Origin of the sequence: Methanosarcina sp. (assembly GCF_028693135.1) — an archaeon.
In the GTDB taxonomy this organism is placed as follows: domain Archaea; phylum Halobacteriota; class Methanosarcinia; order Methanosarcinales; family Methanosarcinaceae; genus Methanosarcina.
Genome location: NZ_JAQUVZ010000022.1, coordinates 1 through 57,027 on the forward strand (window position 1 = coordinate 1; position 57,027 = coordinate 57,027).

General features: G+C 42.6%; 49 protein-coding genes. 30 read left to right on the plus strand and 19 right to left on the minus strand.

Going from position 1 to position 57,027, the window contains the following annotated elements:
- From PHF18_RS10910 to rpsJ, 3 genes are all read left to right on the plus strand, one after another.
- Positions 1–2,094: elongation factor EF-2 (locus PHF18_RS10910; protein ID WP_300102497.1), on the plus strand; the 2,094-nt coding region annotated here is incomplete at its 5' end.
- A gap of 359 nt (positions 2,095–2,453) precedes the next feature.
- Positions 2,454–3,722, plus strand: a complete 1,269-nt coding sequence (gene tuf, locus PHF18_RS10915) for a translation elongation factor EF-1 subunit alpha (protein ID WP_300102500.1) — start codon at positions 2,454–2,456, stop codon at positions 3,720–3,722.
- A 38-nt stretch (positions 3,723–3,760) separates the two neighbouring features.
- Positions 3,761–4,069: a 30S ribosomal protein S10 gene (gene rpsJ, locus PHF18_RS10920; RefSeq protein WP_300102503.1), complete on the plus strand. Its 309-nt coding sequence runs from the start codon at positions 3,761–3,763 to the stop codon at positions 4,067–4,069.
- Between the two features lie 517 nt (positions 4,070–4,586).
- On the opposite strand, the gene PHF18_RS10925 is transcribed toward rpsJ, so the two are convergent.
- Positions 4,587–6,107: an MAST domain-containing protein gene (locus tag PHF18_RS10925; protein ID WP_300102506.1), complete on the minus strand. Its 1,521-nt coding sequence runs from the start codon at positions 6,105–6,107 to the stop codon at positions 4,587–4,589.
- A 382-nt stretch (positions 6,108–6,489) separates the two neighbouring features.
- On the minus strand, positions 6,490–8,010 hold the full coding sequence (locus tag PHF18_RS10930; protein ID WP_300102509.1) for a DUF4139 domain-containing protein: 1,521 nt from the start codon (positions 8,008–8,010) through the stop codon (positions 6,490–6,492).
- Between the two features lie 194 nt (positions 8,011–8,204).
- On the opposite strand from PHF18_RS10930, the gene PHF18_RS10935 reads away from it, so the two are divergent.
- The gene (locus PHF18_RS10935) at positions 8,205–9,707 is read left to right on the plus strand and encodes a PGF-pre-PGF domain-containing protein (protein ID WP_300102512.1); all 1,503 of its coding nucleotides are present in this window, start codon (positions 8,205–8,207) and stop codon (positions 9,705–9,707) included.
- 927 nt (positions 9,708–10,634) lie between these two features.
- Here PHF18_RS10935 and PHF18_RS10940 read toward each other — a convergent pair.
- On the minus strand, positions 10,635–11,576 hold the full coding sequence (locus tag PHF18_RS10940) for a nucleotidyltransferase domain-containing protein (RefSeq protein ID WP_300102515.1): 942 nt from the start codon (positions 11,574–11,576) through the stop codon (positions 10,635–10,637).
- 510 nt (positions 11,577–12,086) lie between these two features.
- On the opposite strand from PHF18_RS10940, the gene PHF18_RS10945 reads away from it, so the two are divergent.
- Both PHF18_RS10945 and PHF18_RS10950 read left to right on the plus strand, forming a co-directional pair.
- Complete coding sequence (locus PHF18_RS10945; protein WP_300102518.1) at positions 12,087–13,310, plus strand: M20 family metallopeptidase; 1,224 nt, start codon at positions 12,087–12,089, stop codon at positions 13,308–13,310.
- A 151-nt stretch (positions 13,311–13,461) separates the two neighbouring features.
- Positions 13,462–13,899 carry a GNAT family N-acetyltransferase gene (locus tag PHF18_RS10950; RefSeq protein ID WP_300102521.1) on the plus strand — a complete coding sequence of 146 codons (438 nt, stop codon included), beginning with the start codon at positions 13,462–13,464 and terminating at the stop codon, positions 13,897–13,899.
- Between the two features lie 168 nt (positions 13,900–14,067).
- Here PHF18_RS10950 and PHF18_RS10955 read toward each other — a convergent pair whose 3' ends face one another.
- On the minus strand, positions 14,068–16,086 hold the full coding sequence (locus PHF18_RS10955) for a glycoside hydrolase family 15 protein (RefSeq protein WP_300102524.1): 2,019 nt from the start codon (positions 16,084–16,086) through the stop codon (positions 14,068–14,070).
- Positions 16,087–16,875: 789 nt separating this feature from the next.
- Between PHF18_RS10955 and PHF18_RS10960 the strand changes: the two genes are divergently transcribed.
- Positions 16,876–17,031 carry a hypothetical protein gene (locus PHF18_RS10960; RefSeq protein WP_300102527.1) on the plus strand — a complete coding sequence of 52 codons (156 nt, stop codon included), beginning with the start codon at positions 16,876–16,878 and terminating at the stop codon, positions 17,029–17,031.
- 95 nt (positions 17,032–17,126) lie between these two features.
- Here the strand turns inward: PHF18_RS10960 and wrbA are convergent, their stop codons facing one another.
- Positions 17,127–17,756 (minus strand): NAD(P)H:quinone oxidoreductase type IV, encoded by a 630-nt coding sequence (wrbA, locus tag PHF18_RS10965; RefSeq protein ID WP_300102530.1) that lies wholly within the window; start codon positions 17,754–17,756, stop codon positions 17,127–17,129.
- 409 nt (positions 17,757–18,165) lie between these two features.
- Here wrbA and PHF18_RS10970 point away from each other — a divergent pair, with 409 nt between their 5' ends.
- From PHF18_RS10970 to PHF18_RS11000, 7 genes are all read left to right on the plus strand, one after another.
- Positions 18,166–19,293 (plus strand): glycosyltransferase family 2 protein, encoded by a 1,128-nt coding sequence (locus PHF18_RS10970; protein ID WP_300102534.1) that lies wholly within the window; start codon positions 18,166–18,168, stop codon positions 19,291–19,293.
- 9 nt (positions 19,294–19,302) lie between these two features.
- Entirely contained in the window at positions 19,303–20,478 is a 1,176-nt protein-coding gene (locus PHF18_RS10975) for a glycosyltransferase family 4 protein (RefSeq protein WP_300102536.1), read from the plus strand.
- A gap of 550 nt (positions 20,479–21,028) precedes the next feature.
- The gene (locus PHF18_RS10980; RefSeq protein ID WP_300102539.1) at positions 21,029–21,970 is read left to right on the plus strand and encodes a glycosyltransferase family 2 protein; all 942 of its coding nucleotides are present in this window, start codon (positions 21,029–21,031) and stop codon (positions 21,968–21,970) included.
- Entirely contained in the window at positions 21,948–22,841 is an 894-nt protein-coding gene (locus PHF18_RS10985) for a lysylphosphatidylglycerol synthase transmembrane domain-containing protein (protein ID WP_300102542.1), read from the plus strand. The genes PHF18_RS10980 and PHF18_RS10985 overlap by 23 nt, the downstream gene beginning before the upstream one ends.
- 71 nt (positions 22,842–22,912) lie before the next feature.
- The gene (locus tag PHF18_RS10990) at positions 22,913–23,500 is read left to right on the plus strand and encodes a bifunctional 2-polyprenyl-6-hydroxyphenol methylase/3-demethylubiquinol 3-O-methyltransferase UbiG (protein WP_300102545.1); all 588 of its coding nucleotides are present in this window, start codon (positions 22,913–22,915) and stop codon (positions 23,498–23,500) included.
- A gap of 421 nt (positions 23,501–23,921) precedes the next feature.
- Complete coding sequence (locus PHF18_RS10995) at positions 23,922–25,013, plus strand: type I restriction endonuclease (protein WP_300102548.1); 1,092 nt, start codon at positions 23,922–23,924, stop codon at positions 25,011–25,013.
- Between the two features lie 201 nt (positions 25,014–25,214).
- Complete coding sequence (locus tag PHF18_RS11000) at positions 25,215–25,670, plus strand: hypothetical protein (protein ID WP_300102551.1); 456 nt, start codon at positions 25,215–25,217, stop codon at positions 25,668–25,670.
- 172 nt (positions 25,671–25,842) lie between these two features.
- Here the strand turns inward: PHF18_RS11000 and PHF18_RS11005 are convergent, their stop codons facing one another.
- The 3 genes from PHF18_RS11005 to PHF18_RS11015 all read right to left on the minus strand — a co-directional run bounded on the left by PHF18_RS11005 (position 25,843) and on the right by PHF18_RS11015 (position 28,434).
- Positions 25,843–26,748 carry a RimK family alpha-L-glutamate ligase gene (locus tag PHF18_RS11005; RefSeq protein WP_300102556.1) on the minus strand — a complete coding sequence of 302 codons (906 nt, stop codon included), beginning with the start codon at positions 26,746–26,748 and terminating at the stop codon, positions 25,843–25,845.
- Complete coding sequence (locus PHF18_RS11010) at positions 26,745–27,023, minus strand: hypothetical protein (protein ID WP_300102559.1); 279 nt, start codon at positions 27,021–27,023, stop codon at positions 26,745–26,747. The genes PHF18_RS11005 and PHF18_RS11010 overlap by 4 nt, the downstream gene beginning before the upstream one ends.
- A 214-nt stretch (positions 27,024–27,237) precedes the next feature.
- Positions 27,238–28,434 carry a tetratricopeptide repeat protein gene (locus tag PHF18_RS11015; protein WP_300102562.1) on the minus strand — a complete coding sequence of 399 codons (1,197 nt, stop codon included), beginning with the start codon at positions 28,432–28,434 and terminating at the stop codon, positions 27,238–27,240.
- A gap of 252 nt (positions 28,435–28,686) precedes the next feature.
- Between PHF18_RS11015 and PHF18_RS11020 the strand changes: the two genes are divergently transcribed.
- Positions 28,687–29,445, plus strand: a complete 759-nt coding sequence (locus PHF18_RS11020) for an HAD family hydrolase (protein WP_300102565.1) — start codon at positions 28,687–28,689, stop codon at positions 29,443–29,445.
- Positions 29,446–29,604: 159 nt separating this feature from the next.
- Here PHF18_RS11020 and PHF18_RS11025 read toward each other — a convergent pair whose 3' ends face one another.
- On the minus strand, positions 29,605–30,483 hold the full coding sequence (locus PHF18_RS11025; protein WP_300102567.1) for a tetratricopeptide repeat protein: 879 nt from the start codon (positions 30,481–30,483) through the stop codon (positions 29,605–29,607).
- Positions 30,484–31,489: 1,006 nt separating this feature from the next.
- Complete coding sequence (locus tag PHF18_RS11030; RefSeq protein WP_300102570.1) at positions 31,490–32,002, minus strand: response regulator; 513 nt, start codon at positions 32,000–32,002, stop codon at positions 31,490–31,492.
- A gap of 246 nt (positions 32,003–32,248) precedes the next feature.
- Between PHF18_RS11030 and PHF18_RS11035 the strand changes: the two genes are divergently transcribed.
- On the plus strand, positions 32,249–32,530 hold the full coding sequence (locus PHF18_RS11035; RefSeq protein ID WP_048066210.1) for a helix-turn-helix domain-containing protein: 282 nt from the start codon (positions 32,249–32,251) through the stop codon (positions 32,528–32,530).
- A 234-nt stretch (positions 32,531–32,764) separates the two neighbouring features.
- Here the strand turns inward: PHF18_RS11035 and trxB are convergent, their stop codons facing one another.
- Entirely contained in the window at positions 32,765–33,682 is a 918-nt protein-coding gene (gene trxB, locus PHF18_RS11040; protein WP_300102584.1) for a thioredoxin-disulfide reductase, read from the minus strand.
- Positions 33,683–33,736: 54 nt separating this feature from the next.
- Positions 33,737–33,979 (minus strand): thioredoxin family protein, encoded by a 243-nt coding sequence (locus tag PHF18_RS11045; RefSeq protein ID WP_300102587.1) that lies wholly within the window; start codon positions 33,977–33,979, stop codon positions 33,737–33,739.
- Positions 33,980–34,144: 165 nt separating this feature from the next.
- On the opposite strand from PHF18_RS11045, the gene dph5 reads away from it, so the two are divergent.
- From dph5 to PHF18_RS11070, 5 genes are all read left to right on the plus strand, one after another.
- The gene (gene dph5, locus PHF18_RS11050) at positions 34,145–34,945 is read left to right on the plus strand and encodes a diphthine synthase (RefSeq protein ID WP_300102590.1); all 801 of its coding nucleotides are present in this window, start codon (positions 34,145–34,147) and stop codon (positions 34,943–34,945) included.
- A gap of 126 nt (positions 34,946–35,071) precedes the next feature.
- Positions 35,072–35,353, plus strand: a complete 282-nt coding sequence (locus tag PHF18_RS11055; RefSeq protein WP_300102593.1) for a DUF357 domain-containing protein — start codon at positions 35,072–35,074, stop codon at positions 35,351–35,353.
- Between the two features lie 391 nt (positions 35,354–35,744).
- Complete coding sequence (locus tag PHF18_RS11060) at positions 35,745–36,134, plus strand: DUF555 domain-containing protein (protein ID WP_300102596.1); 390 nt, start codon at positions 35,745–35,747, stop codon at positions 36,132–36,134.
- Positions 36,135–36,419: 285 nt separating this feature from the next.
- A complete protein-coding gene (locus tag PHF18_RS11065; RefSeq protein ID WP_300102599.1) occupies positions 36,420–37,319 on the plus strand; it encodes a carbohydrate kinase family protein in 900 nt (299 codons plus the stop codon).
- 202 nt (positions 37,320–37,521) lie between these two features.
- Positions 37,522–38,193, plus strand: a complete 672-nt coding sequence (locus PHF18_RS11070) for a diphthine--ammonia ligase (RefSeq protein ID WP_300102602.1) — start codon at positions 37,522–37,524, stop codon at positions 38,191–38,193.
- A gap of 687 nt (positions 38,194–38,880) precedes the next feature.
- On the opposite strand, the gene PHF18_RS11075 is transcribed toward PHF18_RS11070, so the two are convergent.
- From PHF18_RS11075 to PHF18_RS11085, 3 genes are read right to left on the minus strand one after another with little or no spacing between them, the layout of a single operon-like run.
- The gene (locus PHF18_RS11075; protein WP_300102607.1) at positions 38,881–39,279 is read right to left on the minus strand and encodes an AIR carboxylase family protein; all 399 of its coding nucleotides are present in this window, start codon (positions 39,277–39,279) and stop codon (positions 38,881–38,883) included.
- Positions 39,280–39,299: 20 nt separating this feature from the next.
- Positions 39,300–39,587, minus strand: a complete 288-nt coding sequence (locus tag PHF18_RS11080) for a chorismate mutase (RefSeq protein ID WP_300102610.1) — start codon at positions 39,585–39,587, stop codon at positions 39,300–39,302.
- Complete coding sequence (locus PHF18_RS11085; RefSeq protein WP_300102648.1) at positions 39,584–40,465, minus strand: shikimate kinase; 882 nt, start codon at positions 40,463–40,465, stop codon at positions 39,584–39,586. Before PHF18_RS11085 ends, PHF18_RS11080 begins: the two co-directional genes overlap by 4 nt.
- Before the next feature lie 301 nt (positions 40,466–40,766).
- On the opposite strand from PHF18_RS11085, the gene PHF18_RS11090 reads away from it, so the two are divergent.
- The 7 genes from PHF18_RS11090 to PHF18_RS11120 all read left to right on the plus strand — a co-directional run bounded on the left by PHF18_RS11090 (position 40,767) and on the right by PHF18_RS11120 (position 48,372).
- A complete protein-coding gene (locus PHF18_RS11090; RefSeq protein ID WP_300102651.1) occupies positions 40,767–41,762 on the plus strand; it encodes a phosphate uptake regulator PhoU in 996 nt (331 codons plus the stop codon).
- Between the two features lie 1,120 nt (positions 41,763–42,882).
- A complete protein-coding gene (locus PHF18_RS11095; protein WP_300102613.1) occupies positions 42,883–43,524 on the plus strand; it encodes an Era-like GTP-binding protein in 642 nt (213 codons plus the stop codon).
- A gap of 5 nt (positions 43,525–43,529) precedes the next feature.
- Entirely contained in the window at positions 43,530–43,889 is a 360-nt protein-coding gene (locus PHF18_RS11100; RefSeq protein ID WP_300102616.1) for a DUF2073 domain-containing protein, read from the plus strand.
- 14 nt (positions 43,890–43,903) lie between these two features.
- Positions 43,904–44,416: a hypothetical protein gene (locus PHF18_RS11105; protein ID WP_300102619.1), complete on the plus strand. Its 513-nt coding sequence runs from the start codon at positions 43,904–43,906 to the stop codon at positions 44,414–44,416.
- A gap of 649 nt (positions 44,417–45,065) precedes the next feature.
- Positions 45,066–45,788: a 6-phospho-3-hexuloisomerase gene (gene hxlB, locus PHF18_RS11110; RefSeq protein WP_300102622.1), complete on the plus strand. Its 723-nt coding sequence runs from the start codon at positions 45,066–45,068 to the stop codon at positions 45,786–45,788.
- A gap of 127 nt (positions 45,789–45,915) precedes the next feature.
- Positions 45,916–47,028, plus strand: coding sequence for a pyridoxal phosphate-dependent aminotransferase (locus PHF18_RS11115; protein WP_300102625.1), 1,113 nt, complete (start codon positions 45,916–45,918; stop codon positions 47,026–47,028).
- A gap of 408 nt (positions 47,029–47,436) precedes the next feature.
- Positions 47,437–48,372: a cytochrome c biogenesis CcdA family protein gene (locus PHF18_RS11120; RefSeq protein ID WP_300102628.1), complete on the plus strand. Its 936-nt coding sequence runs from the start codon at positions 47,437–47,439 to the stop codon at positions 48,370–48,372.
- A gap of 139 nt (positions 48,373–48,511) precedes the next feature.
- On the opposite strand, the gene PHF18_RS11125 is transcribed toward PHF18_RS11120, so the two are convergent.
- The gene (locus tag PHF18_RS11125; RefSeq protein ID WP_300102631.1) at positions 48,512–49,525 is read right to left on the minus strand and encodes an NOG1 family protein; all 1,014 of its coding nucleotides are present in this window, start codon (positions 49,523–49,525) and stop codon (positions 48,512–48,514) included.
- Positions 49,526–50,159: 634 nt separating this feature from the next.
- On the opposite strand from PHF18_RS11125, the gene PHF18_RS11130 reads away from it, so the two are divergent.
- Positions 50,160–51,035, plus strand: coding sequence for a CBS domain-containing protein (locus tag PHF18_RS11130; RefSeq protein WP_300102634.1), 876 nt, complete (start codon positions 50,160–50,162; stop codon positions 51,033–51,035).
- 198 nt (positions 51,036–51,233) lie between these two features.
- Here the strand turns inward: PHF18_RS11130 and hisE are convergent, their stop codons facing one another.
- From hisE to PHF18_RS11145, 3 genes are all read right to left on the minus strand, one after another.
- Entirely contained in the window at positions 51,234–51,548 is a 315-nt protein-coding gene (hisE, locus tag PHF18_RS11135) for a phosphoribosyl-ATP diphosphatase (protein ID WP_300102637.1), read from the minus strand.
- Positions 51,549–51,618: 70 nt separating this feature from the next.
- Positions 51,619–52,905 carry a 3-isopropylmalate dehydratase large subunit gene (locus tag PHF18_RS11140; RefSeq protein ID WP_300102653.1) on the minus strand — a complete coding sequence of 429 codons (1,287 nt, stop codon included), beginning with the start codon at positions 52,903–52,905 and terminating at the stop codon, positions 51,619–51,621.
- 653 nt (positions 52,906–53,558) lie between these two features.
- Positions 53,559–54,383, minus strand: coding sequence for a YkgJ family cysteine cluster protein (locus PHF18_RS11145; RefSeq protein WP_300102641.1), 825 nt, complete (start codon positions 54,381–54,383; stop codon positions 53,559–53,561).
- 908 nt (positions 54,384–55,291) lie between these two features.
- On the opposite strand from PHF18_RS11145, the gene PHF18_RS11150 reads away from it, so the two are divergent.
- A partial coding sequence (locus tag PHF18_RS11150; RefSeq protein ID WP_300102644.1) for a DUF3344 domain-containing protein occupies positions 55,292–57,027 on the plus strand: 1,736 nt, incomplete at its 3' end.

Genomic DNA, 57,027 nt, shown 5'->3' on the forward strand with positions numbered 1-57,027 from the left:
AAAACCACATTATCGGACAACCTGTTAGCAGGCGCCGGCATGATTTCAAAGGAACTTGCCGGAAGACAGTTATTCATGGACTCCGATGAAGAGGAACAGGCAAGAGGTATTACAATCGATGCCTCTAACGTTTCCATGGTTCACACTTACGATAATGAAGACTACCTGATCAATCTGATTGACACTCCCGGGCACGTGGACTTTGGTGGGGACGTTACCCGTGCTATGAGGGCAGTGGATGGTGCAGTCGTGGTCGTGGACGCCGTCGAAGGCACAATGCCCCAGACCGAGACTGTGCTGAGACAGGCTCTCAGGGAACACGTCAGACCCGTACTTTTTGTCAACAAAGTAGACCGGCTAATCAATGAGCTGCAGGTCGATTCTCAGGAAATGCAGGTTCGCCTGGGCAAAGTAATTGACCACGTGAACAAGCTCATCAAGAATATGAATCCGGAGAAGTTCAAGGCAGGCTGGAAAGTAGATGCAGCAGCTGGAACTGTCGCATTCGGCTCTGCCCTTTATAACTGGGCAATCAGTGTGCCTATGATGCAGCAGACCGGGATCTCTTTCAAGGAAGTCTATGACTACTGTAAGGCCGAAGACATGAAGGCTCTGGCAGAAAAGTGTCCTCTGCACTCAACTGTCCTTGATATGGTTATCAGGTACCTGCCAAACCCTCTTGACGCCCAGAAGGGAAGAGTACCTGCTATCTGGCACGGTGATCCTAACTCTGCAATTGGCAAATCCATGGCCAATGCAGATGCAGCCGGTGACCTTGCTTTCATGGTAACGGACATTTCCATAGATCCACATGCAGGAGAAGTTGCAACCGGAAGGCTGTTCAGCGGATCTTTTTCCCGTGGAATGGAAGTTTTCACCTCCGGGACTGTAAAAAAGAGCAGAGTCCAGCAGGTAGGCATCTTCATGGGCCCCGAAAGGCTCGAAGTGGAGAGAATTCCCGCAGGAAACATTGCTGCAGTTACGGGCTTAAAAGATGCAATCGTAGGGTCCACAGTTACAACCCTTGAAGGCATGGTGCCTTTCGAAAGCATCAGGCACGTAAGTGAACCTGTGGTGACTGTGGCTGTAGAAGCCAAGCACACCAAAGATCTGCCCAAACTGGTCGAGGTTCTCAGACAGGTCGCAAAGGAAGACCCAACTCTTCAGATTACTCTGGACGAGGAAACCGGGGAACACCTGATGGCAGGTATGGGAGAACTTCACCTTGAAGTCATCGCCCACAGGATCCAGAGAGATAAGAATGTGGAAATCCTCACAAGCAAGCCTATCGTGGTCTACAGGGAAACCATCAGGAGAAAGATCGAGCCTGTAGAAGGAAAGTCCCCTAACAGGCACAACAGGTTCTATATTTATGTAGAACCCCTTGATGATGCAATTGTTGATTTGATCAAGGCCGGCGATATCAGCATGAACATGCCTGAGCTTGAGCGCAGACAGAAGCTCCTCGAACTCGGCATGAGTAAAGAAGAAGCAAAAGGCATTGCCGGCATCCTCAAATCCAACATCTTTATAGACGTTACCAAGGGTATCCAGTATCTGAACGAGACAATGGAACTGGTGCTTGACGGGTTTGAAGAAGTCATGAAGGCAGGCCCTCTCACAAGAGAACCAGTGGCAAACATGAAGTGCGTACTTGTAGATGCAAAACTCCACGAAGACGCTATTCACAGAGGTCCAGCCCAGGTCATCCCCGCAGCAAGGCAGGCCATTCAGGCAGGGATGCTTATGGCAGACGACGGCCTTCTCGAACCTTATCAGAAGGTCTTTATCCAGGTGCCCCAGCTTACAATGGGCGGTGCAACAAAGGAAATTCAGGGCCGCCGTGGAATTATCCTTAACATGACCACTGAAGGAGACCTGGCAATTATCGAGGCCAGGGTACCTGTGGCCGAGATGTTTGGATTTGCAGGAGAAATCAGGTCTGCAACCGAAGGACGTGCTATGTGGAGTACTGAATTCGGAGGCTTTGATATTGTACCAGCCAGCATCCAGACTGAAGTTGTAGGCCAGATCAGAGAAAGGAAAGGACTCAAGAAAGACCTTCCCAAAGCTTCTGACTACATGTCAATGTAAGCGGAATCTTTTCCGCTTTTCCTTAATATTTTAAAGGTAATACCTTTCTCCTTTGGAATTAATAAAAAAGATCTCGACTGACCTGGAAGGGAAAAGAATCCCTATCGGTTCGAGGATAAGGCCAATCGGAAAGCTTTAAGTCAAGGTATACCTATATTGGGGAAAAATAGTCCGGACCACTGGATATTCATACAGTACCAGTTCAAGGAAAAAGGCCGGAGAAGGGATAACTTACAATATTGATTTAACAAAAGAATATAGAAATGGATGAATCAATATTGAGATTTGCCCTAATCTTAATATAGTAAATATTTGATATACGAATTAAACTCATCCAGAATTACAGGAGAATTATAAATATGGCAGCAGATAAACCACATCTGAATTTAGCAGTGATTGGTCACATTGACCACGGAAAGTCAACATTCGTAGGACGCTTAATGTTCGATGCAGGAGCTATAGCTCCACACATCATTGATAAGTTTAGGGAAGAAGCAAAGCAGAAGGGTAAGGAATCCTTCGCCTTCGCCTGGGTTATGGACTCTCTTAAGGAAGAGCGTGAAAGAGGTATTACAATTGATATCGCTCACAAGAGATTCGACACAGACAAATTCTACTTCACAGTTGTGGACTGCCCTGGCCACCGTGACTTCGTTAAGAACATGATCACAGGTGCTTCTCAGGCTGATGCTGCTGTCCTTGTAGTTGCAGCCCCTGATGGTGTCATGGCCCAGACCAAGGAACACATTTTCCTTGCCAGAACTCTCGGTATCAACCAGCTTATTGTCGCAATCAACAAGATGGATGCAGTAGAATACAGCGAAGCCAGATACAAAGAAGTTATCGCAGAAGTATCCGGGATTCTGAAAATGATCGGGTTTAAGCCAAGCGATATCCCCTTCATCCCGACCTCCGCATTCTATGGCGACAACATGGTCAAACTCAGTGACAAAACTCCCTGGTACAAGGGTCCCTGCATCATGGATTCCCTCAACAACCTCAAAGAGCCTGAAAAACCCTCCACTCTCCCTCTCAGGATCCCTGTGGAAGATGCATACACCATCTCCGGTATCGGAACTGTGCCTGTAGGCAGAGTAGAAACCGGGGTCATGAAGAAGGGCGACAAGGTCGTTTTCATGCCCGGCGGTATATCCGGTGAAGTTAAGTCCATTGAGATGCACCACGAAGAAATCCCTCAGGCATTCCCCGGAGACAACATCGGATGGAACGTCCGTGGTATCGGCAAGAACGACATCCGCAGAGGAGACGTTTGTGGCCCTGTTGACAACCCACCATCGGTTGCTGACGAGTTTGTAGGACAGATTGTGGTCCTTCAGCACCCCTCTGCAATCACTGCAGGGTACACTCCTGTGTTCCACGCCCACACCTCCCAGACCGCATGCCAGCTGATTGCTCTTAACAGGAAGCTGGACCCGAAGACTGGTCAGGTTAAGGAAGAAAACCCAACTTTCCTTAAGGCAGGAGACGCAGCAATCGTTACCATCAAACCAACAAAACCGATGGTTATTGAACCAGTAAAGGAAATTCCACAGCTCGGCAGGTTCGCTATCCGCGATATGGGCATGACAATTGCCGCCGGTATGTGCATGAGTGTTAAGCAGAAATAACACTCTCCTTTTTTCATTTTGTAAGGAGAAAAAAGGTTATGCAAAAAGCCAGAATTAGATTGTCAGGCATCAATCCCAAGGATCTGGATGGAGTCTGTAACCAGGTAAAGTCAATTGCAGAAAGGACAGGAGTAAGCATTTCAGGGCCTGTTCCACTTCCAACAAAGAAGCTGGTTGTTCCCACAAGGAAGAGTCCAAGTGGGGATGGAACGGCAACCTGGGACCACTGGGAAATGCGCGTACACAAGCGTCTCATCGACATAGCAGCCGATGAAAGGGCACTTCGTCAGCTCATGAGAATCCAGGTTCCCAAAGACATAAACATCGAGATTGTACTCGAAGGATAAATGCAAAAAAAGACAGGTTACAGAAATCCTCTGTATCCGGTCTTGCAAATTCCTTTTCATTTCGTTATTTCAGAATATTTACGTATCCACTTTTTGAGAAATTGCCGGCAGCTATCTACTTGAAAGATTTTCAGTCCGCCGGAAGTTATTCTGCAAATCTGTTCTGTCTTTCCTTCGGCTCTTTTACTTCATAATTCAGCTTTCACTTTTTACTTTACTTCAGATTTTACTTCAGATTTCACTTTTTACTTTACTTCAGACTTTACTTCAGATTTTACTTCAGACTTTTAGGCTTCTATTTCTTCTGCTGGATCCCGGTTAAGGCCCCGGTTAAGATCCTGATTAAAAGCGATTCTCTGCTGTGTAGGTAATAGTTTTTGTGCTGTTTGAATGAGATAACCCGAAAAGAGAAAACCCGAAAAGGAGAAAAATATGATGCAGAGTTTTGAATCCCATTACCTCTGCATCCAATTTATCCAATGATACTGGATTTAGACAGACTGACCAGGATTGGTTATTATCTCCTGCGCTTCAGCCCGTATGCGGAAGCCAGCACTGCAACTCCGAGTCCAAACTCGAAAGCTGGCGTGGATTCGGCTTCAGATTCTTCTTCAGTAACTCCCTCTTCCTCGACTTCTTCTCCAGCCCCTTCTTCTCCGGCTTCTGGCTCCAGGTCAATTACTATTTCGTGCTCAGAAAATTCTGGGATATACACGGCCATGGTGGCGGTTTCATTTTCCTGCACGAGATAGCAGAGTGGGCGGTTCCCGCCGACAAAGAGTTCATCGATGCTTTCGGCTTTTTCAATTTCCACTCCGTCAAAGCGGAGCCTGAGGCGATCGGGATTGGAAAGGTTGATGGTCTCGTTGTCCACGTTTACGGTGATGACCCTGCCTTCGGGAAGGTCCGAATCTACCCCGAGCACTATGCGATCCCTGTCTCTTTCCATGACCTGCAAGCCCATGGGAGTGTAGTTCACAATGGATGCGTTATCCCCGCCTGCGCGGAGGGCAAGTTCAGCTCCGACACGGCCATTGGCAATTTCCCGGTTGAGCACCTGGTGCATGTACACAGCACGGGAACCGTAAGTATATCCAGTCTGCATGAAAGCAGGCTCCATAGGAATTGCACGGAACATAACCACACTGTTCTCTACAAGGGTTACCGTGACCCTGTCATCCGAAACCTCAACATCAAGTCCTTCGAGAGGCTCTGCATCCGTATCGGAAGCAAGGTAATTCTTGAAGACGGTAAGGTATCCCTCAAAATTGTTTTTAGTTATCTTTACAACGATCACATCTTTTAAATCATCTGAAAGTGTGGTATCCATGCTTGCTTCTACTTCGTCTGCAAGGTCAAAAACAATGGTTTTGTCGGCAAAAGCCATTACCTGCATGGTTCCCATCGGGTTGTCGTGAAGTAAAATCTGGCTCTCAGCGCCCTCATAGACAGCAGTTGCCCCTGCAACCTGCTCTTCTTTAAAGGCAAAATCGGAAACCGTAACCGAATCAAAAATCATATCTCCGCTAACCGCAAAGTTACTGACTTCGCCTGCATCGGAATCAAAATTGAAAGTCGTGTAATTCCCGTATGCAAAGCGGCCCTGCCGCATGAAATACATTCCTCTGCTCATGCCCCCACCTCTCGCAGCCTGTACGGCCTGCTGGCCCATCAGGAGCCTTTGCCTGGCATTGAGCGAGGTCTGGGCCTGCTTCGTGTTCATGACCATGTAGCTGACAATTTCCTGCCCTGAAACCTCGTACTGCTCTTCAACCTCCAGGATTGTAAGCTGCGTGCTCATATCCTCCGGAAGCCCGAGGTCGGAAAGCGCGGTTTTAACCGGGATTCCGAAATTGTTGCAGACTTCTTCGAAAGTCATGGATCCGAAACCCGCAAACCTGTTGTCATACTGGTCAAACCCGTACCCATTCATCATGTTCTGGCCCATTACCTGGCCATTTCCTTGCCCCATATTGTTAACGGGTCCGCCACCCTGCCCCATCTGGGCAAGGGCAGGAGATACCCCCAGGATCACCATCAAAAGGACACAAAATACAGATAGATCTAAGCTTTTCATTTTCAACTTCATTTTCATACTCCGTCACCCACAAACAATAACCTGTCAATGACCTCTCCAGCCTTAAAAAATAAGAAGCTGAAGCAAAACAGAATCAATAAATCGATAATTCAAACAATTGATTATATGAGCTAATCGTATAAATTCTCTTATACTGAAGTCCGGAACACTGCAGAAGCCCTACTCTAAAAAAAGATATTTTGGTCCCTTAAATCCTGATTTAGGGCAGTAAACCCCGGGAAAAACAATAAAAAAATTGATTACTCCCCATTATGAAAAAAGGGAGTAATTTTTGAAACAAGAGAAAGATTCTTTGAATATATTGGTTACTTTCAGTCCGGGCTCAATAGCTGCGTTCCACTGTGAAAGAGACTTTTTTAGAACCGTCTGCAGGCACGGTTACTTCCCATTCGGCAGTGAATGCATCCGTCTTTTTATAAGTCTCGGAACTCGTGGTAATTTCCCAGTCTCCGTAGAAATGTTCCACGATCCTTATTTTCTGGGCTTCAGTCTTATGGTTCTTTAATTCAATCTCATAGCTTTCCCGCCAGACGTCAGTGCTCACCTTTTTGTAATCGGTCTGGGTTCTGGTGCCTGTTACATCGAAAGCGTTTCCTACAACTACCTTGACTTCTTCATCTTTTGGGGTGTGGTCTATACTGTCTTCTCCAAGGAACTGGAGCTGCCCTTCGGAATCAGCTTTGTATACCCTGACAACCCCTGCAGGGAGAGGCATTCCAAGGCCCTTTTCTTTTGAATTTTCGAGGTTCAGGACTACCTGCACCTTATCACTTTTTGAAACATCAAAGATGAGTTCTTTTTCCACAGGTACAGCGTCTGCAGAGAGCAGGGAAAGCTGCTTGATCTGGTTGTTTTTCAGGGTAGCTGGCCTTTCCAGGGTGTAGAGGTGGTACTCAAAGAGGGATTCTTCGGAAAAGCTGTCCTTGGCTGTCCCTTCATACATTTCTTCTTCCACAGGCATCTCATACATAACTCTCGGCTGGGGCACAAAGACCCTGTGGACCTCACCTGCAACGAGCTTTAATTTGGTATCCTCATAGGTTGTCCCTGCCGCATTGTCGACACTGACCCAGCCCTGGATGTCAGCCTTTGAATCATCAGCATTCGTCTTTACGATGTAGTCTGCCCTCCAGCTCATGCCGCCCGTAAGATATGAAGTAAGGACATCCCGGGTGCCTGCTACAGGAGAATAGACCTGCCAGACCAGGGTGGGTTTTGTAAGCAGCCCTGCAGAGTCAGGAAACTCATATTTAGAGATTTCTGTGAGACTTACAACTTTTCCGTCACTCAGACTGAGCACAACCCCCCCGTCATGGCTGAGAAGAGTCCCTGTGTATGTCTCTCCTTCCTTTTCAGTTGCGGTGATTTCCTTGCCCAGGAATTTATCAAGAAGTTTGTAACTGCTTACCAGGTCATACTCATAGTTTTGTTCAAGCACGGCAGTATTTTTGTTCTTTGTGTCCTCAAACATGACTGAGGTAGGATCGATAAGTGCAGCAACATCAGTGTATTCGACCCTGTTAACTCCGGTCTTCAGGTCGAGTTCCCTGCGTTCTTTCACAAGGGCAAGGTTATCGTTGTAAACCGTAACCTCAGTAGCTGCATCAGTTCCCGCGGCTCTGGCAGTAAGAAACTCCAGAGGATTTGAAGGTTTTACCTTTGTGATTACACTGGAAGCAGAAGCAATACCATTAGCAGTGATTTCTCTTCCACTAACAGCTATTTCTTGCTCATCAGCCTGAACCGTGCCTTCAGTAGATCCAGGGTACGCAAACGCTGCAGCTGTGGCTACAACTCCGATAAAAACCAGAGAAATCCATAGATAACTTTTTCTCGTTCTCATAACAGATAATAGTGCACTGTTTTATTTATATGTGACTTTAACTGCGGATTCACTCGAAGTTATCCTTCTGCATCCCCGGATTTTCAAAGCCTTATGACACTGTAAATTACATATTCCTAAAAGATTTAAATAAAAGTCAGGCTGTTAACAGTTATAATAATATAGGCCGAAACAGAATATAGAATTTAAGATAGATGCCAGATAAACTCGAAAAAACTAAAGGACTAGTTTTCATGAAAACTATTGAGACCCTTAAAGTAAAAAACCGGATAAAAATCTCAAATTTTATCGCCGGTCTTATACTTATTCTATTTTTTGCAGTAACTATACTTCCAGTTTCGGCTTCCGGAATTGAGGCAAGCAGGGAGATTTCTGCAGGAACAGTTTATGCAGGTGGAACTTTCACAGTAACCATGCACATACAGACAGACCAGTATATTGAAGCTCTCACCCTTGATGAAAACCTTCCTGTTGGATGGGATATAACTATAGTTGATAATGATGGGGCTACGTTCCAGAATTCCGAGACTTTCAAAAAGTCTACCCTGGAATGGATCTGGGTCGAGAGCCTTCAGGCAGGCGGGGAAAAAACGGTTGTGTACAGGGTTACAGCGCCTTTAGTTGCTGAACCTGGAAATTTCACAATCTCAGGTAATGTTTCCGCGTATTCCATCTCCGCTGTTCCTGTTACAGGAGCTTCGGAAATAATTCTCACATACCCTCCTCCTGAAGCCGGATTTTCTGCAAGCCCTCTCTCCGGCATCGTGCCCCTTACAGTCCAGTTCACGGACTTATGTACAGGCAACACGGATTCCTGGGAATGGGATTTTGATGGAAACGGAAGTACCGACTCTACAGAGAAAAATCCGGCATGGACATATGAAATCCCGGGCACCTATACTGTCACTCTCATAGCAACCAACACTACCTATGGAAACGATGCCGAGACAAAAACAGGTTATATCACAGTCACTGAGAAAACCTCGTCTTCCGGAGGAAGTAGTGGAGGTGGAGGTGGAGGCTCTTCGGAATCAAGCCGGAACATAGAGCTCAAGGAGATTTCAAATGAGCAGGTCTTCAAAGGAATCCACACCTGCTACACCTTCAAAGGAGAGACAAACGAAATAGTTGCTGTGGAGTTTGACCCGAAAAAGAACTTTGGGAAAATAACCACAATTGTGGAGATTCTAAAGAACACGTCCTCAATAGTGAAAGAACCTGCCCCCGGAACCGTCTACAGAAACCTGAATATCTGGGTTGGAAGCAATGGATTTTCAAGCTCTGAAAACCTTGAAAATGCCCGGATAAGCTTCAGGGTAAACAAGACATGGCTCTCCGAAAACGGCATTAATGAAAACACAATGATCCTGTACAGGTACAGTGAAAATATGTGGGGTGCACTACCCACAACCCTGACCGGAGAAGACCAGGATTACTTCTACTTTAACGCAGAAACCCCGGGATTTTCGCCTTTTGCGATCGCAAGCCCGGAAAAAAATACACAATTGGTTGAAATAAACCCAATTAGAAATGAAGACAGTACTGTTATGAGCACAGCAGAAATATCCGGAGAAGAAAGTGGAGAAGATCTGGCTTCGGATAACGAAAAGGAAGATGCCCCCGGAGCTGGAGTTTCATTTACGGTAGCCGGCCTTCTGGCATCATACGCAGCCCTGAAGAGAAGGAAGATAAAATAAGTCTCTCAAGACCGGGGAAGGTTTGGAGAAATCTTCCTTTCCCGAATTGCGCCTCTCCCGAATTGCGCATCGGGAGTACGCGGTCCTTTTCGCTGCGCTCAAGAGGACTACTTTTTGGTATTTAGTAGTGAGATTCGCTCAAGAGGACTACTTGATGGATTATAGTAGTGAGCTTCATTCAAGAGGACAGAATTATAAATATTTCTGATCCGTACAACCTTATTCACTATACTGAGTCGTTCTTGTCACGCTCGACGCAGGAGAGCGGCCTTCAGACAAAAAGAAAGAAGAAAAGAGAGTAAGAAGAGATAAACCAGAAGTAACAGCGACCAAGTAAACCGGTAAGAGACTCACAGATAACCAACAGAGAACTAACAGATAACCAACAGAGAACTAACAGATAACCAACAGAGAACTCACAGATAACCAACAGAGAACTAACAGATAACCAACAGAGAACTAACAGATAACCAACAGAGAACTCACAGATAACCAACAGAGAACTAACAGATAACCAACAGAGAACTAACAGATAACCAACAGATAACCAACAGATAACCAACAGATAACCAACAGATAACCAACAGATAACCAACAGAGAACTAACAGATAACCAACAGAGAACTAACAGATAACCAACAGAGAACTAACAGATAACCAATAGGTAACCAACAGGTAACTGATAAGTAAAAGCAACCGAAAAAAATGTGTTGAATACAAACAAAGTAAATACTGCCTGCAAAACACTCTTTTTCAACTATCTTTTTTATTGCTATTATATTTTATCCAAATTATTTTTCTTCTTTCTTTTTTTGACCGGCCGCCAGACAAGCTGGTGGGGGGTGTTATATACAGATGGGAATTGAAAACCGCCTCCCTGGAAGGAAAAAAATATTTCTCAGGCAGGGAGGGGGATTTCTAGCAATATCATATATGTCCGCACTTCTCAAGCCAGGTAAGGGACCTTATCCATTCTCCTTTTGGCTCCCTTGAGGTGCCAATGACAAGCCGCTTCATATCTCCGAATTCTTCAACCACACCGCGGGCTTCTATGATCTCGCCGGGGAGAGCCTGGCCTGCATAGGTGTGGGTATAGGAGAGTACATGGTCGATCTCATCATGTTCTACTTTGTAATAGGAAGGGCTGTCAAAGGCAAAATCAGCGTTTTTGACCTCGGCTTCGATTTTCATTTTGACAGTGTCTTTTCCCCTCGGTAGAGGCTCTTTGATCTGATCCCACTCCCGCACGAAGAGAAGGTCAAAATAAGTGCCCTCTACCATGCCACGGTTGCCTTTCCTGGACTCGTGCAGCATGAATTCGTCAAAAGAAATCTCAGGGATTCTTTTCCTGTAGATTCTTTGCCACATATCCTCATCGAGCTCTTTGATAGGGCCCTCCTGTTGTTTTGCAACGGCTATGGCATCCCTTGCCCTGAACCACATAGGACCGTAAACAACAAAATCGACATCAGAGCTCTCATTTTGCAGACCTGCAAGCATTGAACCCGTAACTCCCATACTTGTCCTGGGAATTTCTGCCATATCAAGCACCTTTACGATCGCCCTTACCCGGCTGTCGGAATTCACAAGCTCCGGGATGCAGTCAGAGGGGCGCAGTACCTTCTTTACCTCAGGCTCCGGGACAACGTGCACGTCCTGGACCCATTCAGGCCTGTTTTCTTTCATGAATTCAAAAGCAGGGCCAAAATCGTATTTTTTGTACCGTTTCCCATTTAACTCCCTCTCCCCGTTTTCATCCGGAACGTAGCGGAGTGTGGCTCTTATTCCATCGGTACGGAAGTAGTCAGAAACCGCAAAAAGCCAGTCATCTTTTGTAAGAAGAAAATCCCTCAGGCGTGTTTTAAGCATTTGTATCATCCCTGGAAAATGTGACGAATATTAGGATCTGCTGAAAGTAACCACGGCAGATTGACCTTCAGTAAATTGACCTTCAGTAAATTGACCTTCAGTAAATTAACCTTCAGTAAATTGATCTTCAATTAAGAACACTTTTAATTTCAGTTGAGAACACTTTAAAATTACATTACAATGACTTTATAATGACAGTAATAACGAACAACGAACTTAAATATGACAGATTAATAACCCTTTAACTGCCAATACTTTAACTGTCATTATTTTAAAATGAATAACATAATAAAATGTATTGTACCATTCATGTATTTAACTATCAGTATTTTAATTCTTAATTTATGAATAAGAAAATGGAATAATATATACCTGGAGTAATATCTACTGAATGAGTAAAATAAATGAACTGAACATTATCGAAAAAACTGAACATTATCAAAAAAACTGAACATTATCGAAAAAATATACGGAATAAGCTGCATATGTAGAAAATCCGAGGTAATACGTTTGAGAGATGATCCGAGTGCAGAAGCGCTTGAAGCCTGGATTATCCGGCTGAGGCGAGAATTTCATCGATACCCCGAACTCAGTTTCGAAGAATATGAAACCCAGGAACGAATCCTGAAAATCCTTGGAGAACTGGGAATCGAAGCCAGGAAGATTGCGGATACTGGCGTGCTTGTAAGTATCCGGGGCACATTGCCTGGTCCCTGCATTGCCCTTCGTACGGACATGGACGGGTTGCAGGTACAGGAAGAGGCGGGAGAAAGGAACGGGGACTATATCTCCAGGAATGAGGGAATTATGCACGCCTGCGGGCACGACGGGCATATGGCAATGATTTTTGGAGCTGCCCGGCTCTTTTTAGAAAACAGAGACTTTCCAGGGGAAGTTCGCCTGATCTTCCAGCCGGCAGAAGAGATCCCTCCCGGTGGTTCGGAGAGGGTTATTGCCGAAGGAGGGCTTGAGGGCGTGGATGCAGTCATCGGCATGCACCTCTTTACCCACCATGAATCAGGCAGTGTGGGTTTCCGTCCCGGACCGTTTATGGCAAGCACCAACCGTTTTGAAGTCATCTTTAAAGGAAAAGGAGGCCATATCTCATTACCTGAAAGATGCATTGATACCGTCAGGATGGCAACTGACTTCATAATCAGCATCTACCCTGCCCTGCAAGCGAACCTCGAGCCTGAAAGGTACGTCCTGGGTGTGGGCAGGATCCAGGGAGGAGCCCAGTTTAACAGGACCCCGGACACTGTCGAAATCCTTGGGAGCTATAGGACCTTTGACAACGAGACCACGGAGATCATCGACAGGACAATAAAGGGCTGTCTGGACGAAGTCATGGGAAAATATGTAAAAGCAGGAGAAGAGTTTTCGGGTTTTCCTGCCTATGATCTCGACATCTACCACGGATATCCTGTCCTGGTCAATGATCCCGTATTCACCGAAGCTGCGCATTCAAAACTGAAGGAAAGTTTCCCGGAACTTGTACTCTACCCGGAAATGGAAAAGACCTTTGCCGCCGAAGACTTTGCAAGCTACCTGCAAAAAGTGCCCGGAATCTTCCTCTCCCTGGGCACCCGGAATCCCGAAAAAGGAATCCTGGAAATCAATCACTCTTGCCGGTTTGACATTGATGAAGAGATCCTCCTGACGGGTACAAAGATCTTTCATACCCTTGCCCTTGACTTCTTGAAAAATCCGGCTAGGTACCTGGGAACCGCCTGAAAATCCTGCAAACTGACCGGAATAGAAGGACAAATGGAACGGTAGAACCTGCCTGAAGGGCCAGCGCCGACAGACAAAAACCGGAAGAAAAGAATACCAGGAAAGCTGAACAGGAAACAGGAATGCTGCACGCCTGCAGGAGATAATGCACATGATAATCCAGAGGTACGACGAGTCCAGAAAAGAAGAGGTCAGGGACGTTGTCCTTGAAGTCCTGCTTGAACACGGCTTTGAGTACGACAGGCTTAAAGATTCGGACCTGAAAGACATCAAAGGTTACTATTTTGCAAAAGGAGGCACCTTTTTTGTAGGCCTGGCCGATGGCAGAGTAGTGGGCACTGCAGGAGTCCGTAAACTTGATGGGAACCTCTGTGAAATCAGGCGCATCTACCTTAAAAAGGGCTTCAGAGGCAAAGGTAATGGAAAAAAGCTTTTTCTGGCAGCTCTGGATTTTGCCGGAAAAAACTGTTCAGGTGCCGTGCTCAAAACCGATTCGACCCTTAAAAAAGCGATAGGCATGTATCTTAAGCACGGTTTTACTTTTGTAAAAGAAGAAGAAGGATACCTGTACTATGAGAAACGGTTTTAACATAAGCTGATTTTGTATACTTTTGTATTGAAACCGTGTTGCAGAAACCGTTTTACAGAAACGGATCTAAAATAAACGGTTTCATCAACAAGCACGGGTTTTTCATTTAACTTTTTTACGTTTTCATTTAATTCCTGAACATTCTCGTTTGATTTTCGAAATTGATTTTTATTTTGCCGGTAAACTGCATGACCCACCTTCTCTTTTCTCAAGAGCCTGCAGATACTCCAGCACAGCAAGCACAAAAGCTGAGTGAGACCAGGCAAGCGGTAGGACCGAAAGAGGCCTGCCTTTATCGTCCACCTGTTCGGACATAAGGCCTGTCGGGTGGGTATGAGCTGCACACCACTCAAGAAGCTCAAGAGCCCTTTTCAGGTTCCCTGTTGCAGAGTGCCACTGGGACAACCAGAGAGTACAGATTATCCAGCTGTTCATGTAACCGTAGTAATTGTCATTGAGATATCGGGCGATTCCGCCTGAGGGTCGGATGAGTTCGCTTTCAATTGCCTCCATTGTGCGGACGACTTTGGGATCATCAGGCGGGAGAAGCCCGAAGTACCAGACTGCAAACACCGAAGAGTCCAGGGTCGGGTCGTCGAGGGAACGCCGGAACCGCTTTAGTTCCTTATCGTAGAGCTTTTCCAGGACCGCCTGCTTAACACGGTTTGCGGCTTCCCCCCAGACGTCTGCGTTGTCATAATCTCCAAGAGAACGGGAGAGTTCACATGCTCCGTAGAGACCGGCATAGACAGTGCAGGCGCTGTAGGTATGCACACCTTTTCGCTCTTCCCAGAGGTCAAAGCTTGAAATGGGAAGGTTTGTTTCTCTGTCCAGGGCTTTTGTAAGGTAATTGGCTGCGGGAAGGACAAGCCCTCTGTAATACCTGCCTGTAGTCCACACACTCCTTTCAAGCTCCCAGTTGTTGTAGAGGGCATAGAGGGGAAGCCCTGTTTCATCAATCTGGATCATGGGAACAGGATGCCAGGTGCTCCCGAAATCTCCAGCAGGGGTATACTTGTGAAGAAAGTTGCCTCTATGTGTGATGGTTCTGGAGAAAAACTCAAATATCTCCGTACTCAGGTGGTGGTACCGCGCTCTATCAAGCGCAAGGCAGACCCAGGCTGCGTCTCTGGGCCAGCAGTAGGAGTAGAGGTCTGCCCCAAACTGCTTTATATCCGAGTCGCAGGAAGCAATCACCGAACCCGTGATATCCATGTGGGCGACAACTGTAAGGAGGCTGCGGTAAAAACACTTTGAGACGCTTTCCGGAAGCTGCGGCATCCAGGCATACTCAGAGAGGACGGACACCCTCTCGACAAAAGAATTCCAGAAATTGAAGCTATGGTGAAAAAGAGCACTTCTTCCGGCTGCCTTTACCCTTTTATGGATCTTGAGCACATTGCAGTACTTTTTTCCAAAAACGATCCAGAAATGTACCCTTGTTGACTCTCCGGCTTTCAGCTCAGGCAGGGTCCAGCCTAGAGTGGAATCTACCGAGCCGTGAGCTACGGGGTTTCCACTGAGACTTGCATCATCTTCCATGTCTTTCCAGGTGCCTTCAAGCCCTTTCCACTCTGCAGTCCCTACCGCATGCTGGTCAAAGGGAGGGTCACTCGCATGCAGGAAATAGCGGTCGCGCTTGTAGTGGATAAGGGTCTGTTTATCAATTACAGCGGTTTCTCCGATCTTGTTTTCAAGGATCCGGTAGTTCTGGTTGGAAAAAAGACGCAGGTGCCTGGGAGAATTCGAGATATTTTTTACTTCATAGGTCCTGTAGAAAATGTTTACCGACGGATGGACGGTTTCCCATACCGTAATTTTGAGCCCGAGCTCAGGGTTTTCGAATACAGTCTCCCCTATATTTGAAGTAACTTCCATACAGATTTCAGGCATTTTTCCATTAGCCGGATCTTCTTTTTTTGTTTCGTTTTCCTCCTGTGTCCCTGAGATCTCAAGTACCCGGCTGCAGAAATTTTCTTCGAAATCTGATTTATACCGCTGCCGGATCTTCCAGTTTTCAAGCCAGCTGCAGTAAAGGGAATCGAGGTCACATACACCGACCCTTATCGAGTTTCCGTGATTCTCGAGCCCTACATATGGGAAATAGATATCCCTTATAGTCCCGGTCTCATCTTCACAAATCAGGATTTTTCCATTTCCGAAAATCAGCGGCCTAATTCCGGACACCTCCTACTCTATTTTCTATTATTTCGTTTTCGATTCTGTAATTTTTAATTCGATTCTGTAATTTCTAATTCTATTCTGTATCCTTCCTTGATCAAGTTATATTTATGAGAAATCAACGCAAACCTGATATGGGTTATGGTTTACCCGGATAACTATACCTTACTTTTAGAGCTTAATATTCTTTTTTGATCCTGAAATATAAATAAACCTGTACCATCCTCTAATAAACCTTTATCATCCCGGATCAAGAATTCATAAATCCTCTGCAGGAAACCCGTTAAATTTTTAGATTTAGCGAATAGTTAACTAAAGCTGAACCATTTTACAGCTATTTCTGTAAAGGTTGAACTGTTTTTAATATTCTACCGGTGTGCTGAGCATGCTCAGGTTTTAAGTTTGAAAAGTAAAGTTTTTGTCTCAGATGGTCAGTGAAATCAGATCAATTTTTGAACTGAAATTCCTATAAGAATTGAATTTGTCGCTGAGATATTTAAGAGGAAGGACCGATCTGTGAACATAACAACTTTAGGTTTAAAAACTGTCTTCCCCAGGGGCAACAGTGCAAAATAATTTGGATTCCAAATATCAGGGATGAAAAAGCATGCATTTAACGTATATTATTTTTGGAAATATTGCATGTCCAGCATGTTGAATTTTATTTTATTTCTTACTAATAATATTTACTCTCGTCATACGAAAGTTTATATTTAGTTGTGTTCTTGTTAGTATGGCTTATAAAAACTAAGTCTTTAAAGAAAGTATCCACATACAAAAATGTGCGTGTTTACTATGGTTTACGTAAAAAAAATATGTCCCGTTTGCGGGAAAGAATTCTTTGTCCTCAAGAGTGCAGAGGAAAAGGCAGTATACTGTACTCTGGCTTGCCTGGCAACAGCCCAGGATAAGTTTGAACGCAGAGGCAGAGCTTTATCAGGCTTTAGCTAAACACTCTTATTACAGGCAAAAGAACTCCGAAAACTGAAAGGAAAACACCCCGAGAGAAGGGAACGTTTTCCGTCTCTTTTTATTTTTAAAAGCTTTTATTTTCCAGCGATTTTCTTTGCAATCTGAGTTACGTGCCTTCCCTGGTAACGGGCCATTGCAAGTTCATTTTCTGACGGCTGGCGGCTCCCATCTCCTCCGGCAATTGTTGAAGCTCCATATGGGCTGCCGCCTGTAATTTCATCCATTCTAGTCTGCCTCTTTTCAGCATACGGTAAGCCCACTATGATCATTCCGAGGTGAAGAAGGGTAACATGAAACGTGAGGATAGTTGATTCCTGCCCCCCATGCTGGGTTCCACTGGACGTGAAAACACTTCCTACCTTCCCTACAAAGGCATCCCTGTTCCACAGGCCTCCGAGACCGTCAAGGACTGCACGCATCTGGGCAGTCATCATCCCGTAGCGCGTAGGAGTTCCGAATATCAATGCATCGGCTCCAGCCAGTACATCTTCATACATGTCCCGGGTCAGGACAGGAATATGAGCAAAGAGCTTTTTAGTCTCTATTGCCCCCATTTTTTCAAGAATTTCATCCGTCAATGTTTCAGGAACCTGGTAAATCTCTACCTCAGCCCCTTCGACTTCCTTTGCTCCTGCAGCGACAGCTTCTGCCATCCTGTAGATGTGCCCGTACATACTGTAGAATATTATATTTACCTTAACCATTCGACCCCCTCTGTCAAAAAATAGTTAAATATGTTCCCAGGTTGTTTGAGTTCCAAACATTAAACTTTTTCAGCTTACAAAATGTGCTGAAATGAATTGTGAGTTCCGGAGCAATCCAAACTCCCCCCCTTAAAAAAGTTTTCTGATACATTATATAGCTTGTTATCATAAGTTATATCCTGTTAACATAAGTTATATCTTGTTAACATAAGTTATATCTTGTTAACAGAAGCTATTTATTGTTAATAGAAGTCCGGCTCCTTTTATTTGCTTTATTTTCCATCCCCCTTGTCCCTGTTTCAAACCGCACGGTATTAAAGAACACTGTAAAAAATATGCTGGGGAAGTAACTCCTGATAAATGTGAGGTATCAAAATAGTTATTAAGAGATATGCTGTATTAGCTGGGCATGCCCTCTCTTTCTATTGTAATGCCTTCCATGAATGAGGAAGAAACTATTCGTATTTGCATACAGAAAGCCCAGACCATATTCCAAAAATATGGCATTGAGGGGGAAATTATTATTGCTGACAATTCTTCGGATAAAACCGCAGAGATTGCAGCATCCATGGGTGCAAAGGTTATAGGCCCGATAAAAGGTTATGGGAATGCCTATCTCAAAGGGCTAGCCGAAGCGAAGGGTGATTATATTGCTATTGCAGATGCAGACAACACATATGATCTCCTTGAGCTGGATAAATTTCTGGACCCCCTTATGGCAGGGGAAGCAGATTTCATAATGGGTTCCCGACTCAAGGGTGAAATCAAAAAAGGGGCTATGCCCTGGCTGCACCAGTATATTGGCAACCCTATCCTGACCGGCATGCTCAATTTCCTGTTCAAAACAAAAATTTCGGATGCACACTGTGGGATGAGGGCTTTTACTAAAGAAGCCCTTGAAAAAATGAACCTTAAAACTCACGGCATGGAACTTGCGTCCGAGATGATAATTGAAGCTGCAAGATGCGGGCTGAGGATTACAGAAGTCCCCATAACCTATTACTCACGCAGAGCTCCCTCCAAGCTGCGCTCTTTTCAGGATGGCTGGCGGCATGTAAGGTTTATGATGCTATACCGTCCAGTCCCTTTCCTCTATCTTCCCGGAGCTTTTGTGTTTATTCTGGGTTTTCTCATAACCGTCTCTCTTCTTTTTACGGAAAGTGCTGCATATAACCGGTTGCACTCCTTTATTTTGGGCAGCATGCTCTTAATCATTGGAGGGCAAATCCTGGCTACTGGTGGATATATGAAGACCTATGGCATGATCCACGGCATGTACCGGGATGACAGAAAAGGTAAGAAGCTGCTTAGTTACCATTCCCTTGAAAAAGAACTGCTCGGAGGCTCCCTTATCCTGGGCTCAGGGCTTGTTCTTGGGCTGAAAGTCACCTATACCTGGATCAGTTCCGGATATGGCTCCCTTGAAGAAGTAGAATCCGCAGTTATTTCAATGGTTCTTGCAGCAGTTGGGCTCCAGCTGATTTTTTCTGCAATCTTCGTAAGCGTAATGCTCCTCGAAGTTGATACTGATTGGTAAAGTGATTAAATGAAAATTGCCTTCGTATACGATGCTGTCTACCCCTGGGTCAAAGGGGGCGCAGAAATGCGCATTCATGAGCTGGGGAAGCGGCTTTCTTCACAGGGGCACGATGTGCACCTTTTCGGGATTAAATGGTGGGAAGGTGGAGATGTTATTGAATATGAAGGCATGACCCTCCACGGCGTCTGCAAAGCAAGGGAACTCTATGCGGCTGGCAGAAGATCAATTTCCGAAGCACTTGTTTTCTCGGTGAAATTGTTTCCGTACCTCCGTCGGGAAAAATTTGACCTTATAGATGTAAGTGTATTTCCCTATTTTTCCTGTATTACCGTAAAGCTTGTCTCAGTTTTAAAAAGGAGTCCTGCAATCTTTACGTGGCATGAAGTCTGGGACGACTACTGGTACGAATATATGGGAAAGGCGGGCTTTTTCGGAAAAGTGATCGAAAAAGCGGTTTCTAAAATAGCGGACAATAATATCGCGGTTTCGGACTGGACTAAGAAGAGGCTTGAAGCCCTCGGGGTCCCTGAAGAGAAGATTGTGGTTATCCTTAACGGAATCGATCTTAAAAAGATTTCTGAGATTGAATCGGAGGGTGGACTGGCTTCTGTCGGGCTTGAGGGGAAAATTTATGACATCATTTTTGTCGGCCGGCTTATAAAGGAAAAAAATGTTGATGTGCTATTTAAAGCAGTGGCTCTCCTTAAGGCTGATTTTCAGGACCTCAGGTGCTGCATTGTTGGGGACGGCCCTGAAAAGGAAGCGCTTGTGGGGCTTGCAAAGAAGCTGGGAGTTTCTGAAAACGTCAAGTTTGAAGGGTTTCAGGAATACGGTGCTCTGATCGGGAAAATTAAGGCCTCAAAGACGCTTGTGCTGCCTTCTTCAAGGGAAGGTTTCGGGATGGTTGTAATCGAAGCTTTTGCCTGCCTGGTGCCTGTGGTGACGGTAAGGAAAAAGTACAATGCGGCGCAGGGGCTTGTTGAGGATGGAGTGGACGGGTTTGTTGTGGAGCTGGAGGAGAGGGAGATCGCAAAAGCCGTGGGAAAAATAATTGTAAAGAACTCAGGGAACAGAAATATTTCAGAAGCTGCATTTAACAAAGCTAAAAAATATGATTGGGACGAAATATTTGAGAATATTAGTTTAGTGTATGATGGATGTGTAAAGAAAAGTTTAAAGTGAGACGTCATGTCTTTGCAAACAAATAAAAAGACGTCAGAGGACTCTCCCTATTAAAGTATTTCGGAGTAAGGCAGGAAGGCAAACAATAGCTCTTTTTTATAAGATAAATAATTAAGTCATAACTTATATAGAATGGTTTTATAAGAAAAGTAGTTAAAGCCCTATTTCCATTATTTGGTGGGGGAGCAAATAAAAAGGGACTAAAATTGTAGCATTTAGCTTCAGTAGTTAAAGTCCTATTTCCATTATTTGGTGGGGGATCAAATAAAAAGGGACTAAAATTGTAGCATTTAGCTTCAGTCGTCTAGGCGTTTGATGATGAGATTGCTCTGACATTCTAGCCATGGCTACTTAATATAAGTCATAAACAGGATTTAGTTTGCAAGAAATAACTATATATTAGTATATTATTAGTCCTATATAATCCTGCTTTTCAGAATTAAAAGGAGATTTCAGATACATACGAAAAACCACCGGAAAAACGAGGAGTTTATACAACAGAAGCTTCACCATATTTTCCAGGAATGCATTCCGTCTCAGAGGATTATACATGTCTAATAAACCCTGTATTTCAATTATAATCCCAGTTCATAATGAAGAGGAAAATATACTTGAGTTATACGAGAAATTATACAGTACTCTTTCACTAATGGAAAAAACATATGAGATTATTTTTATTGATGATGGATCTACAGATAATACTTTTGAAAAAATAGGAAGCATAAAAGATTGTAAGGTCAAAGTTGTAAGATTTCAACGAAATTATGGGAAAGCTGCAGCTCTTTCCTGTGGATTTAAAAAATCAAAAGGAGATATTGTTATTACCCTGGACGGGGATCTGCAGGACGATCCGAAAGAGATCCCGAGATTTATAGATGAGTTAAAAAAATATGACATGGTATCCGGCTGGAAAAGTAAAAGGCAAGATCCTATTTCAAAAACTCTACCTTCAAGGTTCTTTAACCGGTTAACTCGATTCATAAGCGGGGTCAAAATCAACGACTTCAACTGTGGGTTTAAAGCATACAATAACTATGTTGTAAAAAACATAAATCTATATGGGGAGCTTCATCGTTACATCCCGGCTCTTGCTTCCTGGAAAGGTTATACTGTAGGAGAGATTGAAGTCGAGCATCACCCTAGAATACATGGAGAGTCAAAATATGGGGTCGAAAGGTTATTGAAAGGGACATTGGACCTTATAACAGTTACATTTCTGATGATGTACAAGAAGAGGCCTCTGCATATGTTTGGAGGTATAGGATTCCTTCTTGGTTTTTCCGGAGTATTTATATCAGTTTATTTGATGTTTTTATGGGTTACAGGAGTGGAAATAGGGGACAGGCCCCTTCTCATGTTCGGGATCTTACTTACGGTCATCGGAGCCCAGTTTGTTTCCCTTGGTCTGATCGGAGAACTGATCACAAGCTCGAGAAACAATGATGACTATATTATAAAGTACGATAGCTATGAACTGGAAAACGGCAGGTAAAATTGCAGTTACTTCGGGATTAATGCTTTACCTCATAAGCAAACTCGACTTAAAGGCAATTTATGAAACCTTTACTCAAATGGATCTGGCATTTCTTTCTCTCTCACTACCGTTTATTGCCCTGATGTACCTGATAAAAGCAAGAAAGTGGCAGACCCTGCTTAATTGTATAAATGTTCAAATCCCTATCAAGCGATCATTGGAAATAATTTTGATAGGGACTTTCTATGGGGCGCTCACCCCTGGCCGAGCCGGAGAGGTTTCAAGAGCATTTTATATTGATACCGAAAAATCGAGAAGTATCCCCACTGTAATAATGGACAGAGTAATAGATATTGTCTGTCTTCTGGCACTCAGTGTTTTGTCAACAGCTCTCTTTTTTAAAGACAGAAATCTGATTTATTTAATGGTTTTAGTCGTGCTGCTTTTTATTGCTGGAATAATTATAATCATTAATGAGAGGATAATAACCTTTGTTTTCAAAAGCTTTTCTCAAAGAAAGGAACACAAAGAAAATTACATCAAAACAATTAGAGAGATTACAGGGAACAGAAAAGCATTGTTTATTGTTTTTTCCTTAACCTTTGGGTACTATATATTAAATCTAATCGTTTACTGGATAGTGATTAAATCCTTAAGTCCGGCTTTAAACAATATTCTTACATTTTCCCTGCCGATAATCGTAGTTTTAGGCAATCTTCCAATATCGATATCAGGGTTCGGAGTTAGAGAGTTTGCAAGTGTTACTATCTTCAGAATGCTGAACGAAAACTCAGCTTATGGGTTCTCATGCCCTATAGTTCTGTATTTTTTAACATCCCTATCTCCTGCATTACTCGGATTTCTACTTACTTTAAGGAAAAAGTCTTAAAAAACAAAGCAGCTTTAAAAATAAATGGTTTTAAAACAATATAAGCGCTGAAACTTAAATGAGAGGTTTGGATGAATCAAAATTCAGAAAGTGGGAACTATAAAAAGTATACTTCCAAAAACCCGCTTATGGGAATAGTCATATCTAAATTCATGAAAGATTTGAGTGAAACTATAGCTCCATTAGAAGATCTAAACAGCATCATCGATATCGGCTGTGGAGAAGGGTTCATCATCAATTGTCTCAACAGACCGGATATTACAGGTGTAGATATCTCAAAGAAAGCATTGAATATCGCAAAGCGAAAAAATCCAGAATGTAACTTTTGTACAGGAAGTGTATATGACCTCTCTTTCAAAAAAAACAGTTTTGACCTTGTACTTGCTACAGAAGTTCTGGAACACCTTGAAAACCCGGAGAAAGCCCTTCAGGAAATCAAAAGGATCTCTAAAAACTACTGCTTATTCAGCGTACCCAATGAACCTTACTTCCGCACAATGAATCTCTTAAGAGGTAAAAATCTGACACGTTTCGGGAATGATATCGAACATGTTCAGAACTGGAGTTCACGAGAGTTTGTGAAACTGGCAAAAACATATTTTGATGTGGTGGAAGTAAAGAAACCGTTTCCATGGACCATGGTATTATGCAGAAAATAAGAATAAAAGCATGCAGAAAATAAGAATAGAAGCGAGATGAAGCCAAAAATGTAACCTGGAAGCTGAAGGAAAACAGTTTAAAAAACGTTTATTAACTTTTTAGGGTTTCATTTTATGTGAATTCTTTGTCAGTTGACTCTTACTTTTTTAATTCAATATATAGGTTTAACTTCATTATTAGGGAAATTGTTTTTTACAAAGCTTCTTTTTTCAGGTAATTATCCAGTCATTTATTGCTCAAATAACAGTTGTAGAGGCATCTATTCAATTCAACCTTATAAAAACAATATTTATGATTCATAATATATAATAAAAAATTACAAAGTATCAAAGTTTAAATAAAGAAATGAAGTAAAGCTTAACATTATATGGACAAAAAGGTTTAAATTTTTAATAATTCCGATCTTATGAAGGAGTAAATATGGATTTCATAGATCAAATTCAAGAACTTGCAGCAAGGATTCCAAAGCTACGGGAAAACATTAAAACCGAAGAGGCTACAAAAAATGCTCTCGTAATGCCTCTAATTAACATATTGGGCTACAATGTTTTTGATCCCGGAGAGGTAGTTCCCGAGTACACCGCAGACTTTGGAACCAAAAAAGGAGAAAAAGTTGATTATGCTATTTTCAAGGATGAAAAACCTGTCATACTAATCGAATGTAAAACTATTGATGCTGACCTGGACAGAGAGCATGCTTCTCAACTATTCAGATATTTCAGTGTAACTGATGCAAAAATAGGAATCTTGACAAACGGCATAATCTATCGGTTTTATACTGATCTTGATTCTCCAAACAAAATGGACGATAAGTCTTTCCTTGAGGTCAATTTCCTGGATATTAAAGAACCATTAATAAATGAGCTTAAAAGGTTCAGGAAAGAATCCTTTGATATTGATGATCTTGCTACTGTGGCCTGTGAATTGAAGTACACAAGAGAGATAAAACAGATTCTTGCGAGAGAGATTAATTCTCCCTCAGAAGATTTTGTGAAATACTTTGCAAAACAGGTACATAACGTACCATTCACTCAGAATGTCCGTGAGAAATTTACAGGAATCACAAAGAACGCACTTGGTCAATTTATAAATGAAAAAATCAACGAGAGACTGAAACTCGCTATGTCAGAAGGATCTGTCGAAGCCATATCAGACAAAAATAACGGACAGGAAACCCCCGATATAATGGAAGTATTAAATGATGGTGTCGTGACAACGGAAGAAGAAATTGAAGGATACCATATAATAAAATCAATCCTGCGCTCAACCATTGATCCAAAAAGAATCGTAATGAGAGACAAAAAGAATTATTGTGGGATATTGCTGGATAATAACAATAGAAAACCCATCTGCAGGTTGCACTTTAGTACCAGGCAAAAGTATCTTGAACTTTTTGTCGATGAAGACCGAAAATCTGAAAAAACTCCAATCAACGAGTTGAATGATATATACAGTTATTCGGATCAGTTAATAACCACATTAAATAGTTACGAGAACGACGTCCATAAGTAAGGAACAGGGATAACATTACTGGTATTATGGATTTTTGACTGGAAAATCTCTTATTCTAATACTTTGAAGAACCACCCCAAAAATTAAGGGCGTTTCGATTAGGCTTATCAAAATGGTCCGGCCAGTAAAAAATAAAAAACAAGACTTAAACATAGAGCAAATGGGTCAATAATCAATTAATCCGGAAGAAAGAGGGGAACGGTGAATAAAAGAATATTAATATGTATTTTATTTTTCTTCGTTTGCATTGCCATACTAGCTGCGGGGTGCCTGGAAAAAGAGTTTGTTAGGGAGAGGCAGGTAGCTACTTACCAGGATGTATACGAGGGGGAAAGTGAGAACTGGAAAGCAAAGTTTGTGCAAAACGTAACGGAATTTACCCTGCCTGCGGATGATGAAATACTTTATTATGTAGATGGTGAGATAATCCTTACATATAAAGGCAATCTTTCAGAGTTGTCTTCCGTACAAGTAATTGAATATTCTTATGTGCGTAATTCGGGCGAAGGAGGATGGACGGAGGCGAACCCCCACAAAAGGGTTTATGGGGGTAAATTCTCTTACGGTGGGAGTCTGATAGACAGAAGTGAGGCATTCAATGTTATAGTTGGTCTGGACGGAAAAAAAGAAACAATTGAAGTAAAAAAGATTGGATGAACTTTGAAGATCAAATTAATTTTTAAGACCAATTAATTTTTGTGTGCTGTATTTTCTGAGATCTTATTTTAAACGCCTTCCGGGAAAAGCCGCTCGTATTGGCGAGCGTGATAGGGTACTGGGACTGGAAATCAACTTACTTCCGATCGACAAAATCGAATCGATTTGACCTTCATTTTTCCCCCACTTTTTCCCTTATAAAATCATAAATCATGCCTGCAACATTGACGTCACAGCACTCTTCTATGCCCTCGAAGCCCGGAGAAGAATTCGCCTCGCAGACTTTGAAGTGGTCGCCGTCGAAGAGAAGGTCGATGCCGGCTATGTCAAGGCCGAAGGTGCGGGCGGTTTCGGTTGCCAGCTGTTCTATCTCAGGGGTCATGTCGAATTTGCGGACTGCTCCGCCTCTGGAATAGTTGGACTTGAAACTGCCTGCGGGGGCAATCCTTTCCATGCAGGCGACTGCTCGCCCTCCGATTACAAGGACGCGGAGATCCCTGCCGAGGCTGGATTTTATGAACTCCTGAAGGATTATATTTGCATTGGGGTTGGTTACATGGATCAGTTCCATGATGTCCCGTAAATTGTCGTGGTTTTCCGAGAGGAAAATGCCTTTGCCCATAGAGCCTGAGAGGGCTTTTACTATAAGGGGGAAACCCAGGTATTTTTCAACCAGGCTTATGTTTACCGGGTTTTTGGCAAACATTGTATTGGGAGAAGAGATCCCTCTCTCAGCCAGGATCTGCTGGGAATAGAGCTTGTCTTTGACGGTGTCAATGCTCTGTGAAGAGTTAAAAACGCGGACTCCGAGGCGTTCCAGGTGTCGGATAACCGCAAGTGCGAAGTAGGTAGTGCCTGCGCCCATTCTCGGCAGGAGAAAGTCCGGAAGGGGGACAACTTCTCCGTCCAGAAGAATGCTTTTTCGGTCATCCCTTGTTACAATCAGGTCAAACTGGTCAGGCTTTACAACCCTGAGCTCTATTCCCTTCTCACCCGCAACCTCGATGAAGCGGTGAATCTCGTACAGGTCGGGCCTTAATTCGGCAGCCGTACTCTTGTAAAGAATCCATCCTTTCATTCTTTCATCCACTCCGTTCTGGGGAGAAGTGTTACTAAATTTAAAAGAAGATAGATGTCTATTTGAAAAGCGTTTCCGGTATATAGAATTATGCTTATAATTATGTTTAGAATCATGCTTTGAATTATGTTTTTCGCTGTTGAATCCTGTATTTTTACTGGATTTCCTATTTTTACGATTTTTGAATTTTTCGGTTTTGTGGGACATTTCGGAAAACCGGAAATGAATATAAAAAACGAGGCACAGTCAAAGATAAATAATGGAGTTCCTGACAAAATGCCTGGTAACGATCCGGGAAATATTCGTTTTTACCCTTTTCCTTATCTTCTGACTTCTCAAGAGGTGGCAACCCTTTTTTATTCGGTGTTTGCCGTGCTTTCCGTGATTTACCTTTCATTTTGAGATTAGGGAAGGAAACTTCGGTACTTGACTATAGTTAAAAGAAAAAAGTGAAAAGTAAGATCCGGAAAGGGAAAGATCCCTCCGGATTTACTGAGTGCCCCCTCCGATCTCAGCATATCTGGGTTCAATTTCCACAGCCTTTCGATATGCGTCCTCAGCTTCTTCTTCACGCTCGAGGAAACTCAGGCAGACAGCTTTCCCAAACCAGGAGTCTGCAGCATTCGGATCGAGGTTAAGTGCCTTTTCGTAGGTTTCCAGGGCTTCTTCAAAGCGTTTGAGCTGAGCCAGCACAAAACCGAGGCTTGTGTAGGCTTCCAGATATTCAGGGTCAAGTTGTGTGGCTTTTCGGTATGCTTCGACAGCTTCTTCAAACCTCTTCATCTGGCTGAGGGTAAAGCCTTTGTTATACCAGACATCGGAGTTTTCCGAATTGATTTCTATTGCTTTTTCAAAAGCATTAACTGCTTCTTCATACCTTTCCAGGTTTTCCAGGTCTATGCCCATATTATTCCAGGCATCATCATTTTTAGGGTCAATTTCCACAGCTTTTTCATAGGCTTTCAGAGCCTGCTTGTAACTGCCAAGGCTATCAAGGTCCACTCCTTTGTAATACCAGGCTTCAAGAAAACCAGGGTCAATTACGATTGCTTTATCATATGCGATTATTGCTTCATCGTAGTTTCCCATCTGTCCGAGAGCTATACCCTTTCCAGTCCATGCCTCTTTATAATCCGGATTTTCCTCAAGGACTTTTTCATAGGCTTCAACAGCCTCTTCGTATTTTTCTGCATGGCTGAGGTTCAGGGCTTTTCCATACCATGCATTAGGATAGTCCGGCTTGAGCTCAAGAGCTTTCCCATAGGCTTCGACTGCTCTGTCATATTCTCCTACCTGGGAGTAAGAAAAAGCCATGTTGTTCCAGAGGTCTGCATCTTCAGAATCGATCTCAACAGCTTTTTGATAGAGTGTGAGAGCTTCTTCAAAATCTCCAAGGTTTTCAAGAGCTGCAGCTTTATTATTCAAAAGATAGATATTCTTCGGGTCTTTGTCGATCGCCTTATCAAAGGCAACAATTGCCTCTTTTAACTTGCCAAGCCTGAGAAGATCAAGGCCGCACTCGTTAAGTTCGGCTGCAAGAATTTCGTTGCTGACCTCCTCCCCTGCCACGCTCTCCGAGTCATCCAGTACATACATATCATCGGAAACCGTTCCCTCTCCGGTTTCAGTTTTCTCTCCTTTTCCTTCTCTTGTGAAGGTTTCGTCCTTTTGTTCTCCAGAGTTCATGTCAAAATTTCCTTTACTGTTTCCTTTACTGTCTTTTACAATTAAGACCCGCAATTTTTCAAGTATTCGCGTTCGTTATATACTTAAGTCTATTGTCCGTTATGACCTATACATCTGTCCTTTATGGCTTTTATAGCCTCTCCCTAAAAGTAGTCTTAAAAGTCTGGAAAAGGGAAATCGAAATAGAAGACGGTCAGAAAGATCCAAAAAATGTACCCTATATCCTAAAGTATGAACCAGATCAGGAAAACTATGGAAAGTATACGGAATAATGTACCGCAAAATCGCCAGAAAACTCTAAAAGCTGTTCTCTTTGATATGGATAATACCCTTTTTGATTTCATAGCCGTAAAACTCATAGCATGCAGGGAGGTCCTCTCCTATCTTGGAGAGGGAAATAGGGGCCTTAAGAAGGATCCTGCGGAACTTTTCAGGTACTTCCTCAGGGGAACTTACGGATTTGAAGACTATGAAAATATAAAGGACTACATGCAGGAGAGAAAGCTTTTCACAGAGCAGGCATACAGGCAGTGCTGTGAGATCTATGACAGGGAAAAACTGCAAAATCTCGAACTATATCCCGGGGTAAGAGACACCCTTGAGGAACTGAAGAAACTTGGCCTCAGGCTTGTAATAATAACAGATGCCGACAGGTACCATGCCCATGCAAGGCTTACGAAAGTCGGGCTTCTTGAGTCCTTTGAGTTCCTTGTGTCTGCGGATATGACATGTACGAAAAAGCCGGACCCTGCCCATTTTCTCTTTGCTCTTGATGCCCTCGGGCTAAAGCCAGAAGAAAGCCTGGTGGTGGGGGATAGCATCAAAAGAGATATGGCTCCCGCACGCAGACTAGGCTTAAAAACAGCATATGCTTCCTATGGGGACTGGAGACCCGCAGAAGAAACAGAACAATGCTTTGACTTTCAGCTCAACACATTTCATGACCTGATGGGATACATCGGTACCCTGAACGGCACTCATGTTCAGACAGATTCGCAAAACAAAAATTAAATTGATCATTAAATAAAAGTCAGTCCAGATAAAAGATTTAGAGAAAAATATAATTTTAGCCGCTATGCCTGTTAATCCCTTAATGAGTTTTTCTGGCTAACGGCTTTTTCTGGCTCCTTTCTGCAGTTTTTCTGGAAATTTGCTCTATATTAAGGTTGGTTAAATAAGGTCTGAGTATATTGGGTTTATATCGACTGCCCTTTCGTAGGATTCCATTGCTTTCTGATGTTTATTAACCCTGTCGTATACTATTCCTTTGCCAATCCAGGCTTTTGTAAAGCTGGGGTTGATGTCTATAGCCTTTTCAAAAGCTTCAAGTGCTTCTTTGTATTTCTCAAGGTCTCTCAGGGCAATTCCTTTGTTGTACCAGAACCTTGCATTCTCAGGATTTGCTTTTATCTTGTTGTCAAAAATCTCTACGGCTCTCTCAATGTATAATTTTGCTTCATCGTTCTTCCCGAGCCAGCGCATAACAACTCCTTTGTTGTAAAGGGCTTTTCCGTTGGTCGGGTTTAACTCAAGTGCCCTGTTAAAAGCATCAAGAGCTTCCTGATAACTCTTTATTTTACAGAGCCCCATTCCTTTCTTGCACCATTCGCTTGCGCTCATAGAGCCCATGTCGTAATTCGTTGAATAGAGCCGGATAGCTTTCTCAAGGTCATCCATTGCATCTTCGTATGCTTTCATTTCCCTGAGGGCCATTCCCCGCCTGTACCAGACTTCCGGGTCTTCAGGAGCAAGGGCCACCGCCCGGGAGAATGCATCCAGGGATTCCTCGTACTGCATGAGGCTCAGGAGAAGTTCCGCTTTGAAACACCAGGTTTTAGCATCAGAAGGGTTGATCTCAAGAGACCTGTTAAAAGCATCAAGAGCTTCCTCGTACCTCATGAGGTTTTTGAGGACAATCCCTTTGCTAAACAGGATTTTTGCATTATCAGGGCTTATTTCCAGAGCCTTCTCGTATGCATCCAGAGCTTCTGTAAACCTTTTTAATTCATGGAGTGCAACGCCTTTATTGTACCATTCATTTAAACTCATAATTTTACCACACCTTTTTTTGGATACGTTTTTCCACCGCTTTACCACATCTACCTTGAACAACAATATGCTTTCAGAGCATTAATTCGGTTTTGTACTTTAATTCCTTATCAGAAATAAGGACGGAAAAACAGTTACGCACAATAATCTACGTTTTATTCTTTTTTAAACATTTTGAAATATTCATAAACATTATTATTTTAAAAATAGAGTTTTTAAATTATGCTCATGACCAGAGAATCTATTTATCAACCTTTTAATATTTTATCTAATAAATAAACAAATTTAATACTATTCGACTAAAATATGACTAATATATGTACATTATGGTCGTAATAGCTCATTCATCGCTGCAATGTTCCGCTTTCGCCAAAAAGTTCTCCCGGTTCTCCCTGAAAAGCAAATGGGTTAAGGTCGGACAGATATCTTCTGGATAATAAGAAGCCGATTTCTATGCGCGACCAGTATGGAGATAATTACTTGTTTCCCTGATCTCGAAGTTGCGGCAGAGTTCTCAAGGAACTCTCAACGAAGCTATGTAATTTTTACGGAAAATCTCATTTTAGCGGATAAACTTGATTTTAACGGGAAAATGTAATTTTAAAAGAATCTGTAATTTTTACGAATATACCCATTTTACGAAGTGATATAATAGGATTTGTAAAAAGTGGTCTTTATTGAAATAATTAAAAACTAACGTAGATATATCTGGGGTACAATATAATTAAATTCATTAAGATGCATTTCAAGTAATTTTTGAGTAAAAGTAATAAACATGATTGATAAGCATATTAACTGACTATAAGTAAAAAAGGCATCTTAATAAGTGTGTAAATAAAAATATTAAGATGCCTCAAAGGAATCTGGTGAATTTCAACCTCCTGAAAAGTCTCGTAAAGTATGCAGGATCTGAAAAGGAGAAATAAAAGGAAATTTCACCTTTTAATAAGTCTGATTCCTTTATGGGAGTTTTATTGCTTATCAGAAAGCAAATTTCCTCCCTGATTCAAATCTGGCTACGTCTCATGACCATTCCGACCCTTGCTTTCAATTCTAATGGATTAAAAGGTTCAGCAATGTAGTCGTCAGCTCCTGATTTAAAGGCTTTAAGAGAACCTTCAGCTTTATCCCTTTCACTCAGCATCATAACAGGAATCCAGCAGCACTTTGGGCTGGCTTTAATCTGTCTGCAGATTTCAAAACCATCTGTATTCAGAAAAGCCGTATCAATCAGTACCAGGTCTGGTCTTTCTGTATTTACTGTTTCAAGGGCTGAAAAGCTATCCGGGGTATTGACAACATTGTAGTTTTCAGCTTCAAGAACCTTCTTTAGGGTATTGTGGACCTTATGCCCATTACCCATTATCAGGATTTTTTCCCTGATATCATGAAGGTTTGCAATCCGAACTTTTACTAACTCTTCCGTAACTGAAAGAGTTCGGGCAATATCTCTTTCGCTTATTTCAGGTTGTTCTTCTATAAGCTTTAAAATTTCACGGTCAAGATTAATGTTATGCATTTCCCTCCACCTCATACAGTATACATTTTCTTAGGTATTAAACATTTCTCAAATATTAAAACGAAAAGTGTAGTTAAAAATATACACAGTATATTGAGGGGGGCGCGGATTCATCCAAATATTTCTAAGATTTTGTATGGATCGCCTGGCTAACCAATAATGAGATAAGTTTATAACCCTAAATAGCAAGTTAATAGTGGAAATAAGAATCACTTACGGAGAACAGCCACCTCTGAGATGATAACAATGGATCCACTTGAAAAAATCTTTGGAAAAACCGCACAGATGACCGTCCTTAAAAATCTAATTGGGCACCAGAACGAATCGACCTACCTATCAGGGATAGCAGAAGAGACCGGTCTGTCTCATTCCAGTGTATCAAGAGTCATTACCCCTCTAATAGAGTCGGGTATTGTCATAGAAAAACCTCTTGGGAAGCAGATCCGAACTTTTCAGCTGAATATGGAAAGCGACGCAACAAGATTGATCATAGATTTTTACAATAAAATTAACCAGATGCTGGAATAAGCCTTAAAGCGCATTCCTGAATGCTTAATTTAGGGACAGAGCAATTTTACTGTCCCCTTTTTAATTTTTTCATGAATAGTGTTGACTATATGATTCTGGAAAGAACATGGCAAGGACCTTAATCAAAAGAACCGTGTTTTCAGGCCAGGTTCTGGTTTAAGCCCTTCCCGAATCTTTTTATTCAATTCTGTCTATATTATTCAAAGCTGTCCATATCATTCAATGTTGTCTATATTATTCAAGGCTGTTTATATATTCGTTTGCAGCCGTGGCGGCGATTGCTCCATCACTCACCGCTGCTACAAGCTGCCAGATAGGGGTGTCGCGGCAGTCTCCGGCGGCATAAATTCCCTTCTCTGAGGTTTCCATCCAGCGGCCGGTCTTGATGAAGCCTTCATTATTTTTTTCCACACTAACGAATTCGGTATTTGGGTGGATGCCCACATAGATAAAAACTCCGTTAGTAGAAAGCTCCCTTGATTCTTTGCTGTTGAGATCTTGCAGGATAACTTTTTCGACCTTTTTTATCCCTTCCCCGCTTCCTACTATTTCCAGGACAAGAGTATTGAGGATGAGCTCAATGTTTGGAGTTGCAGACGCCCTGTCCTGAAGGACTTTTGCAGCCTTCAAACGGTCCCGCCTGTGGACAAGATATACCTTCTGGGCAATCTTTGAAAGAAGAAGAGCATCTGCAACTGCAGAGTTGCCGCCTCCTACAACAACTACAGTTTTGTTTTTGAAAAAAGGTCCATCACAGATTGCGCAGTAGGAGACTCCCTTACTGATAAGTTCTTTCTCTCCGGGCACGTTCAGATGCTTTGGATTTGCGCCTGTGGCAATGATTAAGGCTTTTGCTTCCAGGTCCCCGCCATCCGTTGAGACTATTTTTTTTGTCCCTTCGGTCCGGACCGAGAGAACTTCAGCAATTCTGGTCTTAACCCCGACTTCCTGAGCATGTGTTCTATATTTTTCCATCAGTTCAAGTCCGGAAATTGACGGAAAACCAGGATAGTTTTCTACAATATCTGCCATCGAAATCTGACCGCTGATCTCGTTTCTTTCAAGAATAAGGGTCTCAAGCCCGAAACGCACAGCGTAAATTCCCGCCGCAAGCCCTGCAGGCCCCCCTCCTATAATAATCAGGTCGTACATACTTACCTCCCATAAACAGAAAATGAGTTCAAAAAATAAAGTTTTACCGTGCCTTCACTTAATGCGGGCTACAGCATCGGCTTTTTTAGGAAGGCCCGTAAAAGCAGTTTCCCCGTCGATAAGAGTTGTAGGGACCCCTACTATGCCATACTTATCAGTAAGAGCCTGACCCTCCGGGGTCTCCACATCAACTTCCTCGTACTCGAAATCGTATTCCGATTTAAGATCTTTCCAGAACCTGCGTGTTGCCGGGCATGCCGTACACCAGCTGGCGTGAATGAGCGTAACCTTTACCATGAAAATACATCTCCAAAAACTACGATTGTAAGCCTTATTTCTGTTATTAATTTTCTATATATAAATACGTTGAGCGTATCCGTAAATCTAAAAATAAATCCCCAGATTCCCCGATAAGCCTGCGGCGCCAAAAGCTTTAAACCAATAAGCTCCTAAAGCGGGGGTATGCTCACATTTATAGGGCTGGGCCTTTTTGATGAATATGATATCTCCTTAAAAGGACTTGAGGCTATCCGGGAAGCCGACCTTGTATACGCTGAGTTCTATACTTCCTGCCTTATGGGAACAAACCCTGAAAAAATGGAAAAACTCTACGGAAAGAAAGTCCATTTACTCTCAAGGGAAGATGTGGAGCAGCAACCTGATTGGCTGGACGAAGCAAAAGACAAAAATGTCGCCTTCCTCACAGGCGGAGATACAATGGTCTCCACAACTCACGTTGACCTGCGCCTCAGGGCGGAAAAGCTAGGGATAGAAACCCGCCTGGTTCATGGGGCGTCAATCGCCTCAGCCGTCTCAGGGCTTACTGGGCTTCAGAACTACCGCTTCGGAAAATCCGCAAGTATTCCATACCCCTACGAAAGTCGCCGAGGAGCCCGGATAATTTCGGAAACTCCCTATGATATCATAAAACAAAACTCCGAACTTGGCCTCCATACCCTTGTCTTTCTGGACATCGATAAAGAAAAAGGATATATGACCGTTAACCTTGCTCTTGAACTCTTGCTTGAGGTTGAGGAAAAAAAGGGGGAAAAAGCAATGAACAGGGCGGTTGCTGTGGGAATAGCAAGGGCAGGCTCGGAGAAACCCGTGGTAAAAGCTGACTACGCAGAAAACCTGAAGGATTTTGATTTTGGAAAGCCTCTTCATATCCTGGTAGTTCCCGGAAAACTGCATTTCCTTGAAGCTGAAGCTCTTGTGAAACTTGCAGCCGGTCCTGAGGAACTTATGGAAGACATAAACTAAGACCAGATAAAAACTGATAGAGGGTAACAGATAGAGGGTAACAGATAGAAAATAACAGATAGAAAATAACAGATAGAAAATAACAGTTATAATAAATATTACAAAAAGGACTCCCTGGTGGTTAAGATGCCTGCCGATTTGAATGAAAAGGTCAACCGATACGAGAATATGTTAAAAAGAGCACTGCAGAAAGCAAAGTATGCTCCAATCCCCGCTTCCCATATGCATGCAGTAGCAGAAGATTACTACACAATGGCAGAAGCCTACTATAAAGACGGAATATACTTTCTTGATAACGGGGACCCTGTAAATGCCCTTGCTTCCTTCAGCTATGGGCACGCCTGGCTTGACGCGGGAGCAAAACTTGGGGTCTTTGCTGTGGATGATGAGACTCTTTTTACGATATAAGGGCCTGGAAGATCAGATCCATAATAAAAGAATCGAAAACATCGTAACCCTTACATATATACAGGAACAGAAGGTAAGGGGTCCTAAAAAAGAAACATGAAAGGTTAAAAAGTTAATAACTAAAAAATAAACGCTAAAAGCTGAAAAAGAAACGCTAAAAGCTGAAAAATCAACGAATAATAAGAAGTAATAAGGTAAAACTTATAAGTGAAACTTGAGAACTTAAAAGCTTAAACTGAAAAACCATATAATAAGTAAAGTTTATAACTAAAAACGCTTATTCGAAGCCAAAACAATTAATAGACTTTATTCTATTCTTAAGATTTTGTAGTATTTCCCTGCTCCGGGAATATTCTTAAAAACGTATAATGAATAACTACGGTGGATAATTATGAAGAACTTTCATGTGGTACTTGAAGCAGCTTGGTTGGTTAGAGATGTAAAAACGGCTGATGATGCAATAGGGGTTGCGATTTCTGAGGCTGGAAAACGCCTGAACCCCAAATTGGATTTTGTAGAGGTTGATGTGGGATCTACGTCCTGCCCAGCATGTGGTGAGCCTTTCAGCAGTGTTTTCATAGCGGCAAATACTGCTCTTGTAGGGCTTGTTTTTGAAATGAAGGTTTTTGATGCCGAATCTGCGGAACATGCGGAACGGATCGCAAAATCCGTCATTGGGAAATCTCTCCGCGATATTCCGTTGACAGTTGTTGAAGTCACGGAATTCGAACGGTCAGTCGATAAAGGCGAACAGCAGCAGAAAGGCAAGGTACATAAATAACAGGTTTCTTTCACTGAACCTGTTGAAAATGCCAGAGCGGAGGAAGTCGTATCTGTACGACTTCTTACCTGTGCGGCTTCTTACCTTTACGGCTTCTTATAAGACAACTATTCTACAGCCAGGGTTTAAGAACCTCTGGCTAAAAAAAGAAGCACCTTTCACGGCAGAAATGGATAAATCAGTAATTTTATCTTTTCCTGAATTTTTTCTTGACTCAACTTTCAAGAATATATTCTACCCAAAAAACTCCCGGGCCCTCCATACCCATAAAAAAGAGGAAACTGCATGGACAGAATAATTTCCGTAGTGGGGCATACTGCCCTTGATTACATTGTAGATGTTGAACAAATAGCAGGAAAAAACGAGTCTTCCCCTGTAATTGACTATGAAGAATATCCCGGCGGAGGGGCTGCAAATATTGCAGTTGCCATTGCAAATCTTGGAGGAAAAAGCCAGCTGATATCTCCTGTAGGTGTGGATTTTTCAAGCTCGGGGTATGAGAAGCTCCTTAAGGAAGCCTGCGTTGACCTATCTCGCCTTTACAGTATTGAAGACCTGAAGCTTTCAAAGGCTTTCATTTTCACAGACAGGGAAGACAATCAGACCAGCTATTTTTACTGGGGAGCGTCCTCAAAATTCAAAGAGCTTGAGCCTGAACCTGCAGATTTTGTCCACCTGGCAACAGCAGATTGCGTCTACAATGCAAAGATCGCGCAGATTGCCGGTTTTGTCTCATTTGATCCGGGTCAGGATCTGGTGACTTACTCAAAGGAAACACTCGAGACAATCCTTGCCCATACTGATATTCTCTTTGCAAACAGGCACGAAATCCGGCGGGTTTCAGAGATGACCGGAAAAAGCTTTTCCGAACTCAGGGCTATGATTGACGTTATTGTTGTTACCTATGATGCGGAAGGCAGCAGAATTTACACAGGCAACGGAGAATGGGCAATTCCTGTAGTTTCCGTAAAGGCTGCAGACCCTACCGGAGCAGGAGATGCTTACAGGGCAGGTTTTCTGCTGGCCTACACCAGAGGCTATTCCCTTCCCACATGTGGGGAAATAGGGGCTACTGTAGCTTCCTTTGCCGTACAGACCCGAGGCTGCCAGACCAGTCTTCCAACCTGGGAAGAGATGAAATCTCGCTATGAAGCCAGCTTCGGAAAACTGGATGTCGAGAGCTAAGGCCGCTAAAAATCCATGGGAAGCAGGCCGACCTGAGACATATATATCTTATGTTATATACTAATCTCGGAACTATAATCCCCTAACTATAATCTCGGAACTATAATCTCGGAACTATAATCCCCTAACTATAATCTCGGAACTATAATCCGCGAATTATAACCTGGAATTACGAACAAATAGAACACAGAAGAGGATGCAGATGAAACTAGCAGCACTGATTTCTGGCGGCAAGGACTCGGTCTTTACCATCCACAAAGCCCTTGAAGAGGGACACGAGGTTACCCACCTCATCAGTATTATCCCCGCAAGGGATGATTCCTACATGTACCACTCAATCAACCTCCATATGGTAGAACTGATCTCTGCCGCCAGTGAAATCCCTCTGATCCAGCAGCAGTCAAGTGGAATCAAGGAGCTTGAGCTGGACGACCTTACTCTTGCTCTAAAGAAGGTGAACGTGGATGGTGTGTGTGTAGGCGCTATTGAGTCGCAGTACCAGGCAAGCAGGGTACAGAAGATCTGCGATTCCCTCGGGCTTAAAGTCTATGCCCCTCTCTGGCACAGGGACCCTGAAGAACTCCTGAATGAGATGGCAAAAGTTCTCGATATAAGGATTGTTAGAGTTGCAGCCAATGGAATGGATCAGTCCTGGCTTGGTCGCCCTATCAATGTGAACTCAATCGAAAACCTCAAAGCCCTGAATCGCAGGTACATGGTCCATATGGCAGGGGAAGGCGGAGAATACGAAACAGTAGTCCTTGATGCTCCTTTTTTCAAAAAACGCATAGAAATTGTAAAAAGTGAAGTTGAATGGGAAGGCGATGCCGGCTCCTTAAAGATTCTGGATGCAAGACTGGTCGACAAGAACTGATTTTTCATAACTGGCAGAAGCCTGAAGCAGCCCTGTTCCTGCATTCGGGCTTCCCGGTCTCAGCGAATCTGTGCAGGTAGAGATATGTGAAATCCAGTAAGCATCTCAATAAGCACGCTTTTCTTGTCTTAATTGAAAAGTTACTGTAAGATATCTGAAACAGGAGACTATTTTCTATAGGGAAATCCCTTTTCCAACAATTTCTGAGTCTATCGAGTTATATTCTAAGAAGAGGCTCTTACCCGAAAAATGTCGGTACTGCAAGTATATCCTGAAACGCTGCAGTATATGCGCATTTTTATATATGATTATCTATATTTATAAAATCAGGCATCTGAGAAGAATTAGCTTTTCTCGCTGTAAACTTCAGCCAACTCTTTTACCCCCATTCCCCCCACTCCCAATACTCAGATGCCCTATCCCCCAATACAATTTACTGATTATTCTATACCTTTTTTCCATTCTGATTTTTCCATTCTGATTTTTCTATTCATATGCGATCTTTTCTTACTAACGGTCTTTTCTTAATAGAGTATTTTGAAGAATTTCGTGTTTGTTTTTACTCAAAAGTAGCGGTTCTGTAGAAGTGAAATAACAAAACTATGATAATATATGGAAATATATTAAAAAAGAAGTTTCAGGAATTAAATTCCTGAAGTGGACAAGTTAAAACCAGGGTTCTTGAAATTATTGAGGGGTTTCGATTAAATCCAGAATTCTCAGGGCAAGGTATGCACCGTTTGCTCCATTGTCAATCCCTACACTCCCTACAGGCACTCCAGGGGGCATCTGGGCTATGGAGAGAAGGGCATCAAGCCCACCGAGTTTTGCGCTTACAGGTACACCTATTACAGGTTTTTTTGTCCTGGAAGCCACAACTCCGGGGAGAGCTGCCGATAGGCCTGCTATTGCGATGAAAACTTTTGCGTCTGTACCTGAAATATAGCTATCAAGCTCATCAGGGTTTCTGTGGGCAGAAATAACCATTACTTCGTAAGTGTATTTGCTTTTTTCAAGTACAGAAACCGCGCGGTTGGCGATTGATCTGTCGGACTCAGAGCCCATAATCAGTGAGATGTCTACCATTTGTTCTCCTTTGAGGGCAGTTAGGGCATGCTTCCCTTTCCACTTAATTCTTTCTGGCGTTCGATACTCATCCTGATAAGAATTTCATAAATATCCTTTACTGATCCTACATCAAGGTTCAGCTCGGTTGCAGTGTTTAATGCCCTGTTAATTACAACCTCGTTTTGCTTACGGTCATTTATGGAAGTTCCATTTATTTTTTTTGATTCAAGCACTTTCTCAGCAAGTTTAACTCTTCTATCAATAAGGGAAAGGATTTCCCTGTCAATCTCTTCGATTTCTTTGCGGACAGCTTCAAGTTCACTCAAAAGGACCCCTCCCTGTAAAAGGATATCGCATCTCTGTTATTTATACTGGTCTCTATGACCTTTCCTTCCATACCGCAGCTTTCCCAGGCAGATTTAAGCTCTTTTACCTGCTCTGCCTTCACCAGTGCCGCGTAGGAAGGGCCAGTTCCGGAAAGGCTGACTCCTTTTACTCCGCATTCCAGAGCCCTGAGCATGTGTTCCGTATCAAAACCAAGGGCTCCGCAGTAGAGAAAGCCATTAAGTGTCATTGCACGTTCGTATTCACCTTCAAGGGCAAGCCCGTATGCCATTTCCACATATGGTGCAATCAGTTGGGAACGTTTCACATTTGTGTCCGCACTGAAAGCTTTTTTTGCAGGGGCAAATATCAGGACTTTTGAATCGGCTTCTTCGCGCCTGATAAGTTCCATTTTTCGGTTGTCGGTGACAACAATCCCTCCTAAAAAGGAGGCACATGCATCGTCAAAAGCTCCTGTTACCGTAACTCCCACTTCTTTTGCAGCCCTTACACCCAGTTTTACGATCTCAAGGGGGGGCAGAGTCTCGCCAACTGCACGGAGGGTGGCAAGGACTGAAGCGTTTGCTGCAGCACTGCTGCTCTTGAGCCCTCCTGCAAGAGGGATTTCACTTCCGGTCCTTATCGTACCTCCTAGTTCAAGCCCGAATCGCTCAAGGACGAGTTCTACGCAGTGCTCTATAAGGCGAGTGTCTCCTTCAGGCATCTCCTCTATTGAGCCCGAAATGCCCGCTTTACCCTCAAAGAGTTCCACCTTTGCAAAGGTTTTTAAATCTATCCCGAATGCTGCACCTTTCCATGTAGCTATGGCGTTTATTATGGTTCCAGCCCCGAAAGAGCAGGCGCGCCCTTCAAGTGTCATCATGTTCAGAATGCTCTGATCTTTAATATTTTTTACCTCCCTTCAGGGCAAAGAGTGAGGTAGATTTAAATACAGGGTTCAGGATTTTATCCGCCAAAAAGGAAGATACCTCAGAATATAAATAGTAATGCCAAATTGTATATACTGCGTCTTTATCTAAACACTAATAAATACTAATAAATACTGTGAACTACCGCTAAGCTAAAGATTTCATGGGTTTTACGCTTATTCCTATAAATATGGAGCGAGCATTATCTAACTTCCAGGCCTGGCCTGAGCAATCGAAAATGGGGGAATCCACATAGAAACCAGAAAAGTACAGCAGACAGGCGGATCCACTTATATTATTTCTCTCCCTAAACAGTGGGCCGAAAAAGTAGGAATCAAAACAGGGATGAGAGTATCTATTCAGGCTCAGCCAGACGGAAAACTGTTAATTGACCCTATTCTGGAAGGGCGCACGATAAAAACGAAAAAGATCGATGTGACAGGCTATGAGGCAAAAGCTCTGGAAAGGGATATCATTGCTGCATACCTCTATGGTTATGACAGGATGGAGTTTTCCTCAAAAAGGATACTTGCCGAACAGAAACAGGTCATTCGGAAGGTCTGTTATAAGCTCATAGGCCCTGAAATCATTGAGGAAAGCTCAAACTGCGTGGTCATGCAGGATCTTCTTAACCCCAATGAACTCCATATAAAAAAGGGTCTACACAGGATGTTCCTGATTACAGGCTCCATGCAAAAAGATGCCATCCGTGCCCTCAAAACCGTTGATCACGACCTTGCTCTTGATGTAAGCCAGAGGGATGACGAGGTCGACAGGTTGTTTCTCCTGATTTCCAAACAGTTCCGTTCTGTTCTCTGCGGAGGAAAAATGCCCGACTCCTCGGAAACAAGTATTGAGGAATATCATGATTTTAGAATGGCAGCAACCCCTCTAGAAAGAATAGCAGATCATTCACAGAGGATTGCAAATGTTGCCTCCAAAATAAAGGAGCCAATAAGGGAAGACGTGATGGATGTAATAGAGGACCTCAACAACACCTACATGGAACTTGTTAAGCAGGCAGTAGATTCCCTTTATAGTGCTGATACCTCTCTTGCGAACCAGGCAATAGACAATATAGACGGTATACGCTTACGTGTAACAGAACTGCACGCATCTATTCTCAAACTTGAGTCTCATGAAATCATGATCTCTCTGGGCACGATCGTAGACAGCCTCTTAAGAATAGGAGACCTTGGTTCTAACATAGCCGAAATAGCCATAAATTCTGCGATTAAAGATAAATGAAGGAATAAATGAATATTCTGCGGGAAAATCAGGTCGTTTCTGATAAACCATTTTTAATAAAAACCTGTAAGATGGAAAAAATAACGTCATAAATGGAAAATAAATTGATTTTACTTTTTAATGATAAACATTTCTCTTTTACTCTGAGGGACAAGTAAATGTCCATTTTTTCAATATCATGTGACTAAGGACCCACCGCAAAATAACAGAGGCAACTTTTTAGACTGTACTCGCCCATTTTCACAAGCAAGCCACTCGATTAACTTCCAAAATAATTGTGCGTTACCTAGGTTATTTCGTAACGAGTCCTAAACGATTTTTTTAACAAAATATTTCTAATTAAATAAACTGTGTAAATACATATTTACATCCTTGAAACCAGGGCAAACACTCTCCTTTTAATGCCCCCACATCTCCGAAATGCCTCAAGACTTAATTCCGGGATACCTGTAGTGACTTTACCTGAGGTAGACACATGAAGTGACTTTACATGAAGTAGTTTCAGGGTTATACGGAAAATGTGCAGAGTAACAAAAATAGCAGTTAATATATGATGCTGTGAGTTAAGTTAAGGGCCTGAGATTCAGCACCTCAGGTTTTTCGAAACACGGTGGCAAAAGAGGCAGGATGAAAATAAAAGAAGTAACAGGCTGCGAAATACTTCCTAAGATAAAAATCATTTATATTTTTAAAGTCTGATGAATAAAAATAGGAAAAAATATAAAGGAAAGTACAGAACATCAGTACAAACATAAAAATTTAGTAGAAAATGAAAAGAGTTACATATGGGCTGAAAATTTTCATTATAAATAAGTTTTTTGTTAAATCTATCCGGAAATCAGGCGATAATAAGTAATTTATTTATATTCTGGTGTTATTTCACGGAGGCACTTTCTATTTTTCACATAGAAAGAATGCAAGGTTTGCTATTTATTCCAGATATATCGGAAAAGAGATGTCAGTATCTCCAGTTTCTCTGGTTTCCGCAGCTTAACAAATGGAAATTATTTATATGCATGGATCACTTAAATGAAAAGGTCACGAAAACACCAGTAGACCCATAAAGGAAAGCAATCCGAGAAATCCTTTGGTGTTATGCTTTTCCCAATGGAGGGAAGTCATGAATATGATAAAACGATTTAAGGTAAGCTTTTCAAAAGTGTTTAATAAATTGTTCAAGAAAAAAGGAGCATGCATTGGTATCTACGGCCCCCCCAATGCCGGCAAGACAACCCTTAGCAACCGCATCCTCAGGGACTGGGTCGGAGGCGAGGAAACCATGGGCTCGGTTTCACATATCGCCCACGAAACCAGGCATGCAAAAAGAAGAAACGCAGTCACTATCGAAACTAACGGGCATACCATCAGCCTTGATATTGTGGACACTCCCGGGCTTGCAACAAAGATCGATTTCCATGACTTTATGGAACAGGGGATGAGTGACTCTGAATCAAAGAAAAGGTCCAAAGAAGCGACAGAAGGTGTAATTGAAGCTGTCAAATGGTTGGATGACCTTGACGGGGTCATATTGGTAATGGATTCCACCGAAAATCCTTATACTCAGGTTAACGTAACTGTTATAGGGAACATGGAAGCCAGGAACCTGCCGCTTCTTATTGTGGCAAACAAAGTAGACCTTCCTGACGCCGATCCTGGGGTCATAAAGGAAGCATTTCCTCAACACCCTATGGTACCTGTCTCGGCGCTTGAAGGAGTGGGAATGGACTCATTCTACGAAGCTCTGGCCAAACAGTTCGGGTGATCAAAATGCAGGGAATCCAACTTGATCTGATATCCGAAGCCAGGATTTCTCAGATGGCTTCTATGGAAAAAGTCCGATACATAATCGATGAGGTGCGGAAAGGCAAAATCCTTGTGCTTGAAAAGGGTCTCAACCCTATGGAGGAAGCAAAACTCATTGAGATGACAATGTCAGCAATTCAGCCGGATGTGTTTTCAGGAATTGAGATGCAAAGTTACCCTGCAAACACAGACGGTTCCTTGCTGGGTAAGTTATTCAAAAAACAGAGTAACAAGAGACTTACGGTCATAGGGCCCGCAAATCAGCTCAAAACTCTTAAAAAGGACAGGAATTTGATCAGTGCACTTGTCTCTGCAAGTAAGTAAACGAAGTGGAAACAATGTGTGCTCAGAAGACCCAAGACCTGGAAGCAAAAATATCCCCTCCCCAGTCCCTAGGCTCCTTTGAGATGGGCAGGAACGACGTTAACGTAGTCTGCACCTACGGGAAAATTGCAGTATGGTTCGGACGGAAGGTTCCTGAGTATATCATAGCGCAGGTACTCATAGGAATCTCAAAGGTAGACTCGTCTACTGTTCACGAGTTTGAGATCATCTGTGAATTTGATGAAATCACGGAGTATGAAAGCAAAGGGTACATACTGGTTTCCTATGGTAAAACAGCCGGCGGTTATCGTGTAAATTATAGTATTCCGTTTTCCAACAAAAAAGCCCTATTTCATCTATCCAGGTTCGTACTTGAAGAACTCCATAAAGGAGATGTACGTAAGGACTTCTACTGGAACGGGAGTGACTGCGCTATCCAGCGGCTCTACCAGGAATTCAGAAACAATATTGACAACTGGGAATTAAAAACTATTAATTATAAGAATGAGCCGCAAACAAGCCGATAGAGTTCCGGTGCAGCAGTGGGATGAAAAGAAGCTTCCAGAAATTCCTCCTGAAATCCTTACCAATACGTTTAAAAAAAGGTTATTTTGGAAGGATTTCAGGCCTTAAAATTTCAGTATTACAGTAAATATTATCCAATAATACGGTAAGTATTATACAATTAATATTATCCAACACGTTTTATACTATAAGTTTTATCCAACAAGTTTTATGCAACAAGTTTTATATAATAACTCGTCTCAGGACCTCCGCCTGTGTTTTGAGATTATTATCAGTTATCCGGTAGATTTAAGTAAATAAATAGTTAAGGAATGGTCAATTACCCCTGAGATAAAGGGGCTGTCCAGCAATTCAATTTCAGGGCAAAAACATGTGCAAAATAAGGCACCTAACGCCTTTAAGTCGAAAACAAAGGAATTCATTTAATTCAGTTATTACTGAAAGTAATTGTCGGACAGCCTGTAAAGATTCGGGGGTTTCCTGCTGAGGTTTATATGAAAATATAACTTCAAATTTTCAGTTCGGGAATTGCTCTATAATTCCAGTTCCCCAAATAATCATTCATAGTATCAAAAATTCTGGATATTATATTTGAATCATTCTAAGCAATTATTATCATATTATCTTTATTATCATATTATTATCAATTTGTTGAGAACTCAACTCAATACTTTTTGGAGAACTTATATGAAAAAAGATCAGGTAAAAGATTACGAAGGTGTAATCTCCTCAACGGAATTAAGAGACGGCGAAGATGTAATTTCCTCAATGGAATTAAATGGCTGCGAAGATGTAATCTCCTCAATGGAATTTATCGTGAAAAACATCACTGGAGTGATTAAGCTACTTGACTGCGAAGCTATAAATCGAATGCTTCAGAAGATCATGGAAGGGGACAGGATCTTTTTAATGGGGGCAGGGCGGTCTGGGCTTGTTGCCAAAGCTTTTGCAATGAGGCTGATGCATCTCGGGTTCACTACGTACGTTGTAGGAGAGACCACGACCCCTGCTGTCCATAAACAGGATGTCGTGATTGCTATTTCGGGGTCTGGAGAAACCCGTTCTATAGCAGACCTGGGAAAAATAGTAAAGGATATCGGCTCAACCCTTATAACTGTCACTTCCAAAAAGGAGTCCACACTTGGCAGAATTTCGGATATAGTCCTGGTTCTTCCGAGCAGGACCAAAAATGATCCGGATGCAAGCACCTTTCTTGAAAAAAATATGCGGGAAGATTACAAAAAATTACCTCCGCTGGGCACTTCTTTCGAAATCACCTCACTTGTTTTCCTTGACTCGGTAATTGCTCAGCTGATGACGCTTACAGGTGCTTCGGAAGCAGCACTTAAGTCCATGCACACAAATATCGAATAATGGAATGAGTATTGAATAATGGCTTTAAAATAATCGTTAAAATAACCGGGAACCGGAATAGTGGGTAACTTAAGAAAAAACAGGGATTTTAAATGATATAATTTCAGGGATATAAGGAGGGCTCAATTTGAAGGAAATTAAGTTTTCAGAAAACGTATCCAGGATAGATACATCCGGAATCAGAAAGATTTTCGAAGCTGCAGGCTCAAATGCCATTAACCTCGGGCTCGGGCAGCCTGACTTCGATACTCCTGAACACATAAAAGCCGCAGCAATCAAAGCCATAAATGAAGGTTTTACAGGCTATACCGTAGGTTCCGGAATCCCTGAACTGAGGGAAGCCCTTAGCCACAAATTTCAGGAGGAAAATGGGTTTTCAGTCTCTCCTCAGGAAATAATTGTAACTTCAGGGGCATCTGAAGCCCTTACCATTGCCCTTGCAGCCCTCCTCAATACGGGAGACGAGGTCCTGATCTCAAATCCCGGATTTGTGTCCTACAATGCCCTGGCTGAGATCCTGAATGGAAAGGTGGTAAGTGTCCCCCTTGCAGAAGACCTTACTATGAAGCCGGAATCCGTGCTTGAGAGAATTACCCCTAAGACAAAAGCCATTATCCTCAATTCCCCGTCCAATCCCACCGGCGCTGTCTCAAGCAAGGCAGATATCAAAGCTCTTGCCGAAATTGCAGACGATAACAACATAACCATAATTTCTGACGAGGTCTACGAGTACTTCATCTATGAAGGCGAACACGTAAGCCCTGCCAGCTATTCGGATAATGTGGTCACTGTAAACGCGACCTCAAAAAGCTATGCAATGACAGGCTGGAGGCTCGGGTACCTTGCAGGCAGAAAAGAGTACATAGCCCAGATGCTCAAAGTGCACCAGTATATACAGGCGTGTGCAAACTCAGTTGCCCAGAAGGCTGCCTACGCCGCAGTGACCGGACCAAAAGACTCTGTCAATGTCATGCGTGAAGAGTTCCGGAAACGCAGGGACGTGCTTGTAAAAGGTCTCAACGACCTGGGGATGGAGTGTGCTCTTCCTAAAGGGGCTTTCTACGCTTTCCCGAAAGTTTCAGACTCCGCAGAGGTCGCCTCAAAGCTGATCTCAAATGGCGTTGTCGTTGTCCCGGGAACAGCCTTCGGAAGCGAGGGTGATGGCTACATAAGGATTTCCTATGCAGCTTCAATGAAAGATATTGAAAAATCCCTGAGCATTATGGAAAAAGTGCTCTAAGACATTTTGAAGAGAAAGATATTTTCCTTTCTCTTTTCTCTTCCTTTTTTCCAGCTACTTTTCTGTTGTCTACCTTTTCCTTCTCTTTACAAAATCCAAATCTTATTTAGTTTCCCTCTTCCTGGAAAACACCGTCAACTTTGGGAATATTTATATTGAGGCATCCAGATACTTGATATAATGAAAAGGGCTTTTTGTAAATGTTCCGCTGCCTGCTAATCATATTATGTTGCAACGAGCCTTTTTTTAACCTGTGAGATTTCCAAATACAGTTCTGTTCATTGAAGTTATTCTCTGAAAACTGTCTGTATCTAAAAATTCTCTGAAAACTGTCTGTATCTAAAAATATGTGTCACCGATAAGGGGAATTTCTGGCTATGGTCAAAAAAATAGTTTCGGAAGTGGAGTATGAAAAAGCGATCTGTGTGCCTGCTGCCTGTAACTAAAGGAGCTCTTGTGTTCATATCTATTTTTTTGTTGCTGAGCCCTGTTTCCGGTTCGGCCATATCAGATGCAAACAGATCAAATGGCTATTTTTATGGAAGTGTAAACACAATCGAAGTTCTTCTGCTGGAAACCCTCGAAACACCGGCTTTGCTTTTCACCCCGGAATCCTCAGATCTTCTCACAGGAAGCAGAGAAGGCAAAAATAAAAACCTGGGGAAAATAAGCCCCTTCTTAATCCTGGTTGCAGGCATCCTTGCCGGTTTTAATCCCTGCCTGCTTGCAGTAATGGCTTTCCTGGCTTCTGCCACCCTTGCCCAGCAGGGGGGAAGAAAAGAGATGCTCAAAATCACCCTGGGCTTTTCTGCAGGAATTTTCACCATGTATATGTTTGCAGGGATAAGCATTTTGAGTACTGTCAGTTTCCTGCCTGAAGTCCGGAGTTATTTTACATCAATTACAATCCTGCTGACTGCCCTGCTGGGTCTCTGGCACATTTATGATGCCTACTTGCTGAGAACACACGCAAAATCGACTTTCAGGACTCCGGAATCCCTGAAGGACTTTATGAGAAGGATGGGCGAAAAAAACCTCCTGCTTCTGTCCTTCCTTGCAGGAAGCATGTTTTCCCTTGTCAAAGCCCCCTGTATCGGAGCGATCTATCTCTCTATCCTGAGTATGCTGGCAATAAAAACCGATCTTGTAAGAGGAATAGCATACCTGGGAATATACAACTTTGGACTTCTACTGCCTGCAATGTGCCTTGGCCTTTTGCTGGCTTTCGGGCTTAGCCCTAAAAAAGTTACGGAGTTCAGAGAAAAAAGAAGAGTGGAGATAAGGTTGATAACAGGGCTGATACTTCTTATCCTTGCCCTGCTGATGCAGCTCAGGATACTCTGAGTAGCCGAAGAATATCTGAAAATAGGGTTCTCTAAAATAAAATGTTAGCTAAAATAAGATTCTAGCCGATACAAATCCTGCATGGGACAGAGTTCTAGCTAAAACATATCTTAAAACTAAATAAAGGTAAGATAAGGAATCAGAGAGTTAATTCCTCATCAGGATCATCTGAAGATGCCTCTTCTAAAGACTGAAGGCGCTTTTCTTCAATCATCTCCAGAAGCTTTTCCATTACCTCTTCCATTCCTTCTCCGGTAATTGTAGATATGTTCAGCTCGACCTCATCCATATTCCTGAACTCCGGCCTGTCAGATTTGTTAGCAACCACAAGCAGGGGAAGGTCAAAGTTTTCCCGAATTTCAGCAAGCAGGCGTTTCTGGTCCTCAATTTCATATCCGCAGCTCTCACTCGGGTCAATAATGAACATTACAACTGCATCCAGGAAGTGGATTGCGGTAATTGCTTGCCTTTCAATATTGTTTCTCTCAGCCATGGGGCGGTCAAGGAGACCCGGGGTGTCCATAACCTGATAACGGATGTCGTTCCGTATGAAGTGACCTATGGCTACTCCTTTTGTTGTGAAAGGATATGCAGCAATTTCAGGGGTTGCACCTGTAATCTTTGAAACAAAACTTGACTTCCCCACATTGGGATAGCCAGCGATTACAATCGTTGGCTCGTCATGGACATCAGGGAGTTTTCTGAGAATGTTTCTGGCTTCATTCAGGAAGAGAAGGTCCTTATTGATGGATTTGACAATGGATGCAATCCTTCCGAAGGCTTCTTTTCGGACAGGCTCGGGAAGATCGGCATCCCGGATTTTTCCAACATAGCTTCTTGAAACTTCATGGATCTTCCTGCTTGCCCAGTCCACGGATGCCAGAGACATCTTGAGCTTTTCGATGCCTACAAGGACGTCGGCCAATTCATAATAGAATGTAGGCAACTGTTCAAAACTTGGAAAACGCCTGACTATATTTGCAAGGTTATCAGTGAAAATGTTTGCAGCAGTCAGTACCATGGACTCGTTGGCTCTGAGCCGGCTGTCCCTCCCCTCAATAGTTTTCCCGGACATAGCTCTTGCTGCCCGTTTAAAAGCTTTATTAGTTAACTCATCTGAAGTAGGAACTGTGTGAATTTTCTCGAAGATCATAATTTTCTAACCCTCTGGGGGCTCTTTTTATTTATATAATAGTTTTTCTGAGTGAAGAAGTTTAACCGAAAAATCTAAAGTCCGTAAGCAAAAGTTTCGCAAAAGTCCCTGAGCGGATTTTCTTTGCTTTTCTGGTCCGGATTTTCTGAACCGCTTCAGTTCTGTTTTTTCTGCCCAAAACTTACAATACCGGAAAATTGGCCGGGAAAATAATTAAGCTCTGGTCTTAAAATACCGCAACATACAAAATTTTAATCTAAGTTGGGGGTATTCTTAACAAGCTTGAAGTATTCTTATTTGCTTTCTTAAGATTGATTTGGAGCGATATTTGATAACTGTAATATTACTGTTTAATTTACTTTTGTCTATTACATGATTTTGTCTATTACATGAAAGAATCGAAATAATATGGTTCTATCAGGAGTTTTAATTATAATTTATTAGAATAACTTAAATAAAGGCATGAAACAAGCTGCACTTTTTACCTGAACCGGACTTTATTTATATTTGTAATTGTAATTTGTATTAATAATTTATAATCATTAATTATGGTAAATTAAATAATGCACTATTCTTGATGTATAGATATTATACCTCATCCTGATGCAAGGTATATGAAATTGATGGTGGTAGTATGGAACTCACTCCGATTCAAAAAGATATTATAATTACATTAATCAACCTTCAGCGGCAAAAAGACCGGGCAATTAAAGGTGAAGAAATTGCTGAAGTTATCCAGAGAAATCCTGGGACAGTCCGTAACCAGATGCAATTATTAAAGGCTCTTGGACTGGTTGAAGGTGTGCCTGGGCCAAAGGGAGGGTATAAACCAACAGGGGCAGCATATGATTCTTTACGCATCCAGCAGTTGAAAAACGAATCAGTCGTCCCTCTCTACAGGAATAATGTAATCGTTAATGGGGCAACAGCTGCAGAAATCAGCTTTACGACCGTCCGGAATCCCGATGCCTGCAACGGGGTTATCAGGGTGATAGGAAATATCAAGGACTTTGTAATGGACGATAAGATTCAGGTAGGTCCAACACCCGTAAACCGTCTCATAGTCCGTGGAGAAGTTACAGGAAGGGACGATACCAATAACTCAATCCTTTTTAACATTACAGAAATGATATCCCTGCCTAAAAAACATGTCAAACATTATATGAAGTATCCTCCGTTGCTTGTGAACTTTAATGCCAGTATTCAGGAAGCAACAAGGCTTTTTATTCGGAATAACGTACACGGAGCCCCTGTGGAAGACAAAGGGAAAATCGTAGGGATAATTACCTATACTGACATTGCACATGCCATTTCCCAGGGAAAACCCAATGTAAAGGTTAAGGATATAATGACAAAAGAGCTGATAACTGTTGATGGAGACATGCAGCTCTATGATGTGGTAAAACTCTTCCATAAATATAATGTGGGAAGGCTTATTGTAACAATCAACGGAGTTCCCAAAGGAACCCTGTCAAAAACCGATGTGCTAAATGAGCTTGCAGTGTATTGAAACTGCAGTTCTATTAAGGGCATGCCAGACCGGAGGACAGAAGTCCTGGGTCTTCAAACCCCTCCGCCTCTTTTAAAATTTCTTCTTCGCTTCTTCAGCTCTTATTTTGACTCTAAGCTCTTATTTTGACTTTAAGCTCTTATTTCGACTCTATATTTTGTCTCTGTTCATACGTTATCATGTTTTAAATATCTTTATTCAGTCTCTTTTCATTTCTTCGTGCCTGGCACTTAGCTCACTTGCAATTTCATCAAGGGTAACGTTGTTTGCGGCAAGCATTACCAGCAGATGGAAAATCAGGTCCGAGCTCTCCGAGACAATTTCTTTATGGTCTTCGTTCCTGACTGCAAGTATGGTTTCAATGGATTCTTCGCCCACTTTCTCAAGGATTTTATTCATGCCTTTGCGATGGTTCAAAAGTTTACAGACATATGAATTTTCGTCATAGTTCTCTTTTCGGTCCAGGATGATCTCATACACCCTGTTTAAAATGGATAAGTCGGCCTCCGGCATTCTAACACCTGTTTAAGATCTATTATAAGTTATGGAAAAATTCAAAAGAAGTAAAATACAGGAGGGTTTTTCAAACCTTCCTGGGGTCGGTAATTTCTCCTGTGAGGGCGGATGCTCCTGCTGTTGCAGGGGAAGAAAGGTACACAAAAGACTCTGCACTTCCTTCTCTGCCCTTGAAGTTGCGGTTGGACGTCGCAAGGCCAACTTCTCCCGGGCCGAGAAGGCCGAAAGAGCCGCCCATGCATGGTCCACAGCAGGGGGATTCTACGATTGCGCCGGCGTTCATGAGTTTTTCAATATACCCGGCTTTTAACAGTTTCATGTATTCTGTCCTTGAAGCGGGCACAACAAGGAGACGCACGCCTTTTGCAACAGGTTCATCGCCCATGATATCTGCCATGATCTTAATGTCTTCGAACCTGCCGTTCGTGCAGGAGCCCATAAAGATCTGGTCAATTTTCGTGCCTTCAACTTCAGTTACCGGCTTTACGTTATCGACATTGTGGGGGCAGGCTATCTGAGGTTCAAGGTCAGATACATCATAATGCCTGAAATCCGCGTATTTAGCGTCTTCATCGGACTTCCAGTAAGGATCAAGTTTGTAGCCTGGAACCCTCTCTTTAAGGTATGCTTCGGTAACCTCATCGGCTTCAATGATTCCTGCCTTTCCTCCCATCTCGATTGCCATATTGGACATTGTCATGCGCTCGGGAATGGAGAGGGAGCGAATTGTCGAACCTGCAAACTCAGCTGCCATATACCTGGCACCTTCTACCCCGACATCCCCTATAAGATGCAGGATAAGGTCTTTGGAGTAAACGTGCTTTGGCAGTTTACCTTCGACTTCAAAACGGAAGGTTTCAGGAACCCTGAACCAGAGTTTGCCTGTGGCAAAAACGGCTGCCATGTCAGTAGACCCTATACCTGTAGAAAATGCCCCCAAAGACCCGTATGCACAGGTATGGGAGTCAGAACCAACAACCAGGTCTCCGGGCAGTACATGCCCTTTTTCGGGCAGAACCTGGTGGCAGACCCCTTCATACACATCATAATTTAAAATGTCCTGCTCTTTCGCAAACTTCCTGAGCATGATATGGTTTTGTGCGGCATTAATTGAATCTGCAGGGACCTGATGATCAAATATGATTACGATTTTGCTGGGATCCCAGACTTTTTTTTCTTCCTCATCTCTCATGATTTCGTAAAAACCCTGGACTGCCAACGGACCTGTAATGTCATGGGTCATTGCCAGGTCTATGTTTGCCAGTACGAAATCCCCGGCTTTCACGGGAGTTCTGGAGGCCTTCGAAAAGATCTTCTCCGAAACGGTCATCGGGCGATTGTCACTACCAGACATTCCGGTCATGGGGAATAACTGGCGCTTTCTAATTAATAAATTTAATTGATGATTAAGAAAAGAAATAAGGTTCAGGGCAGGAATAACATCGTTTTTCCGCCCGAGTTTCGCCGCCCGAGTTTCGCTTCGGGAGCACGAGGTCCTTTTCGCTGCGCTCAAGAGGACTACTTGATGGATTTTAGAAGTGAAATTTGCTCGAGAGAACCAATTTTCAAATTTTTCTGACCAGTGTAATAGTAATTCTCCATACCGGGTTGTTCCGGTCACTACACGGCTTTTTAGTGTGTTTTATTACTTTTTAAAGCCATTTATTGCTTTTTACAGTTTTTTAAGACTTTTAAAAACGGTTTTACTCCAAATCTGTCTTCTCTTTTGACGGGCCGCCAGAAAAGTTGGAGGGAGCGTTTATATTTACATGTGAATTGAATATCGGTTTTCGGGGTTAAGGGAAGTATTTTTTTAGCTCAGGGGACACTTTTTAAGTATATTATTTCTTTTAATTGAGGTACTGGTTTGAAGGTCATTTTTTCTAGCTGGCAGGCTGGCTCAGTTCCGAGCAGTGCGGGGAGATAAAATGAAAAATCTCCTCCCGGATTCCGGAATAGATCAAACAATTAATCAGGGGGCACAAGGGTATCCTGATATCCCGTGCCTCAATCGATGATTTTTGTAATTCCTCTGCTATCGTGGACTATATATGTGCACATGTCCTTTTCCAGATTATCTCTTGCAATATCCGGATCTTCTTTCCCTCTTTCAAAATCTTCGTATTTTTCGTACATGGCAAGTGTGTCCTCAAGTTCTGAGATATATCTGGAAAGCAGGGTCTCTGCGAGTTTTCGGCTCTCTTCCGCAGAGATGTGGTTCCCAAGCCCTTCACATTCGCATGTGTACAGTTTAAGCCCTTCAATGTAAAAAGGATAGGTGCTGCAGAGCATCGGGCGCACGGGATAAATCCTGCACCGGTTTGTGTCTTTTTCGAGGAAAACGCAGTCTCCATTTTTTTTCCGCCTGAGCATCCAGCCATAGGCATGGATATTGCCTTCGGAGTCAATATCCTCCTTTGGGAGCTCAAACAGCTGAGAGGATTCTAAGATCGTTTTTTCATCTGGTTCTGATATTTCTGGTTGCACGGAAGAACCTTCTTTGTCCCTGTCTTCGTCCTCGTTTTCGGTTTCTTCGGGCTGGCAGGCTTCAGGGACAAGAGGACCGGCAACCTCAAGTTTTGAAAGCCCTGTATGTTTCTGGATTTTCTCAATCTCCGGGGGAGTCAACACTACCCGGTTGTCCCCAAAAGCCCGTTTGCAGCACTTTCCGCAGAGCCGGCAGGAAAAACCTGTTTTTTCAATTTCGGATGCAAGCTTTTCAGGGTCAAGCCTGTGAGCCATTTCAATTTCTTTTTTGAGGGCGGCAATAAGAATAAGCTGATACTTTGTTTTTTCAGGTTTTTGCTTACTGCCTGAACTGGGGTCTTCCATATACAGGTTCCTGTCTTGCAGGTACATCAAACTAACGCAGGGGTTACTTGATGGCAGAAAGAGGGGTATGGGAAGTAGACATGGCAAAGGAATCTTCATGCTCTACGTCCCTCAAATGGCTATATTTCTTAAAGTAGTTAAATTCTAAGAATTTATGAGCATGGAACCGTAAACATATAAATTATTTTTGCTTTTTTCTTGCTCTGCGATCCCGAATATCCTCCGATAGAATGTGACCTTTAAATATGATTTATTTTTTATTGTTTGACATTATGAGCTAAGATCGAATGATTTTATGGTTATTAAATGTTATTCTACTATAAAAAAATAATACTTAATATTAAATTATGAGATTAATATTAGTGAGCTTTTTATTATTTGAACTCTCCCTGAAGTAATGGGTCGAAGATAAAATCTTCAAGGTAAAAAAAGGTTCTAATCGGCAGAATTTGATATATGTAAAGCAGGTGCACAGTAGAACTGTGATCTAAAGTAACATACTAATTTGGTTCTAAGTACTCTTATGGGTCATTTAGAAAGGTTAATATATCTAATAAATTGTGAATAATGTGCTTATTTGTGTTAAATATTAAGTATACACTGGGAAGATTTATGAGAAAACATTCTTGAGGGATATATGTCAAAATGAATCCTATCAGAGGCAGGAACATGTTTGATCCCCCATCTGCCAAAAAATAGGTGCATGAGGTATTTTTTACTAAAAATAGTGACAATTTATTGATTCTGATTTTACTGGCAACATCCCTGATTCCTGTTATCCCTCTGGCAGGAAATAATTGTACACAGAACTCAGGAATTTTTTCTCTAACCTAAGTACAGGAGGAAAATTTACGAACAGAAAAATAATTTTGGTATTGTTAACTCTGATTCTGAGCAGTGGTGTCTGCTTGGCTGATAGTTATGTAGGCGGAATCCCTCTTACCTCTGTCCACAGCGGAACAGTAAGTGGTGGGGTATATTGTGACAGCTATTATGGAATGGAAGACCAGCAAGCAAAAGTGTCCAATACTATCGAAAAGACATTTACGATTCCAGATAATGCCGAGGTCGAATGGGCAACGCTGCTCACAACCGTTTACTGTGGGCATATGCAAAACAATTATCAAGGGACCGCAAAAGTAGATCTTAATGGACAAACCCTAGGAACCGAAACTCTGAACGTTCCATTTACATATTCTTACAACGGAGGAAACGGGTATGTTCAGGTTAATGATCATGTGAACAGGGTAACAAGTGACTACATGATGAATTATGATGTCACAAGCCTTGTAAAATCCGGGGAAAACACAGCTGTAGTAAAAACCGATCCTCTTGATAGTTCATTCGATGGAAGGATAAGACTGATCACCCTTGTTGTGGCTTACAATGACGGCAGTGAGAAAACAATCTGGTATCAGGTCAACCGTGGACATGATGCAGATAGTTATTATAGTGACGATGAACTGGGTAAAAATTATGTGGGAAGTACGGTTTTTCAGGCGGCTTTACCTGAAGACTCTTCTCTGACTGATGCAGAGCTTACACTTGTATACCAGGCAAGCGCAGACGCAGCATACACTTTTAATGGAAATACCATTACTTCAGGCACGCCTCAAGGAACTTTTACCGGGTCCGATACATGGGATGTTAAGGATTCCTTAAAATCGTCTGGCATGAATACTTTGACCTATGATAGAATGGGCTCGTTCTATAAAAATGTCCTTGGCATTCTGACAGCAGAATACACTACATCGTCCTCGGATGACACCACTGATGATACATCTGCAGACAACACTACCGATGATAAATCCTCAGCTGACCTTGGTGTACAGGCAATAAAAGTCTCGCACAATAGTGCAGCAAAAGCCTGGGAAAACCTGGACAACACCGTAAATGTTACTGTAATAAACAATGGGCCGAAAGATGCAGGCAGTTTTGTCCTCGAACTTTATTCCGATGAGTCTCTACTTGAAAGTAAACCGATTACTGGACTTGCAAATGGAGCTACAGAAGCAGTTGAATTTGCCTGGAAGCCTGTAGAAGTAAAGAATTATACCCTCAAGGCAGTTGTCGTTCCAGGCTCTACTATAAGCGATACGAATGCGACAAATGATGAACTGAGCAAAATCCAGGAGGTTATGCATAACGGTTATGCTGGGGACAAACCCCTTGAAACCTATACCCACGGCACTGTTAAAGGAAACATTATTTACGACTATGGAAACAGCAGTTACATTAAGATATCCTCCGGTGGTACATGCACAGTAAGCCACTCCCTGGAGCTTCCTGAAGGGGCAACTGTGAAGTTTTCAAGGCTCTATAATTTCTGGACCTGGAGTGCAACAGGTAATACTGGAGTCATTCCTTCCATGAGCCTGGAGTTCGAAGGCAGTTCCCTTACTCCAGAAGCTGAATACAGTGATCAGAAAGGTTGGGGTTCATATGATTACCCAACCGGGACATGGGCTTATGATGTAACAAAGCTTGTGAGCGGAAGCGGAAATTATACCACAACAATCACAAACACCAATAGCGATTTGCAAAACAATTTCTGCGTTGATGGGATAGCCCTGCTCGTAGTGTATGAAGATGCCTCAGGAAAGGAAATCGAATACTGGATTAATGAAGGCTGCGATGCGGTAAG

Coding starts and splice junctions, on each gene's coding strand:
- PHF18_RS11025 (WP_300102567.1), bottom strand. CDS start 30,483: ATGAGTTTAAATGAATGGTACAATAAAGGCGTTGCACTCCATGAATTA.
- PHF18_RS10925 (WP_300102506.1), bottom strand. CDS start 6,107: ATGGTGATCCTGGGGGTATCTCCTGCCCTTGCCCAGATGGGGCAGGGT.
- tuf (WP_300102500.1), top strand. CDS start 2,454: ATGGCAGCAGATAAACCACATCTGAATTTAGCAGTGATTGGTCACATT.
- PHF18_RS11035 (WP_048066210.1), top strand. CDS start 32,249: ATGGATCCACTTGAAAAAATCTTTGGAAAAACCGCACAGATGACCGTC.
- PHF18_RS11015 (WP_300102562.1), bottom strand. CDS start 28,434: ATGAACTCTGGAGAACAAAAGGACGAAACCTTCACAAGAGAAGGAAAA.
- PHF18_RS10995 (WP_300102548.1), top strand. CDS start 23,922: ATGGATTTCATAGATCAAATTCAAGAACTTGCAGCAAGGATTCCAAAG.
- PHF18_RS11065 (WP_300102599.1), top strand. CDS start 36,420: ATGGACAGAATAATTTCCGTAGTGGGGCATACTGCCCTTGATTACATT.
- PHF18_RS11125 (WP_300102631.1), bottom strand. CDS start 49,525: ATGATCTTCGAGAAAATTCACACAGTTCCTACTTCAGATGAGTTAACT.
- PHF18_RS10935 (WP_300102512.1), top strand. CDS start 8,205: ATGCCAGATAAACTCGAAAAAACTAAAGGACTAGTTTTCATGAAAACT.
- PHF18_RS11130 (WP_300102634.1), top strand. CDS start 50,160: ATGGAACTCACTCCGATTCAAAAAGATATTATAATTACATTAATCAAC.
- PHF18_RS11095 (WP_300102613.1), top strand. CDS start 42,883: ATGAATATGATAAAACGATTTAAGGTAAGCTTTTCAAAAGTGTTTAAT.
- PHF18_RS11085 (WP_300102648.1), bottom strand. CDS start 40,465: ATGACACTTGAAGGGCGCGCCTGCTCTTTCGGGGCTGGAACCATAATA.
- rpsJ (WP_300102503.1), top strand. CDS start 3,761: ATGCAAAAAGCCAGAATTAGATTGTCAGGCATCAATCCCAAGGATCTG.
- hisE (WP_300102637.1), bottom strand. CDS start 51,548: ATGCCGGAGGCCGACTTATCCATTTTAAACAGGGTGTATGAGATCATC.
- PHF18_RS11075 (WP_300102607.1), bottom strand. CDS start 39,279: ATGGTAGACATCTCACTGATTATGGGCTCTGAGTCCGACAGATCAATC.
- PHF18_RS11145 (WP_300102641.1), bottom strand. CDS start 54,383: ATGGAAGACCCCAGTTCAGGCAGTAAGCAAAAACCTGAAAAAACAAAG.
- PHF18_RS11060 (WP_300102596.1), top strand. CDS start 35,745: ATGAAGAACTTTCATGTGGTACTTGAAGCAGCTTGGTTGGTTAGAGAT.
- trxB (WP_300102584.1), bottom strand. CDS start 33,682: ATGTACGACCTGATTATTATAGGAGGGGGGCCTGCAGGGCTTGCGGCG.
- PHF18_RS10990 (WP_300102545.1), top strand. CDS start 22,913: ATGAATCAAAATTCAGAAAGTGGGAACTATAAAAAGTATACTTCCAAA.
- PHF18_RS10960 (WP_300102527.1), top strand. CDS start 16,876: ATGGTTTACGTAAAAAAAATATGTCCCGTTTGCGGGAAAGAATTCTTT.
- PHF18_RS11100 (WP_300102616.1), top strand. CDS start 43,530: ATGCAGGGAATCCAACTTGATCTGATATCCGAAGCCAGGATTTCTCAG.
- PHF18_RS11105 (WP_300102619.1), top strand. CDS start 43,904: ATGTGTGCTCAGAAGACCCAAGACCTGGAAGCAAAAATATCCCCTCCC.
- PHF18_RS11005 (WP_300102556.1), bottom strand. CDS start 26,748: ATGAAAGGATGGATTCTTTACAAGAGTACGGCTGCCGAATTAAGGCCC.
- PHF18_RS10975 (WP_300102536.1), top strand. CDS start 19,303: ATGAAAATTGCCTTCGTATACGATGCTGTCTACCCCTGGGTCAAAGGG.
- wrbA (WP_300102530.1), bottom strand. CDS start 17,756: ATGGTTAAGGTAAATATAATATTCTACAGTATGTACGGGCACATCTAC.
- PHF18_RS10980 (WP_300102539.1), top strand. CDS start 21,029: ATGTCTAATAAACCCTGTATTTCAATTATAATCCCAGTTCATAATGAA.
- PHF18_RS10985 (WP_300102542.1), top strand. CDS start 21,948: ATGAACTGGAAAACGGCAGGTAAAATTGCAGTTACTTCGGGATTAATG.
- PHF18_RS10940 (WP_300102515.1), bottom strand. CDS start 11,576: ATGCTTAAAACACGCCTGAGGGATTTTCTTCTTACAAAAGATGACTGG.
- PHF18_RS11020 (WP_300102565.1), top strand. CDS start 28,687: ATGGAAAGTATACGGAATAATGTACCGCAAAATCGCCAGAAAACTCTA.
- PHF18_RS10950 (WP_300102521.1), top strand. CDS start 13,462: ATGATAATCCAGAGGTACGACGAGTCCAGAAAAGAAGAGGTCAGGGAC.
- PHF18_RS11140 (WP_300102653.1), bottom strand. CDS start 52,905: ATGTCTGGTAGTGACAATCGCCCGATGACCGTTTCGGAGAAGATCTTT.
- PHF18_RS11045 (WP_300102587.1), bottom strand. CDS start 33,979: ATGGTAAAGGTTACGCTCATTCACGCCAGCTGGTGTACGGCATGCCCG.
- PHF18_RS10970 (WP_300102534.1), top strand. CDS start 18,166: ATGCCCTCTCTTTCTATTGTAATGCCTTCCATGAATGAGGAAGAAACT.
- PHF18_RS11120 (WP_300102628.1), top strand. CDS start 47,437: ATGAAAAAGCGATCTGTGTGCCTGCTGCCTGTAACTAAAGGAGCTCTT.
- PHF18_RS11070 (WP_300102602.1), top strand. CDS start 37,522: ATGAAACTAGCAGCACTGATTTCTGGCGGCAAGGACTCGGTCTTTACC.
- PHF18_RS11030 (WP_300102570.1), bottom strand. CDS start 32,002: ATGCATAACATTAATCTTGACCGTGAAATTTTAAAGCTTATAGAAGAA.
- dph5 (WP_300102590.1), top strand. CDS start 34,145: ATGCTCACATTTATAGGGCTGGGCCTTTTTGATGAATATGATATCTCC.
- PHF18_RS11055 (WP_300102593.1), top strand. CDS start 35,072: ATGCCTGCCGATTTGAATGAAAAGGTCAACCGATACGAGAATATGTTA.
- PHF18_RS10930 (WP_300102509.1), bottom strand. CDS start 8,010: ATGAGAACGAGAAAAAGTTATCTATGGATTTCTCTGGTTTTTATCGGA.